34 protein-coding genes (1 of these 34 running past the window's edge) are annotated in these 45,952 nt (G+C 60.8%); 11 read left to right on the top strand and 23 right to left on the bottom strand.

The genetic code is table 11. The features are described from left to right. The 7 genes from ACB037_RS07495 to ACB037_RS07465 all read right to left on the bottom strand — a co-directional run. Nucleotides 1-1,875, bottom strand: a 1,875-nt coding sequence (locus ACB037_RS07495) for a retention module-containing protein (RefSeq protein ID WP_371175112.1), incomplete at its 3' end; no start/stop codon positions are given. A gap of 267 nt (nt 1,876-2,142) precedes the next feature. Next, nucleotides 2,143-4,068, bottom strand: a complete 1,926-nt coding sequence (locus ACB037_RS07490) for an EAL domain-containing protein (protein ID WP_069785225.1) — start codon at nt 4,066-4,068, stop codon at nt 2,143-2,145. A 3-nt stretch (nt 4,069-4,071) separates the two neighbouring features. Further along, on the bottom strand, nt 4,072-4,815 hold the full coding sequence (locus ACB037_RS07485; protein ID WP_371175120.1) for a transglutaminase-like cysteine peptidase: 744 nt from the start codon (nt 4,813-4,815) through the stop codon (nt 4,072-4,074). 114 nt (nt 4,816-4,929) lie between these two features. Beyond that, the gene (locus ACB037_RS07480; protein WP_010675164.1) at nt 4,930-6,261 is read right to left on the bottom strand and encodes a TolC family outer membrane protein; all 1,332 of its coding nucleotides are present in this window, start codon (nt 6,259-6,261) and stop codon (nt 4,930-4,932) included. 35 nt (nt 6,262-6,296) lie between these two features. Next, on the bottom strand, nt 6,297-7,712 hold the full coding sequence (locus tag ACB037_RS07475; RefSeq protein WP_010675165.1) for an HlyD family type I secretion periplasmic adaptor subunit: 1,416 nt from the start codon (nt 7,710-7,712) through the stop codon (nt 6,297-6,299). Further along, on the bottom strand, nt 7,705-9,849 hold the full coding sequence (locus tag ACB037_RS07470) for a type I secretion system permease/ATPase (RefSeq protein WP_039040368.1): 2,145 nt from the start codon (nt 9,847-9,849) through the stop codon (nt 7,705-7,707). The genes ACB037_RS07475 and ACB037_RS07470 overlap by 8 nt, the downstream gene beginning before the upstream one ends. Nucleotides 9,850-10,219: 370 nt before the next feature. Further along, nucleotides 10,220-11,164: a TIGR01212 family radical SAM protein gene (locus ACB037_RS07465; RefSeq protein ID WP_371175111.1), complete on the bottom strand. Its 945-nt coding sequence runs from the start codon at nt 11,162-11,164 to the stop codon at nt 10,220-10,222. Nucleotides 11,165-11,777: 613 nt separating this feature from the next. Here ACB037_RS07465 and gltB point away from each other — a divergent pair. Together gltB and ACB037_RS07455 are read left to right on the top strand one after the other, a co-directional pair. Then, on the top strand, nt 11,778-16,235 hold the full coding sequence (gene gltB / locus ACB037_RS07460) for a glutamate synthase large subunit (protein ID WP_323952100.1): 4,458 nt from the start codon (nt 11,778-11,780) through the stop codon (nt 16,233-16,235). 12 nt (nt 16,236-16,247) lie between these two features. After that, complete coding sequence (locus ACB037_RS07455) at nt 16,248-17,663, top strand: FAD-dependent oxidoreductase (protein ID WP_041214964.1); 1,416 nt, start codon at nt 16,248-16,250, stop codon at nt 17,661-17,663. Between the two features lie 85 nt (nt 17,664-17,748). Here ACB037_RS07455 and ACB037_RS07450 read toward each other — a convergent pair whose 3' ends face one another. From ACB037_RS07450 to ACB037_RS07440, 3 genes are read right to left on the bottom strand one after another with little or no spacing between them, the layout of a single operon-like run. Next, a complete protein-coding gene (locus ACB037_RS07450; protein ID WP_371175110.1) occupies nt 17,749-18,510 on the bottom strand; it encodes an amino acid ABC transporter ATP-binding protein in 762 nt (253 codons plus the stop codon). Continuing rightward, a complete protein-coding gene (locus ACB037_RS07445) occupies nt 18,507-19,163 on the bottom strand; it encodes an amino acid ABC transporter permease (RefSeq protein WP_174217478.1) in 657 nt (218 codons plus the stop codon). The genes ACB037_RS07450 and ACB037_RS07445 overlap by 4 nt, the downstream gene beginning before the upstream one ends. 57 nt (nt 19,164-19,220) lie before the next feature. Beyond that, the gene (locus ACB037_RS07440; RefSeq protein ID WP_042879441.1) at nt 19,221-19,994 is read right to left on the bottom strand and encodes an amino acid ABC transporter substrate-binding protein; all 774 of its coding nucleotides are present in this window, start codon (nt 19,992-19,994) and stop codon (nt 19,221-19,223) included. 630 nt (nt 19,995-20,624) lie between these two features. Here ACB037_RS07440 and ACB037_RS07435 point away from each other — a divergent pair. Beyond that, nucleotides 20,625-20,750, top strand: coding sequence for a hypothetical protein (locus tag ACB037_RS07435; RefSeq protein ID WP_371175109.1), 126 nt, complete (start codon nt 20,625-20,627; stop codon nt 20,748-20,750). On the opposite strand, the gene ACB037_RS07430 is transcribed toward ACB037_RS07435, so the two are convergent. The 5 genes from ACB037_RS07430 to ACB037_RS07410 form a co-directional block, all read right to left on the bottom strand. Continuing rightward, nucleotides 20,747-21,178: a hypothetical protein gene (locus ACB037_RS07430; RefSeq protein ID WP_041213092.1), complete on the bottom strand. Its 432-nt coding sequence runs from the start codon at nt 21,176-21,178 to the stop codon at nt 20,747-20,749. The genes ACB037_RS07435 and ACB037_RS07430 overlap by 4 nt on opposite strands. A gap of 44 nt (nt 21,179-21,222) precedes the next feature. Further along, the gene (locus ACB037_RS07425) at nt 21,223-22,263 is read right to left on the bottom strand and encodes a M35 family metallo-endopeptidase (RefSeq protein ID WP_029314738.1); all 1,041 of its coding nucleotides are present in this window, start codon (nt 22,261-22,263) and stop codon (nt 21,223-21,225) included. Between the two features lie 254 nt (nt 22,264-22,517). Next, nucleotides 22,518-23,153 (bottom strand): DUF2913 family protein, encoded by a 636-nt coding sequence (locus ACB037_RS07420; protein WP_045524285.1) that lies wholly within the window; start codon nt 23,151-23,153, stop codon nt 22,518-22,520. A 114-nt stretch (nt 23,154-23,267) separates the two neighbouring features. Continuing rightward, nucleotides 23,268-24,563, bottom strand: coding sequence for a DEAD/DEAH box helicase (locus tag ACB037_RS07415; protein WP_039040376.1), 1,296 nt, complete (start codon nt 24,561-24,563; stop codon nt 23,268-23,270). A gap of 245 nt (nt 24,564-24,808) precedes the next feature. Next, nucleotides 24,809-25,459: a DedA family protein gene (locus ACB037_RS07410; RefSeq protein WP_039040377.1), complete on the bottom strand. Its 651-nt coding sequence runs from the start codon at nt 25,457-25,459 to the stop codon at nt 24,809-24,811. 333 nt (nt 25,460-25,792) lie between these two features. On the opposite strand from ACB037_RS07410, the gene ACB037_RS07405 reads away from it, so the two are divergent. The 3 genes from ACB037_RS07405 to ACB037_RS07395 all read left to right on the top strand — a co-directional run bounded on the left by ACB037_RS07405 (nt 25,793) and on the right by ACB037_RS07395 (nt 28,182). Next, a complete protein-coding gene (locus ACB037_RS07405; protein WP_371175108.1) occupies nt 25,793-26,761 on the top strand; it encodes a hypothetical protein in 969 nt (322 codons plus the stop codon). Nucleotides 26,762-27,003: 242 nt separating this feature from the next. Further along, on the top strand, nt 27,004-27,861 hold the full coding sequence (locus ACB037_RS07400; protein ID WP_371175107.1) for an NERD domain-containing protein: 858 nt from the start codon (nt 27,004-27,006) through the stop codon (nt 27,859-27,861). Between the two features lie 81 nt (nt 27,862-27,942). Further along, entirely contained in the window at nt 27,943-28,182 is a 240-nt protein-coding gene (locus tag ACB037_RS07395) for a hypothetical protein (RefSeq protein WP_052224769.1), read from the top strand. A gap of 67 nt (nt 28,183-28,249) precedes the next feature. Here ACB037_RS07395 and ACB037_RS07390 read toward each other — a convergent pair whose 3' ends face one another. The 6 genes from ACB037_RS07390 to dapB form a co-directional block, all read right to left on the bottom strand. Beyond that, nucleotides 28,250-29,413, bottom strand: coding sequence for a DUF1615 domain-containing protein (locus ACB037_RS07390; RefSeq protein WP_371175106.1), 1,164 nt, complete (start codon nt 29,411-29,413; stop codon nt 28,250-28,252). Nucleotides 29,414-29,558: 145 nt separating this feature from the next. Continuing rightward, entirely contained in the window at nt 29,559-30,464 is a 906-nt protein-coding gene (locus ACB037_RS07385) for a GGDEF domain-containing protein (protein WP_371175105.1), read from the bottom strand. A gap of 244 nt (nt 30,465-30,708) precedes the next feature. Continuing rightward, nucleotides 30,709-32,367 carry a 2-isopropylmalate synthase gene (gene leuA / locus ACB037_RS07380; protein ID WP_041213099.1) on the bottom strand — a complete coding sequence of 553 codons (1,659 nt, stop codon included), beginning with the start codon at nt 32,365-32,367 and terminating at the stop codon, nt 30,709-30,711. A gap of 503 nt (nt 32,368-32,870) precedes the next feature. Then, entirely contained in the window at nt 32,871-36,095 is a 3,225-nt protein-coding gene (gene carB / locus ACB037_RS07375) for a carbamoyl-phosphate synthase large subunit (protein ID WP_010675188.1), read from the bottom strand. 16 nt (nt 36,096-36,111) lie between these two features. Then, complete coding sequence (carA, locus tag ACB037_RS07370; protein WP_010675189.1) at nt 36,112-37,248, bottom strand: glutamine-hydrolyzing carbamoyl-phosphate synthase small subunit; 1,137 nt, start codon at nt 37,246-37,248, stop codon at nt 36,112-36,114. Nucleotides 37,249-37,907: 659 nt separating this feature from the next. Then, complete coding sequence (gene dapB / locus ACB037_RS07365; RefSeq protein ID WP_010675190.1) at nt 37,908-38,720, bottom strand: 4-hydroxy-tetrahydrodipicolinate reductase; 813 nt, start codon at nt 38,718-38,720, stop codon at nt 37,908-37,910. Between the two features lie 316 nt (nt 38,721-39,036). Between dapB and ACB037_RS07360 the strand changes: the two genes are divergently transcribed. From ACB037_RS07360 to serA, 4 genes are all read left to right on the top strand, one after another. Continuing rightward, nucleotides 39,037-40,383, top strand: a complete 1,347-nt coding sequence (locus ACB037_RS07360) for a Na+/H+ antiporter NhaC family protein (RefSeq protein WP_010675191.1) — start codon at nt 39,037-39,039, stop codon at nt 40,381-40,383. Nucleotides 40,384-40,487: 104 nt separating this feature from the next. Further along, complete coding sequence (locus ACB037_RS07355; protein ID WP_039040382.1) at nt 40,488-41,084, top strand: 5-formyltetrahydrofolate cyclo-ligase; 597 nt, start codon at nt 40,488-40,490, stop codon at nt 41,082-41,084. A 143-nt stretch (nt 41,085-41,227) separates the two neighbouring features. Continuing rightward, nucleotides 41,228-41,881 carry a ribose-5-phosphate isomerase RpiA gene (rpiA, locus tag ACB037_RS07350; protein ID WP_039040383.1) on the top strand — a complete coding sequence of 218 codons (654 nt, stop codon included), beginning with the start codon at nt 41,228-41,230 and terminating at the stop codon, nt 41,879-41,881. A gap of 264 nt (nt 41,882-42,145) precedes the next feature. Beyond that, nucleotides 42,146-43,378 carry a phosphoglycerate dehydrogenase gene (gene serA, locus ACB037_RS07345; RefSeq protein ID WP_039040384.1) on the top strand — a complete coding sequence of 411 codons (1,233 nt, stop codon included), beginning with the start codon at nt 42,146-42,148 and terminating at the stop codon, nt 43,376-43,378. 78 nt (nt 43,379-43,456) lie between these two features. Here the strand turns inward: serA and ACB037_RS07340 are convergent, their stop codons facing one another. Beyond that, nucleotides 43,457-43,837: a diacylglycerol kinase gene (locus tag ACB037_RS07340; protein ID WP_039040385.1), complete on the bottom strand. Its 381-nt coding sequence runs from the start codon at nt 43,835-43,837 to the stop codon at nt 43,457-43,459. A 141-nt stretch (nt 43,838-43,978) separates the two neighbouring features. Here ACB037_RS07340 and ACB037_RS07335 point away from each other — a divergent pair, with 141 nt between their 5' ends. Beyond that, nucleotides 43,979-45,043, top strand: a complete 1,065-nt coding sequence (locus ACB037_RS07335; protein WP_010675196.1) for a 3-deoxy-7-phosphoheptulonate synthase — start codon at nt 43,979-43,981, stop codon at nt 45,041-45,043. 212 nt (nt 45,044-45,255) lie between these two features. Here the strand turns inward: ACB037_RS07335 and ACB037_RS07330 are convergent, their stop codons facing one another. Beyond that, nucleotides 45,256-45,952, bottom strand: the 3' portion of a protein-coding gene (locus ACB037_RS07330; RefSeq protein WP_371175119.1) for an ATP-binding cassette domain-containing protein. 77 nt of this gene lie beyond the right edge of the window; the window shows 697 of its 774 coding nt (coding positions 78-774); the start codon falls outside the window, past its right edge — the gene reads right to left on this strand; it ends in the stop codon at nt 45,256-45,258.

The following is a 45,952-nucleotide window of genomic DNA, read 5'->3' as shown; positions in this document are numbered from 1 at the left end:
GGTCAGGGTGTTGCCCAGCGGCGTGGTCACCCCGCTCAGCGGGAAGCCCGCCACCACCCCGTTCACCACGATGTTGATGCCACCCACGCTCAGGGTCTTCACCCCGTCCGGTGCGCTGATGGTGAAGTCCCCTGTCACCGTGGTCGACTCCTTGCTGCTGTCCGACCCCGCCGATTCATTCTCGCCGCGGGTCGCCAGCAGGTCGTCTTCGTACACCTTCGCATCCCCGCCCTCGCCCTTGGGCGTCAGGTTGGTGATGGTCACCCCGTCATCGTCGTTCTTGATGGTCAGGGTCAGGGTCGCCGTGCTCACATCCCCGTCCGCATCCGTCAGGGTGTAGGTGAACACTTCGCTGCCCACCCCGCCCCCGGTCAGCGCCTTGAAGTCACCGTCGTTCGGGTTGAGGGTGTAGGTGTAGGTGCCGTTGGCATTGAGCACCAGGCTGCCGTAGGTCCCGCTCAGGGTGCCCGCGGTCACTGCCGCGCCATCCGCCCCTTGCACGTCGTTGGTGATGACGTTGCCATTGAGGACCAGGTTGTTCTCGCTCGCCGCCGTCAGGTTGACGTCGCTCACCGCCGTCGGCACGTCATCCAGCACCACGACATCCAGCCCTGCACTGGTCGTGTCGCCATCGAAGTCCGTCAACACAACGTTGAAGCTCTCCGTCAGAGCCCCATCATTTGCAGGTTTGTTATGTGTTTCGTTATCGTTCAGGGTGTAGCTGTAGGTCACGCTGCCAACCCCTGTCACCGGGTTGTAGCTGACGCCGGTCACCAGCAGTTGATTTCCCAAAGGACTGGGGATCCCCTGGGGGAAGGTGGTCAAGACCTGGCCATTGCTGATCAGCGTCACACCTCCCAGCGTCAGGCTTTGTACTCCATCTGCCGCATTGAATGTAAAGGTACTGCTCTTGGTCAAGGCGGCGCCATCGGGGGCTGAGCCATCCGGCAATGCGGCTTCATCAAGGACAAGCTCACCACCCTCGACCTGCAATCCATTCAGCGAGACAGGCTCATCTACAGGGGTAATGGTGATGGTCAGAGTGGAGTCGTTGGTATCATCTCCATCCGTTACGGTGTAATTGACCGCAGGTACAGGGCCTGTGTAGTTCAGCGCGGGGGTAAAGGTATAGGAGCCGTCCGCATTGATGATCAGCGTACCAATCCCATCCAGCGTGCTCTCAACGCCGGCAGCAATTCCCTGATTGCTGCCCCAGCTATAGGAAATGACAGACGTATCAAGGGGACCATCCGGATTGTTGCTGTTGTCGAGCACATTGCCACTGATGGCTTGATCTTCCTGGGTGACAGCAGACTCATCCTGATCATCGAGCTGATTCTCGGGCAGAAGATCGTCTTCCTGCAGCACATTCTGATCGATCAACGTGTCATAGCCGGTATCGAAACCGGCCTCAGCTATGGTCGCATCTCCGATGCGATCTATGACAACAAAACCACCATTGCCACTGGCCCCAGCGACCCCGCCGATACCGCCACCACCACCGGCGGCAGGTGCCCCACCGGCAGCAGAGGCTTCGAAGTTCTTGGTCGGGTCAACCCCTTGCAGGATGGATTGTTGCAACGCCGCAATTTCTGGCGACACTTCAGGCGAGCCTTGCTGCTGATTGGCGACCGATGAGGAAGATTGCCCCTCTGGAGGCATCTCTGTCCCTGCCGGGACTCCGTTGTCCGCTGCAGGTTTGTCATCGTAGGGAGCCAGCATCAATTTGGCATCATCAGCGATATTGAGTCTGGCGCCAGGCTGCAGTATCTCGCCAGGCTGGAGAGGACGACTGCTGCCATCGGCAAGCAGGATCTGAACGTTGCCTTCTACGGAAGAGACGACCACGGTTTTGTCGATGATTTGGGTGCGCATATCCATTGCTCCAGGGTGACAGATCTTGATGCCTACACTCTAGATACGCCCCCGTCCTGCTTCCGTTGCAAAAATGTACAGGGTTGAGTCTCTTTGACTTCATCCGATGCAGCGAATCGAACGAATATTTTTTACATATAAAAATCAATTAAGTAACAGCGCGAGTTTTAGTGATATTACCTATATGTCGCGTAAAAATGATGTACATATTCTAAACAGATATAAAAAAGGGCCCTTAATGGGCCCCTTTCTATCGAGTTGTACCGCTTATGCCAGTGGAAATGCAGGGTGAACGAACCCCTGATAACCATCGATATGCAAACTGGACAACAATTCAACCTGCCGTTGATCTTCCACCCGGGTGGCGATGGTCGTGACACCCGCGTTGTGGGCAGCCCGACAGACAGCCGCCAGGAAGGAGGTATCGGCGCCTGGTTCCATGACCTGGCTGGTATACCCGTGGTCCACCTTGACATAAGCGGGGGTCAGCTCTTCCAGATAGCCGAGGGACTGGAAGTGCCGGCCATAGTGATCGACCCCCCACAAGAAGCCGTGCTCTCGCAACAGCTCAACCAGATGAGTCACATACTCTTTGTGTTTCATGATGGCCGCTTCCGGGATCTCGAACAGCAGTCGCTCCTTCAGCTCCACGTTCAGCGACAGATAGCCTCTGAGCCATGTCAGGAACTCATCCGAACAGAGAGAACCCGCCGTGATATTGACTGCCAACACCAATTCCGGTTGCTGCTTGAACAAGGGGACGCAGGCTTCCAGCACCGCCTTGTCAAACTCTGCCCCCATCTTGAACTGCTCGATCGCAGGCAAGAACTGCCCTGCGAAGTAATCCGTTCCATCTCGCGAGATGGCCGCGAATAACTCGGCATGCAGGCGGGTACCATCATCGAAGCGACATGCAGGCTGTGCCTTGAAGCGCCAGAGATGTCTGGCAATGGCATCCTGCACCAGGTCTCGCCAGGCAAGGCGTCCCATCAGTCCCTGCTCATTGCCGCCTTCCATCACGACGGCACCGCGCCGCTCATTGCGCGCTTTGCCAAGGGCGTTATCCGCCTTCGTCAGCAGGGCCGAGAGATCGTCATTGCCATCACGGCCGGCGATGCCGACGACGGACAGCGCACCGCTTTCTCCCATGGGATTGACAACCAGATCGGCGATACGGCTGTTGATGAGCTCCGCCAGCTCCTTGAGCTGAGACAGGTCATCGGTGGGGCAGAGCAAGGCATACTCCGTCGCCGAGATCCGGGCCAGCGCCGCGCCATCCCAGCCATCCAGCAGTTCCCTGAGCACCTGTGCAATGGACTTGACCATGTTGTCCCTTGCAGCAAAGCCCTCTTCCCGATAGAGATCGTCCAGCATGTCGACGGCCACCAGCATGACCCCGCCCTGCCCGGCCTCCGCAATCCAGGCATTGACCTGCCCGACGAAGTAAGAGCGGTTGCCAAGCCCGGAGACGGCATCTACATAGACGCGGGCTCGCAGATTCTCGGCTTCGTCAGCCTGCTCTTTGAACTGCACGGCAAGCTTGCTGGAAAGGGTATTGATGGCCTGTACCACTTGCCGCAGCTCGCGGGTCTTGGGCTCGGGAATGGCGTGGCCGAAATGGTGCAGCTCGATTTCAACCGCCTGATCGCAAATCAGCTTGAGCGGTTTGAGCAGATAATTGAGCGCCCGCATCAGCAAGAGAGTGGTGACGAGAAAGCCGACCAGGAACCAGGTGGCCAGTTCGCTCATTCCTTTCCAAAGCTCGTAGTAGGCTTGTCCAGGGTGGCCGACGACCTTCAGCTTGCCCAGTTGCAGCCAACCCGACGTCAAAATCGATTCATTGGCCACTTCAGGGAACAGATCCAGCCCAATGAACCACTGTGGGACCCCTTCGATATGGCTGCTGTTCTCCAGCTCGATGACATCCTTGGAGGCCAGCAGATCGAGACGGACCAGCTTGTAGTAACCCCCGTCGAACACCGCCTTGATCACGGATTCGGCACTGACCTTGTCGCCGTTCTCCAGATAGGGGGTCAGCGCCAGACCCAGTGCGGTGGACGTATTGATGACGGTGGTCTCCTGCTGCTGCGCCAGGTAGTTGCGGGTCGAATTGAATTGCACCCAATAGGTGGCGGCAAACAGCAATCCGAACAGCAGCAGCATGGTTGCCAATAGTTGTCTGTAGAGCGTCATAGGTTAATCATCCAAATTGACCGCAGGCCGAGCCAATCGCCCCGATGTCATGCGATTGCGTAAGTCTGTCCATAATCCCAAGCGGGATGATTGCCCGGCCAGTTCCCCTTGACCACGCGCCTTCATCAGCCACAAGTGACTACCGTTAAAACTGTAAATTGGCAACAAATCCGCCCGTTGGGTCGCCGGGCGAATTGATCCGACAAGATTGTCCAGAATCAGGGGTACTGCCGCAGGCGTCTCATAGTAGGCAACGACCATATGAAACTGGTTATAATCCAATGCCTTGACATATACCATTCGCATTTTTTCATCAGGGATGCCAAGTTCCAGCAAGGTAAAATACTTGGAAATGCTGAAGTCTTCACAATCTCCCCCCGCTGCGCCCAGAAATTCCAGCGGTGTCGCCCAATAATCCTTCTTGTGCCACAACTTGATGTCATCGATGAAACGCATCTGGTTGAAGAACTGGTTCACCTTCTCCAGCTTCTGCCGATCCGTCAGCCCCGCCGCCTTGTTCTGCATTGCCAAAGTGCGCCAGCTGGTGACCCGTTTGCCAGCCCTGGGGCCATAGGTCTCCTCAGCGCGCTTGACCAGTTTCATATCCTCCGGTGAGAGAGGCTGGCTGGCGCTGAGCAGCAGGGGGATCGCCAGCAGGACCAGCCACAGCAGGCGAACCCGCCAGGGCGCACGTGCACCTGCGAGGGCTCGATACCCATCACGTCGGCTCCAGCCTGTCGATGCCACTTCTTTCTGTGTCATGACGCCGCCATCATCCCCTGACCGCCGGACGCATAAAAGAATGACTGCAGCACGCTGCAGCCATTCCCCTTGCCTGATATGACATCAGTGGCAGGGCCATCAGTTATTGTTGGCCTGCCATTCAGCCGGTTGCTGCACATTCAGGGCATTGAGCAGACCACCGGTGGCATTGAGGATACGATAATCCGCCAACAGGGAGTCGTACTCGGCCGTGATGTAGCTGCGGCGAGCCTCGAACAGTTCGTTCTCCGTGTTCAGCACGTCCAGCAAGGTCCGTTGGCCCAGGCCGAATTGCTTCTTGTACGCCTGTACGGTGTCATAGCTGGCGTCCACGTGCTCTTTGAGGAAGACTTTTTGCTTGGCCAGCGACTCTTTGGCGTTCCAGGCGAGGCGGGTCCCCTCTTCCACCTGACGGAAGGCATTCATGTGAATGTCTTTGGCCTGGGAATAGAGCGCTGAGGTTGCCTTGCTTTCTGCCAGATCGGACCCACCGCGGAACAGGTTGTAACGCATCCGGACCATGGCGGTGAGATCGTCGTTACGGCCTTTGACCGCATCGATGTCCTCGTTCCAGTTCTGATCCACTTCAAAGGCTACGTTCGGGTAGAACCCGGACTTGGAGCCTTCATGCTGGTACTTCGCCTCTTCAATGTCCTGCAGGGATGACAACAGGGTCGGGTGAACCTCTGTTGCCGTCTTCAGCGCATCTTCCAGTGTTGCGGGCAGGAGTTGGGTGTTCGGTACTGGCTGAACGAGATCCTTGGGCACTTCATTGACGACACGGATGAACTCGCTCTCGGCATCCCGATAGTTGTTCTCCGCCGCCGCCTGATTGGAGTACGCCCGAGCCACACGACCGTCGATCTGGGTCTGGTCAGCGGTCGACCCAAGACCGGAGTCGGTCCGTTTCTGGATGTCACTGCGGATCTGCTCGTGGGTTTCAAGGTTCTGCTTGGACAGCTCCAGGATCTCCTGCTGACGCAGCATGTTGAGATAGACCTCGGCCACGCGCAGGGCCGTGTTCTCCGCCTCGGAGATCATCGCCAGGCGCTGGGCCTGGGCGGCGGCATCGGTCCGTGCCACGTTGCTGCTGACATCAAAGCCGTCAAACAACATCTGGCGAAGGCTGATCCCGGCCTCCTTGCGCGTCATGGAGTCATCGATCGTCTGTGAATTGGGACCTGCGGCACGGGTCGAGGGACTGTCAGTCTTCTCGTAACCGACGCCACCACGCAGATCAATGGTGGGGTAATAGCCGCCCTTGGCTCCATCATGCTGATACAGTCGTGCCTGATAGAGATCAAAAGCTTCCTTGATTTTCGGATGGGTAGCCAGTGACTGCGCCACTGACTGTTCCAGCGTCTGTGCCTGGCTCAGGCCCGGGAACAGTATGGTGCCACTAACCAGCATGGCAACAATCGTCTTCTTCATGGTATCTCCAGTCATGTTGTTTTTAGATTGTTGGCTTATCGTTCTCTCAGTGCCGACTGCTTAGCCCTCAAGATGGGTTTCAGCAAGTAGTCTAGGACACTTTTTTTACCAGTAATAATATCTGCACTGGCTAACATACCGGGGATGATGGGAAGTGCGTTAAGCTCATCGCCCAGATAACTCTTCTCGGTTCGTACTCGCACCAGGTAGAAGGAATTGCCCTCCTCATCCTGGATTGAGTCGGCACTTATCTGTTCAACCTTGCCATGTAAACCTCCATAAATAGTGAAATCATAAGCAGTTATCTTGACCACGGCCTCCAGTCCGGGTCTGAGGAACGCGATGTCCTTGGGCGACACCTTGGCTTCAACCAGCAGGGTGTCTTCCAGTGGCACTATCTCCATCAGGTCCATGCCCGGCTGAACGACCCCACCCAGCGTATTAATCTTGAGCTTCTTGATGGTCCCCTTGAGAGGCGCGATCACACTGGTACGATCGACTCTGTCCCTGAGGCCGACCTGACCCTCCGACAACTGGCTCAACTTGCCTTGACGTTCGTTCAGCTCGGTCTGGGAGTCCGCCCGGAATTTCAGGGCGATATCATTTCGCTTCGAGATGGTCTCCCGCAGTACCGAGTTGAGCTTGGGCACCAGCAGGCGGTTCGCCTCCAGCTCCCCTTGCATTTCGTTGACCTGCCGCTCCAGTTTAATTAGCTCCACTTGAGGAACTATACCCTCTTTTGCGAGAGGACGGCTGATGTTCAGCTCCTGACGAGCCAGATCAACGCTGCGGCCCACGGTCCGGATCTTGGCATTGAGCTCTATGGTCTCCTGCTCTTTCTGCTCGATCTGCTGTCCCAGGATGTAGAGCTGGTTCTTGAGGTTGTTTAACCGCGCCTCCTGCACCGATCTTTCACGGGCGGCATATTCGGCAAAGACATTCTCGTACCCTTCGGGGAACTCGATGGCCTGTTTGTCGATGGCTACCTGTTCACGCCACCCCAGATTGGGCTCGTTCTTGACCACCACGCTGCGAATTTCGGCGCGCAGGCGGGCGATATCCCCCTTGAGGGTGACCAGCTCCTGCTCCCGTTCGCGAAAATCCGACTTGAAGCGGGTATCGTCGATGCGCAGCAGTGGCTGTCCCTTCTCGACGATGTCCCCCTCCTTGACGAAGATCTCCTTGACGATCCCCCCTTCCAGGTTCTGGATCACCTGCAACTGGCGCGACGGTATCACCTTGCCCTGGCCGACTGTCACTTCATCCAGCTCTGCCCAGGCGGCCCAGACAATGGCGCTGACAAAAAACAGGAAGCAGGCCCACAGCAGGACTCTGGCACGGGTGGGCGTCGTCAGCAGCACGGCGGCGGCGCCGTCATCCACGTACTCGAGATGTTCGGGTGCCGGCAAGACCGTATCTGAGGGCGTTTTCTTGAACCAGTGGTTAGCCATTCGCCGTCTCCTGCACCCGCACCTTGCCTTCCTTCAATTGCTGCAACACCACCTCTTTGGGACCGTCCGCCACTATCTTCCCCTGCTCCACGACGATGACCCGGGAAGCGACATCCAGCATGGAGGTCTTGTGGGTGATGAGGATAAGGGTGGTTTCGGGGCCGAGCCGCGCCAGCTCCTGCTTCACGTGCATCTCTGACTGGTTGTCCATGTTGGAGGTCGGCTCGTCCATCACCAGAATGGGGGGATCGTTGAGCAGGGCGCGAGCCAGCAGGATGGACTGACGCTGGCCACCGGAGAGCTGACGTCCCCCTTCGCCTATCTGTCTGTCGAGACCGTTGGGATCCCGGTTGGTAAAGTTGGTGACCCCGGCCCGCTTGGCGGCGCGCAAGACACGGGCATCGTCCACCAGGGGATTGCCCAGCATGATGTTGTCCCGAACTGAACCAAAGAAGAGGGTCACATCTTGCGGCACACAGCCGATGTTCCGGCGAATAATGGTCGGCGGCAGTTGGTCCAGCTCAAAGCCGTCCAGACGCACCAGGCCGTCAGTCGGGCGATAGAGGCCCATCAGCAATTTCTCCAGCGTGGTTTTACCCGCACCGATCCGCCCGATAATGGCCACCTTCTCACCCGGCTCGATGCGCAGGTTGATGTTGTGCAGGGTACTGCTCTCCATGCCCGGATACTTGAAGGAGACATTTTCAAACTCGATGCGCCCCTGGATGACCGGATGGTGGATGTACTGCCTGCCCTCCTCCTGCTCCCCCGGCGTCATCATGATCTTCTCTAGGATCTCGAGTGCCGACTTGGCCTGGTTGTAGCGGGTGGAGAGCACCGACAGCTGCACCATGGGGGCGATGGCCCGGCTCGACAGCATCACGGCCGCTATCATGCCCCCCATGGTCACCAACCCTTCCGAGATCTGGTAAACACCGACGATCACCAGTCCCACTGTCACCACCTGCTGGATGTAGCTCGCCAGAGAAGACATGGAGTTGGTGATGCGCCGGGTCTGCACGCCCCAGGTCGAGATGTGGGACACCGCCTGCTCCCAGCGGTGCTGGAACATGCTCTCGGCCCCGAAAATCTTCACGGTCTCAAGGCCCGAGATGCTTTCGATCAGATTGGCGTTCTTCTGGGAGGCGAGTCGGGAGCCCTCCTCGATGGATTGCTTCAGCGGTGCCTGAATGTAGAAGCTGTAGGCCACCAGGATCAGGATGGCGATGATGGGCACCACCACCATCACACCGGCGAAAATCCAGATGATGAAGAGGAAGAAGATGGCAAACGGCAGATCGATCAGGGTGGAGACGGTGGCCGACGTGAAAAACTCGCGCACCGATTCAAACTCCTGCAAATGCTTGGCAAAGGCACCGGTCGACGCAGGCCTGGACTCCATCTTCATGCCCATCACCTTGGCAAAGATTTTGGCCGACAAGAGCACGTCGGATTTCTTGCCTGCAATATCGATGAAGTAGCTGCGCAGCTGGCGCATCACGAAGTCGAAGGTGAACACCACCATGGCTCCAACCGCCAGCACCCAGAGGGAGTCGAATGCCAGGTTGGGCACAATCTTGTCATAGACGTTCATGGTGAACAGGGGGCTGGCGATGGCAAACAGGTTGATGAGGATCGAGGCCACCAGCACATCCCGATAGATACCGCGGGACTCGAACAAGGTGCTCCAGAACCAGTGACCATCACGGGTCTCCAGCACTTTGGGCGAGCGCTCATCAAATTTGAACTGCCGCTTGACGTAGAACAGACGACCATTGTACTCGTCACCCAGCTGGGCAAGACTGACCCATTGAGCCGCGTCTCCGGCCTGGGGAAAGATGACCCTCGCCTGGGTCCGTTCTTCATTCCATTCAAGCAAGATGCAGGCGCCGCCATTGCGCGTCTGCAAGACGCAGGGCAGCAGCAGGGAGGAGATCTGTTCAAGGGGCTGGATCACTTCGCGGGCAGAGAGACCGCCCCGCTCGGCGGCACGACTGAAGAGCGCCGTGCTGAGACGCCCGGAGACCAGTGGCAAGCCGGTGGTGAGAGCATCCTGACTGTTGGGCACCCCGTAAAAGCGGGTCAAAAAGACCAAGCACTCCAACAGTTCATCTATATGGCTGGTTTCTGCTTGCATAGCATCCCATCAAACATGATTCAGAAGGTTGTCTCGGGGCCGAATATCCAAAGCCCGGCGGCGATCCGGAAAAACAGAACAGACCTCGCCACCCAGACCCACAACCCGATTAGCGCACAGAGCCGGGACACTGCATGTCTCGCCTCCCTCACAGATTTTCATGCCGGAAACGGAGGGGACATACCAAGCACCTGATGTTGCCAAGAAATATGCCACCCGGTACGAAGAAAGCCCGCCCGGTATACAAACTGCAAAGAGTTATTGATAACTATATCTTTTTTCAAGCCGACCATCTTATCAAGGTGACTTGAACGAAACTATACTCCAAAGACTGAATTTCATCTAATAACCCACTGTTTTTTTGACGAAATTAGAGTTGGCACTCGCCCGTGGAAGAGAGAGAAAAAGGGCGTCCCAGGCAGTGCCCCTGAGGGCCTGAGCGTGCCAGCTCCGCGGCAATGGCGGTCATGGCGCTCCAGCGATTCTCGCACCAGGCGGGGGCCAGCAGGGTCGGGCGGCGCGCCGACGCCGAGACCCTGTGATAGACCACCTCGGGAGGCGTGTACTGGATCATGGCGACCGCCGCCGCCACATACTGCTCCATCGTCAACACATCCAGCCGTCCCGCCTGCCACGCCTTGCCAAGAGTGCTCCCCTCCACCACATGCAGTGGGTGAAGCTTGATCCCCTCGACGCCGGTCTCCACGATACGGTGCAGGGTTTCCAGGCTGTTCATCGGCACCTCGCCGGGCAGGCCGACGATGAGGTGGGCACACACCTTGATGCCTCGCAGATGGGCTCTGGTTACAGCGTCAACATAGGCGGCATAGCCGTGACCCCGATTGATGCGTTGCAACGTCTTGTCGTTGGCACTTTGCAGCCCGAGCTCCAGCCACACCTCGTAACCTCTGGCCTGATAACCTGCCAGCAGATCCAGCACCGCATCGGGTACACAATCAGGGCGAGTTCCGATGCAGAGCCCCACCATGTCGCTCACCGACAAGGCTTCTTCATACATGCGCTGAAGGTACTCCACTTCGGCATAGGTACTGGTATAGGCCTGAAAGTAGGCCAGATAACGCCTGGCCCGGGTCACCTCGTCCCGGCGTGCCCGCAGTTGCTGCACCACGGAGAGTTGCTGGGCCGACTCGTCGGCAAAGGAGGAGACATTGCAGAAAGTGCAGCCACCCCGGCCCAGGGTGCCGTCCCGGTTGGGGCAGGTAAAGGCCCCGTGGATAGAGAGTTTGTGGATCTTCTGGCCGTGGCGTTGCTTGAGATCCTGGCCAAATGTATTGATGAGTTCGTGTAACTGCATGACACCTCCGAAATGAGGTGTCATTCTAGCGACGCAGCCCGGCGGGCAGGCTGCGCTGGATCAATCCCGCTCTCTACCCAAAAATCATATAAATATTCACGTTAGATGCGATAAATACCCAACAGTCAGCATTCACGGTCACTTTTGACAACCTGTCACTCCTGCAACCTGGAGAAAAGTGTCATAACCTCTCGCCCATAACCGGCTGTAACTACTGAAAAAATCCTGTTTAGTCTGCTTATGGACAAATGCAAGACGCAGGATCCTGAAATGTGATCCCCGCCAAGCACACCAGAGATGACTTTGTAAAATTACTACAGTTTTCCGCCACCATGCAGTCAACCACCAAACCGTCCATAACCAGAACATAAAGCCAACAAATAAATAAAAAGCAGTCATAAATACACAAAAATGCTGATTGAGTCTCAAAAACCCACATTTTGTTATGGCGATGTAACATTGCAAACAAGCGGGATGTCCAATTGACCTTGCCCGAAAATCCCATTAGTTTGGAGATTCGCCACCTCAGGCGGACGGAACCACAAGAGCCAATCGCAATTTATGCAGTCTGTTGATGACAGTGCGATGGAAGGCCGAGCAAGGGAGAAATGCAATGTCACTATATGATCCAAAGCTGGAGAGGGATAACTGTGGCTTCGGCCTGTTGGCCCACATGGAAGGGGAAGCCAGCCACAAGCTTGTCCGTCTCGCGATGTCAGCCTTGGCTCGCATGCAGCACCGCGGCGGTATCTCCGCCGATGGCAAGACCGGCGACGGCTGCGGCCTGTTGCTGCAAAAACCCGACAGCTTCTTTAGAGCGGTCGCCGAAGAGAAGGGATGGCACCTGGGCCGCAACTACGCGGTCGGCATGCTGTTCCTCAACCCCGATCCCATCCTGGCCCAGGCCACTCGCGACATCATCGACGAGGAGCTGGAAAGAGAGACCCTGAGTCTGGTCGGCTGGCGCAAGGTGCCCATCGATACCAACGTACTCGGTTCCATCGCCAAGGCGTCCCTGCCCAGCATTGAACAGGTCTTTGTCAACGCGCCCCCGGGCTGGGTCGACAAGGATCTCGAGCGCCGCCTCTATATCGTGCGCCGCCGCATCGAGAAGCGCATCAGCGACGACTACTTCTATGTGGTCAGCCTTTCCAACCTGGTCACCGTCTACAAGGGACTGTGCATGCCGGTGGATTTGCCGCGCTTCTATCTGGATCTGGCCGACATCCGCATGCAGGCCGCCATCTGCGTGTTCCACCAGCGTTTCTCCACCAACACCAGCCCGCGCTGGCCGCTGGCGCAGCCGTTCCGCTACCTCGCCCACAACGGCGAGATCAACACCATTGCCGGCAACCGCCAGTGGGCCAAGGCGCGCAGCTACAAGTTCGCCACCCCGCTGATCCCGGATCTGCAAGAGGCCGCCCCCTTCGTCAACACCACGGGGTCGGACTCCTCCAGCCTCGACAACATGCTGGATCTCTTCCTGGCCGGCGGCATGGACCTGTTCCGTGCCATGCGCCTGCTGATCCCGCCTGCGTGGCAGAAGCACCCGAACATGGATGACGACCTGCGCGCCTTCTACGACTTCAACTCCATGCACATGGAGCCCTGGGACGGCCCGGCCGGCATCGTCATGACCGACGGTCGCTACGCCACCTGCGCACTCGACAGAAACGGTCTGCGTCCGGCACGTTACGTCATCACCAAGGACAAGTTCATCACGCTGGCCTCCGAAGTGGGCACCTGGGACTACACCCCGGACGAAGTGCTGGAGAAGGGCCGTGTCGGCCCGGGGGAGCTGTTCGTGGTCGATACCAGCAACGGCAAGATCTGGACCAGCTTCGAAATTGATGACGATCTCAAGAGCCGTCACACCTACAAGCAGTGGATGGACAAGCACTGCAAGCGCCTGGTGCCCTTCGAGCAGATGGACGATGCCAGCACGGGATCGCGCGAATTCCCGGATGACCGGCTCAAGACTTACCAGAAGCTGTTCGGCTACTCCTTTGAAGAGCTGGATCAGGTGATCCGCGTACTCGGCGAGAATGGCCAGGAGGCGGTGGGCTCCATGGGGGATGACACACCGATGGCGGTGCTCTCCTCCAGCCAGCGAACCCTGTACGACTACTTCCGCCAGATGTTCGCCCAGGTGACCAACCCGCCCATCGATCCCCTGCGGGAAAATCACGTCATGTCCCTGGCCACCTGTATCGGCCGCGAACAGAACGTGTTCAACGAGACCTTCGGTCACGCCCACCGGGTGCTGTTCCAGTCGCCGATCCTGCTCTACTCCGACTTCCATCAATTGCTGGCCCTGGAAGGGGAGCACTACCGCCACGCGGTGCTGAGCCTCAACTACCAGCCCGAAGAGGGGCTGCAGGCTGCCCTTGAGCGCCTCTGCCACGAGGCCGCTGAAGCGGCCCGCAGCGGCGCGGTGCTGCTGGTATTGTCAGACCGGGACATCAGCCCGGATACCCTGCCCATCCCGGCCGCCATGGCGGTGGGGGCGGTGCAGCGTACCCTGGTGGACAACAACCTGCGCTGCGACGCCAATATTCTGGTGGAGACCGCGAGCGTGCGCGACCCGCACCACTTCGCCGTGCTGCTGGGCTTTGGCGCCACCGCCATCTACCCCTATCTCGCCTACGAGACCCTCGCCAAGCAGGTAGAAGAGGGCGTGCTCAAGATGAGCCTGCGCCAGGCCATGCTCAACTACCGCAACGGCATCAACAAGGGCCTCTACAAGGTGATGTCCAAGATGGGCATCAGCACGGTGGCAAGCTACCGCTGCTCCCAGCTGTTCGAAGCCGTCGGCCTCTCCAGGGCCGTGGTCGAACTCTGCTTCCGCGGCGTATCGAGCCGCATCCAGGGTGCCGACTTTGCCGACATCCAGCAGGATCAGATCAATCTGTCCCGTCTGGCCTGGCTCGGCCGCAAGCCGCTGACCCAGGGCGGCCTCTTGAAGTTCGTCCACGGTGGCGAGTACCACACCTACAACCCGGACGTGGTGCAGACCCTGCAAGTGGCGGTGCGCTCCGGCAACTATGCCGATTACAAGGAGTATGCCCGTCTGGTGAACGAGCGGCCGGTCGCCACCCTGCGGGATCTGCTGTCGATCAAACAGGGCACCACCCCGGTTGCGCTGGATCAGGTGGAGCCAGCCGCCAGGCTGTTCCCCCGCTTCGACTCCGCGGCCATGTCCATCGGCGCCCTCGGCCCTGAAGCCCACGAGGCCCTGGCCATCGCCATGAACCGCCTCGGCGGTCAGAGCAACTCCGGCGAAGGCGGTGAAGATCCCAAGCGTTTTGGTACCGAGAAGAACTCTCGCATCAAACAGGTGGCTTCCGGTCGCTTTGGCGTCACCCCGCACTACCTGATGAACGCGGACGTGGTGCAGATAAAAGTCGCCCAGGGCGCCAAGCCCGGCGAAGGTGGCCAGCTGCCCGGAGACAAGGTCACCGCGCAAATCGCCCAGCTGCGCTACTCCGTGCCCGGCGTGACCCTGATCTCCCCGCCGCCGCACCACGACATCTACTCCATCGAGGATCTGGCCCAGCTCATCTTCGACATCAAGCAGATCAACCCGAACTGCCTGGTGTCGGTGAAACTGGTGTCCGAACCTGGCGTCGGCACCATCGCCTGTGGCGTGGCCAAGGCTTATGCGGACTTCATCACCGTCTCTGGCTACGACGGCGGCACCGGCGCAAGCCCGCTCACCTCGGTCAAATACGCCGGCTCCCCCTGGGAGCTGGGCCTGGCCGAAACCCAGCAGGCGCTGGTGGCCAACGGCCTGCGCCACAAGGTGCGTCTGCAGGTGGATGGCGGTCTCAAGACCGGTCTCGACATCATCAAGGCGGCCATCCTCGGCGCCGAGAGCTTCGGTTTCGGTACCGGCCCCATGGTGGCACTCGGTTGCAAATACCTGCGTATCTGCCACCTGAACAACTGCGCCACCGGCGTCGCCACCCAGGATGAGAAGCTGCGCCGCGAACACTTCACCGGCCTGCCGGAAATGGTGATGAACTACTTCAAGTTCATCGCCGAGGAGACGCGCGAGCTGATGGCCGAGCTTGGCGTCACCCAGCTCACCGACCTCATCGGTCGTACCGACCTGCTGGAAGCCCTGCCCGGCCTCACCGCCCGTCAAGCCAAGCTGGACTTGTCCGGCATCCTGGCGGCCCCGGTTGCACCGGCAGGCTCCAGTCTGTTCAGCCAGCAGCACAACCCCACCTTCGACAAGGGGCCCTTGAACCTCAAGATGGTGGAAGACCTGCTGGACGCGGTGGAAAACATGAGTGGCGGCGAGTTCCGCTACGACATCCGCAACACCGACCGCTCCGTGGGTGCGCGTCTGTCCGGCGAAATCGTCAAGCGCCACGGCAACCAGGGCATGGCGGCCGATCCGGTCAAGGTGCACTTCAACGGCACCGCCGGCCAGAGCTTCGGCGTCTGGAACGCCGGTGGCCTTGAGATGATCCTCACCGGGGATGCCAACGACTACGTGGGCAAGGGGATGACCGGCGGCAAGCTGGTGATCAAACCCCACGTCGGCGTGGCGTTCAAATCCCACGAGGCGGCCATCATCGGCAACACCTGCCTCTATGGCGCCACCGGCGGCAAGCTCTATGCCGCAGGGACCGCCGGCGAGCGGTTCGCGGTGCGCAACTCAGGGGCCTTGGCGGTGGTCGAGGGGATTGGCGACAACGGCTGTGAATACATGACAGGCGGCATCGTCACCGTGCTCGGCAAGACCGGTGTCAACTTCGCGGCGGGCATGACAGGCGGTTTCGCCTACGTGCTCGACGAGTGCGGCAACTTTGCCAAGCGCACCAACCCCGAGCTGGTCGAACTGCTGGAGGTGGCGGATCTGGCCATCCACCAGGAGCACCTGCGCGGTATCATCACGGCGCACCTCAACGAGACAGGCAGCTCGCGTGCCGAGGAGATCCTGGCCAACTTCGACTCCTATGTGCCCAAGTTCAGGCTGATCAAACCCAAGTCCAGTGACGTCAAATCGCTGCTTGGCCACACCAGCCGTTCCAGTGCAGAACTCAGAATCCAGGCGCAATAAGGAGGGAACCCTATGAGCCAGAACGTATTCCAGTTTATCGATGTCCAGCGGGTCGACCCGCCCAAGAAGCCGCTCAAGATCCGCAAGATCCAGTTCGTGGAGATCTACGAGCCCTTCAACCAGGCCCAGGTCGGCATGCAGGCGGATCGCTGCCTCGACTGCGGCAACCCCTATTGCGAGTGGAAGTGCCCGGTACACAACTACATCCCCAACTGGCTGAAGCTGGCCAACGAGGGACGCATCCTGGAGGCGGTGGAGCTCTCCCACCAGACCAACAGCCTGCCGGAGGTATGTGGCCGCGTTTGCCCGCAAGACAGACTGTGTGAGGGTGCTTGCACCCTCAACGACAGATTCGGCGCCGTGACCATCGGCAACATCGAAAAATACATCACCGACAAGGCGTTCGAGATGGGCTGGCGCCCGGATCTCTCCAAGGTGGTCAAGACCGACAAGCGGGTCGCCGTCATTGGCGCGGGCCCCGCGGGCCTTGCCTGTGCCGACGTGCTGGCACGCAATGGCGTGACGCCTGTGGTGTTCGACAAGTACCCGGAGATAGGTGGCCTGCTCACCTTCGGTATCCCCTCCTTCAAGCTGGAGAAAGAGGTGATGCAGCGCCGCCGCGAGATCTTCGAGGGGATGGGGGTGGAGTTTCGCCTCGAGACCGAAGTGGGCCGTGACGTCACCTTCGCCGACCTGCTCGGCGAGTTCGATGCGGTCTTCCTCGGGGTCGGCACCTACAAGTACATGAAGGGCGGCTTTGCCAACGAAGAGGCGCCGGGGGTCTACGACGCCCTGCCCTACCTCATCTCCAACGCCAATCGCTTGCTGGGCTTTGAGAAGGCGCAAGCCGATTACATCGACTTCGCCGGCAAGCAGGTAGTGGTGCTGGGGGGCGGCGACACCGCCATGGACTGCGTGCGCACCGCCATCCGCCAGGGGGCCGATCGGGTGATCTGCGCCTACCGCCGGGATGCCGAGAACATGCCGGGCTCCAAGCGGGAGGTGAAAAACGCCCAGGAGGAAGGGGTGGAATTCATGTTCAACCTCCAGCCCATCGGCGTGGAGCTGGACGCCCACGGCCGCACCTGCGGCATCAAGGTGGTGAGCACCGAGCTCGGCGCCCCCGATGCCAATGGCCGCCGCAATCCTGTGGTAATTGAAGGCTCCGAGCAGGTGCTGCCCGCCGATGCGGTGGTGATGGCGTTCGGCTTCCAGCCCAACCCCCAGCCCTGGATGGCAGAGCACGGCGTCGAGCTCGACGGCCGGGATCGCATCAAGGCGCCCGAGAAGGCCGAGTACGCCTTCCAGACCAGCAACCCCAAGGTGTTCGCCGGTGGTGACGCGGTGCGCGGCTCTGATCTGGTGGTGACCGCCATCTATGAGGGTCGCAAGGCGGCCGAAGGGATCATGGACTACCTGGCCGTGTGATCTGCCGCCATAACCAAGCAGCCATGCAAACAGCCCCGCTCGTGCGGGGCTGTTTTTTATCTCGCTCTCAATCCGCCAGAACCAGCTAGATGCTCCAGCTCTCCGGCAGCCGCTCGGTGAGGGTGGAGATGTATTCGAAGGTACGCGCCCGCTTGGGGGTGGTGAACATCTGACGCGCACTACCCGCCTCCACCACCTCCCCGGCCTCCTGGAAGATCACCTGCTGCGCAATCTGGGCTGCAAGGCGCAAGTCATGGGTGGCGATCAGCATGGTGGTCCCCTCACTGGCCAGCTGGCGCAGCACGGCCACCACCTCCTGGGCAAGCTCGGGATCCAGCGCCGAGGTAGGCTCGTCACAGAGCAGCACCTTGGGGGATGGCGCCAGCGCCCGGGCAATGGCGACCCGCTGCTGCTGACCGCCGGAGAGGGTGGCAGGCACTGCCTCGGCCTTGTGCCTGAGCCCCACCTTGTCGAGCAGTTGCAGGGCGCGCGCCACTGCCCTCTCCCTGGGCCACTTCAACACGGTGACCAACCCTTCCATCACGTTCTCCAGCACCGTCATGTGCGGGAACAACTGGAAATTCTGGAACACCATGCCGGTCTGCTGGCGCAGGGCCAGCACGCTTTGCCGTGACAGATGCCGGGTAAAGTCGAGCTCGCTGCCCCCCAGCACCAGCTGGCCTGCATCGGGTCGCTCCAGCAGGTTCACGCAGCGCAGCAAGGTACTCTTGCCGCTGCCGGAGGGACCGATCAGGGCGGTGACGCTGCCCGCGGCCATCGCCAGCCCCACCCCTTTCAACACGCGCTGCCCCGCAAACTGTTTCTCGATGCCACTCAAGCGGATCATAGGGCGACCTCCCGGGTCTCTTTGTGAGCCAGTCGCTGCTCCAGCCTGTCTTGCAGGGTGGAAAGCACCGAGCTGAACATCAGGTAGATGAGGGCCGTCTCGATATAGAGGATGAGCGGCTCATAGGTGACGGAGGCGAGGCGCTGGGCCGCCTGAAACAGCTCGGGCACGGTCACCGCCGCCGCCAGCGACGTGTCTTTGACCAGGGAAATGAAGGTGTTGGAGAGCGGTGGCACCGCGATGCGCGCCGCCTGCGGCAGGATCACCCGCCACATGACCTGGGGCCAGTTCATGCCGATGGAGTAGGCTGCCTCCCACTGCCCCTTGGGGATGGCCGCCAGGGTGGCACGAATGATCTCCGAGCTGTAGGCACCGATGTTGAGGGTGAAACCGATGACGGCGGCGGTGAAGGCGTCCAGCACGATACCGGCGCTCGGCAGACCGTAAAAGATCAGAAACAGCTGCACCAGCAGGGGCGTGCCCCGAATAAGCCAGACATAGAAGCGGACCAGCATCACCAGCGGAGCCGGACCATATAATCTGGCCAGCGCCACCGACAAGCCGAGCACGATTCCCAGCACGAAGGTAATCAGAGTGAGTGGCACGGTAAAAATAAGCCCCGCACTGAGCAGGGGCCAAAAAGAGTCGATCATTAACTGCAACCAGGCCGGCACGTTAATATCCTCAGTTGTTATTATATTGCCACGATATTATTGCGAGACGTCGGTGCCGAAATATTTCTGCGATATTTTCTGATATGCGCCATCCTGCTTGGCATTGCGCAGCGCCTGATTGATGGCAGCCAGCAACTCGGGTTGCCCCTTGGCGAGCAGGGCGGCAGATTGATCCCCCTTGGCCTCGCTGGCCGCCACCTTCAATTTGGCGTCCGGCTTCTGTTTCTTGAAGTCGAGGAAGGAGAGGCTGTCGTTGATGGTAGCATCCACCCGCCCGGTCAGCACCAGTTCGAGTGACTGGTTGAATCCCTCGGTGGCCACCACCTCGGCGCCCGATGATTTCGCCAGCTGGGCGAAGTTGCTGGTCAGGGACTGGGAGGATTTCTTGCCCTTCAGATCGGCAAAACTCTTGATGCTTTGGTTGTCGCTGTGCACCACAATCACCGCCTTGGAGGTGATGTAGGGATCTGAAAAATCATATTTTTTCAGCCGTTCAGGGGTGATGGCCACTTCATTGAGCACCAGGTCGTAGCGCTTGGCGTCCACCCCGGCGATGAGCCCGTCCCACTTGCCCTCGACGAACTGCGGCTTCACGCCCAGACCGCTTGCAATCAGCTCGCCGATCTCCACGTCAAAGCCCACCAGCTTGCCGCTCTTGTCGTGGTAGGTGAAGGGGGGATAGGTCCCTTCGGTGCCGATCTTGATCACTCCGGCCCGCTGGATCTCGGCCAGGCTTGACTGTGCCTGTACCGATGTCATGAGTGCCAGCGGAAGTGCCGCCATTAAAAACAGGGAGTGCCGTTTTTTCATTATTCACCTCGTTATATTTATGAACATCCAGAGCGCTTGCCAACCACCACAAAATAAAACCAGCCGGTTATCATGTTTAATTTAAATTAATTATCGGCAGAGATAACCTTCATAGTGCTTGCTGGCGGTATGGATGAAACATAACGTGGCTCATGGCATGACCCAACCATGAAATACGGGGATATTTAGCGAAATAATGGATAACGAATAAATAATGGCCGGGCTGGCCGAGGAATTGCCCCGCTGGCGGCGATCCGTCAGCGGAAACCATATCAGGCGGGTTGCAGCTCCCGCGGGATGGCAGTGGCCCAATCACGACATAACGTATCAATCGGGCCAAAATTCAGTCTGATGGCAAATGGGATTGCCACGCACCACGTGGAAGGTAAAGGCGCGATGGCGCGCGCCTTGACGTCACCGTCAGTGATCACCCCTTCGGTCACCACCTCCCGCCCTGCTCCGGCAGGCGGACGATGTCGACATTCCAGGGCCCGGTCGCCGGGTAGCGCCGATGGATCTCGACGAAGTTGACCCGCCCCTCGCTCCGCCCCCCACTTACCCACCGGTACCAGCGAGGTCGCAAACGCCGGTTCCTGCTCCGCCTGTGCCATCCGGATAAAGACGACACCCATGGATGACCATGTGATCACGCTGGTGCACTGCTTCTGGCGGGAAAGCCAATCGTCACCCGGTCTGGCGGGGGCCCTCCGCGCCGTCGGGCTGCTGGATACCAAGGGCAAGCCGCAGATCGCCTAGGGGGCCACCCGGGTAAAGTCGATGGCGGGGCAGCTGGGCGCCACGCCCTTGGTCAGCGTCAGGGGCTGGGCACGATAGCTGAGCCGGTAGCGGCCCGGTTGGGACAGATCGTAGGCCTGCGCCAGATCCGCATCGGCCTGGCTCTGCTCCCCCGCCCCCAGGTGCAGGAAGTCGCCGTCCCCGGGGGTACCTCGCTTGGCAAGCGGCCCTCGATAGTCCAGCGGCTGCCCATCGCGGGTCAGGTCGATGGCATCGGCAAACCACCCCTCGAAGGGGGTGAACCAGGTCAATACCTCGAGGGGCGTCTCCCCCCGGTTGGTCAGGGTCATCACCAGGGGCAGGGGTTCGTTCACCCCGCTCTCTGCGCTGACCGACAGCTCGCACTGCAAGGGCGCCAGTGCCAGGGTGGTGAGCAAGAGTGTCATCATGGTGCCTCCGTCAAAAAAGGGGCCATCCGGCCCCTGTTTGCAACTCAATTTTCGCTCGGGGTATTCTCGGCGAAATATTCGTGGTTGTCGGCATTGTTCAGGGCCTTCTGGGGATCCGTGCTCGCCAGATTGCGCGCATTGGCCTGACCGTATCCCAGATCGTCGGTGCCCGCCACCACGTTGAAGTGGCTCAGCTCGTGGACAATGGTGCCGGCGCGGGAATCGGTCCCGGTGACCGGCGCAGTCCAGAAGCTCTTGCACAGATAGACCTTGTAGGGCTGGTCCGGATAGACATAGGCAAAGTAACTCTGCTTGCAACCGCAGTCGAAGGTGAGCGGCTTGTTGTCGATGGCATCCTTGATCTTGCTGAAGTTGGTCTCGGCCTGGTTCCAGCGGGTGGCGTCATAGGCGCCAAACCAGCTCCGGTAGCGCTGCCCATTCGGCTTGTCCACCGCGAGGTAGCTGCTGGAGTTGTTGGCGATGCCACTCGCGGCATCGAGCGCCGCCAGGATGTCGCTCTTCTGGGTGTTGGTGCAACGGCCGCTGAAGCTGACCGAGGCGCTCACCGCCTGGGGCTCGGCCACCGCCGCCTTGGCCAGCACCCGATCGTCGCTCACCCCGTCCACCCAGAGGGTCACGGCATTGGACTCGCTCGCCTGGGCCTGTTTGGCCTTGGCCGCTTTCCCCTCCTGCGCCACGGTCGGCAGCAGGTAACGGATGCTGTACTGGCCCTGGGCGCTCATGTCGTAGAGACCGGAGACCTCCGCCTGCACTGTCAGGCTCTGGCCCGCCTTGAGCAGTTGGTAGTCCTTGTCACTCGGGGCGGCCCGCTTGATCAGGGCCCCTTCGTAATCCACCGGCTGGCCGTCACGCTCCACCTGGAACAGGGGAGCATCCTCGCTGCCCGGCAGTTGCCATTTGAGCAGACGAACCGGCTTCTCCCCGGTGTTGGTCAAGGTCAGGTTGACGCGCACATCGTCTGTGCTGCCCTCCACCAGGGTGAGCCGGGCATCGAGTCCGGCGGCGCAGAGCGGGGACGCCAGCACGCCGGCCAGCAACAGGGCAATTGGAGTCGCTTTCATCATGTTTCCTCATTCATTGAGTGTCGCCTTGTCAGGCGGTCTGCTTCCTTTAAGGCCCTCTTTGGGGCCCATCCACCCTAGAGCAGAAGCACCACCCCACCATCCCTCCATATGGGGGACGCCCCCCATCAGAGGGGGAGCCCCTTGGCTGCGACAAAGATTGCCCGCCCGGCCCCGGGCGTGCAGGCAACCCCGTGGGGGGCATTTGCCATAAAAAAACCCGGCGCAGGGCCGGGTGACGGGATGAGAAGGCGGGATCAGGAGGCCAGCAGCGCCAGGGCCGGCTGCGCGTTACCCGGCATCAGCCGATAGGCCTTGTGGTGCTTGACCAGGGTGGTTTTCTTGTTGCCCTGGCTCAGCAGCAGGCCCCGGGCAAATGCCGCCTCGGCCAGTACCTGCTCGTCCCCGCGCACATAGAGGGTGAGGGGCTTGACCAGCTCACCCCCCTCGATATGGCCCTGATACTCGCTGGCCGAGATGATCAGGCTGGATTGCCCCTGGCTCAGCAGCCGCTGCCGGGTGTTCAGTTCGCTGTCGGTGAACACCAGCCAGCCCGCCCCCTCCAGCGCCAAAAGCAGATCGGCCAGGCGCGCCCCCAGCTGTACCGGCTCATGCATGGCACGCTCATACTGGCGCTGCACCCGCTCAAGCAGCCCCTTGAGATCGGCCCCCGCCCCCAGCGTCCGCCCCAGTTGCACCCAGGTCTTGAGATCCTCCATCACCAGCCGGGAGAAGCGTTTTTCCTTGAGAGAATCCGCCATCCAGGTACAGAGAAAGTGGCTCTCCTGAGCGGGGGTGCGTTTGCCCGTCTTCTGGGCGGCGGTGCGCTCCAGCTCCGCCAGGCTCTGGCGGGCCATCTCGAGCAGGGCCTGATTGTAAGCAGGAAGGGTCATCTCGGATCCTCTGAAACGGGGCGGCCAGGGGCCGCGTCATCGACAGCACAAAGGCGCCAGTGGCGCCTTTGGAGAGTAAACGCCCCTCCCCGACCGGGAGGGTGCGACGTTGCCTTATTTCGGCTGACGGGGCTTCTTGGCCGCCGCCAGACGCTTGAGGCGCTGGCCTTGCAGTTTCGCCTCGGCCATGGCCTGGGCGGCGGCATTGTCTTCACGCTGCGGGCGTTTGCCGAAGCGGCGGCGCTCCTGCAACTGCTTGATGAGGTCGTCACGGCTGCTCACCTCGTAACCCGGCACCATGATGCGGCGGATCTTCTGGCCGATGAGGGCCTCGATCTCCAGCAGGGTACGCTCCTCTTCGCGACTGACGAAGGAGATGGCCATGCCACTCTTGCCAGCGCGACCGGTTCGGCCGATACGGTGTACGTAATCTTCCGCGAGGAACGGCAGATCATAGTTGACCACGTATTCCAGGCTCGGAATGTCCAGGCCGCGAGCGGCCACCTCGGTGGCCACCAGCACCCGCAGCTTGCCTTCGGTGAATTCACGCAAGGCGCGGCGACGGCTCCCCTGGGCCTTGTCACCGTGCACCACGGCAGACTTGATGCCGTCGAGGTTGAGCTCCTCCACCAGTTCATCGCAGCTCTCGCGGGTGCTGGCAAACACCAGCACCTGCTGCCAGTTCTGCTTGCCGATAAGCTCGGAGAGCAGCTCGCGTTTGCGCTTCTGTTCCACCGGATAAACGGTGTGGCTCACTGTGTCGGCAGTGGAGTTCTGCTTGTCGACGGCCACCACCTGGGGTTTGTCCAGCATGAGGTTGGCCAGCTTTTTCACCGCCTCGGAGAAGGTGGCGGAGAAGAGCAGGTTCTGGCGGGTCTTGTTGACCGCCTGCAGGATCTGCTGCACATCGGCGCTAAAGCCCATGTCGAGGATGCGATCCGCCTCGTCCAGCACCAGAGTCTCGACCCCGGAGAGGCTCAGGTTGCAGGCGGTGAGGTGCTCGAGCAGGCGGCCAGGGGTGGCCACTATGATGTGTGCGCCCGCTTTGAGCTTCTTGGCCTGCACATCCTGTTTGCCGCCACCCACGATGGTGAGGGTAGTGATATCAAGATACTTGGCGAAATCGTTGATATTGCTCGCCACCTGGGCCGCCAGCTCGCGGGTCGGGGTCAGGATCAGCACGCGGGCATTGGAAGGCTGCACCGGTGCCGGGTTGTCTACCATGCGTTGCAGGATGGGCAACGCAAAGGCGGCGGTCTTGCCGGTACCGGTCTGGGCACTGGCCAGCACATCGCGGCCACGGCGAATGGCCGGGATGGCCTGGCTCTGCACAGGGGTCATCTCCTGATAACCGCAATCTGAGATGGCGCGCAAAATCTCGGGGGCAAAATCGAACGATTCAAATCTCATGTTGGGTTCCTGTGTTCCAGCGGAGCTGTAGTTGGCGTGGGTGGCCTGGGCCGGCGTGTGGCCTGGCATCGGCGAGGCGTGGAGCCAAGGACGGCTGGGTCTGACACCAGATCAGAAGATGAGCCGGAAAATGGCGGGCGCGAAGTGTAACAGATAGGCGACAGGAATGCCGCCTCAAATGGCCTGTATTTTTCCGGGGGCTGCGCTCTCCAGACGCGGCAGCAGGCGCAGCCCGGGCAGTGAGATCAGCGCACCCGCTTGCTCGGACGCTTGAGCAGCCGCATGCCGATGGCCGCCACCGCGATGACGAACAGCCCGAAAGAGGTGACGAGCAGGCACTTGGTCAGCAGCTCCTGATGATGGGCAAAGACCGGGGTCGCCATCACCATCTTGCCGGCCATGCTCAGCACCAGGGACCAGAGGAAGGCGCTGGCAAAACTCGCCACGGCCACCCGCAGCAGGTGCAGGCGGGAGACTCCCATCAACATGGGGGTCAACACTCTCACGAAGGGGATGAAACGGGACACGAACATGGCCCAGAAGCCGTAACGATCCAGCAGTCGGGAGGCCCTGGGCAGGCTCCCTTCCGGGATCATTCGCTCCACATGGCCCATGAAACGGGTGCCATGCAGTGCCTGCCCCTGCCAGTAGGCGAGCACGCTCCCTATCCCGGCCGCGAGCGGCAGATAGAGCAAGGTCACCTCGGGCCCCAGCACCCCCATGCCCACCAGACCGCCCGCCAGCAGCACCAGGCTGTCACCGGGCAGGGGCAGAAAGACGAAGCTCGATTCAAGGAAGAGGATCACCACCAGACAGGTGACGAGCAGACCGATTGCCTGCATTTGTATAAGCTGATCAAAATCCTGATGCCATATGGCAAGCAGCATGTCCTGCATCTGGTGTGACTCCCATCAACGTAATGCGCATTCGTCATGATGACCCGAAGGCCCCGTCTGGTAATCCATCCCTGCTACCACCCCAATGTTCGTATGGGAGGCCTCTTATACACCCGGGGAACTGAACAATAAATTAATGTCTGTGATTTCTGCCCAGCGGTTCACCCTTCTCGTCCCCCCCCTGCCCCCGCCAAAGCGAGGGCAGCTTGGCCCATCAGGCCAATGCGCACACCCCAAAACAGGACGGGTCGGCCCTTGCCAGGCTGCCAAGCCAGATGAAACCCGTTACAGTGTGAACATGCCCCAATGGACGGGGTACTCATGGAGCCAGGTATGGCAAGACAGCTCTCTTCTCACACACTTTCCTTGCTGGCGGTGCTTGCCGGCGTCTCTGCCGGTCTTGTGACAAAGGCCCGTGCCAGCGACGAGAGCCTGGTGCAACAGCGCGCCAACGCCGTCGTCTCCCTGATGAGCTACGCCGTGGTACCGGATATCACCGCCAGCAACCTGGATATCGGCAGCGGCACCAACGACACCTCCGCCCTCACCATCACCCAGCTCGGGGGTGGCGCCACCCTGAGCAAGGATGTTCCCCTCTATCTGGAGGGCACCCTGGGTTACAGCCGCTACGATCCCCAGTTCGTGTTCACCGATGGCAACGAGACCCGCACCATTCCCACCAAATGGAACAGCCTGAGCGCCACCGGCGGCATCGGCTGGGATGTCGGCGTCCACCGGGATCGCTTTGGTGGCAATCTGGTGCTGCGGCCCATCGCCAATGTCACCCTGGGCACGGTGGCCAGCGACCTTCGCATCGGGGCCGCCCTGCTCGAGCACAGGAGCGGCAAGAATCTGGACTTCCTCGACGGCGGCACCCTCAATGTCTACGGCCTCGGCGGCTCATTGATGCTGGACTATGAGCTCTTCTCCGCCGCCCAGGACATCGATGCCGAGCTGCGCTACTCCTACCAGCATCTGCAAAGCTTCACCGGCACCGCCGAGAGCGTCAGCGGTCAGGCCGATGCGGAAAACCTCGGGCTTTACCTGCGCCGCCGCGCCCCCCTGTGGCACTGGACCCTGCTGGACAGGCCCCTTCGCTACGTGCTGGAAGGGGCCAGAACCGAATACCTGGGGCAGCAACGGGGGCTGCTCGGTTTCAACAGCCTCAACTCCCTGGGACTTGGCCTCGAACTCGACAGCAGCAAGTACGACATCTTCATCACCCGCACCCGGCTGGTGGCCCGCTATATGTTCAGCAACAGTACCAGCGGCTACTCCATCGGACTGGCGATGAGTTTTTAGCCCTCTCACGCCATTGGCCTTCTCTGCCTGTACGCCATGGTGGATGCCCCTCTGGAGCCAAAATTGCGTGATGTACCGCCCAGTTGATAAAGATTGTTCTTCATTCCTGCACACCACTCACTACAGTCATGCTTTGTCGCCCACTCAACTCCATCTGGCACCAGTGGGCCCCATGTTCATTGCCAGCCAACAGGACTGGCTAGTAGCGCCGGATATGGCTTCGACAGCCAAGGAGGAATGAGATGGATGTGACCAGTCTGCTGGCACCGTTGCTGACCAAACTCTGGTTTGTGTTCCCCTTGCTGTTGCTGGCCGCGATAGTCAAAAGCCCCTGGTTCAAAGGGATGGTCGGGGAGTGGTTTCTCAATCTCTGCCTCGGGCTCTTTCTCGACAAACGGGAATATCACCTGCTCAAGGATGTGACCCTGCCGATTTCTCAGGGCACTACCCAGATAGATCATGTGATTGTTTCGCGGTTTGGCCTGTTCGTGATCGAAACAAAAAACATGAAAGGATGGATATTTGGCAATCCGGCCCATAAAAGCTGGACTCAGCAGATATATCGCCGCAAGCATCGTTTTCAAAACCCGCTGCATCAAAATCATCTACACGTCATGACCCTGAAGGCCCTGTTGGGCCTAGCGGATCAGCAACTGCACTCAGTGATTTACTTTATTGGCGACTGTACTTTCAAGACGCCAATGCCGGACAACGTCATGAACCGTGGATTGATCCGATATATCAAGGAGAAGACCACACAGGTATTGACCCCTGCCGACATCATCCAGGTGGTCAAGACCATCCAGCAAACACGATTGACTCCCAACTGGCAGACCCACAGACAACATGTTGCACAACTAAAGGAGCGCCACATGGCGCCCTCACGAAAATCGCCCTCTGCAGCCCTTCTGGCTGACAACACGACTGCCTCCTCTCGCATCCTGCCTGCTCCTACGGAGCAGAGTCCTGCATGCCCCCGATGTGGCAACCCTATGGTATTGCGTACCGCCAGCCGAGGGGAGCATAAAGGCACCCAGTTTTGGGGATGCAGCGGATATCCAAAATGCAGGGGGATGACATCATTCAAAATTACACGCTAGAAAAATAACCGCGGTACAGACCTGGCAACCATGGGGCCATAATCACAAACCCAGATAACCTCTATTCAAAGGAATTGATGAATGAGCATAAAAAAAATATCGGTAACAATGGTGATCGCCAGCATGAGTATATTGCTGACATCCTGCGCATCTGACCCGCAGCCAACATGGAGAAAAGAGGGCGTGTCACACGATGACACTCTCACTGCATTGTCTCAATGCAAATACGAGATCCGTCTGAACAATATCTCTGATGAGGAAAAAAACGAAGTCATCACCGATTGTATGCAGGCCAAGGGGTATCGCTGGAGAGCCTATTAATGACTTCAGCCGGTTGTCATTAATCATGGCAACCGGCTGTTATATTTCTTACTGACCAAACGCCTCATCACTGAATTGTCGCCATCTTCCGTACGCAAGATTGCTCCCTGTCATCCACCCGCTTGGCAAACCAGGCGGTGGTGAGGTTGCGGGTGATCTTGGGGCTCTTTAGCTGGATACCGGGCAAGATGGCGCGGGGTTGCCGTGTCCCGGCCTGTTTGTCGGCCAGGGCGAAGACCCTGTGGTAGAGATCGCTTTTGGCAAAGTCGTTGCTGTCCCCGAGCTTCAGGCTCTGGTGAATGGCTTGCTTGCTCATGTTGACGCGGCTGGCGATGCTGTGGACCGCGAGTTCGGTCTTGCCGGGCAGATCCGAGTCGTAGCGGATGAGATCCCCGTCCAGGGCCAGGGGCTTGCCACTCACCCGGCTTACCGCCGCCTGGAAGGCCGCATTGCGGCTCGCGTACCAGCCCGCATTGAAGTCGGCGAAGCGATAGAGGGTATCCGGGTAGTCGGCGGGATAGCCGAAGATGTGTTTCGTGCCAAACCAGATGCCGCCCCGACGAGTGAACACCTCGTGGCGAATGGACTCCTTCACGGGATAGGGGTAGCCACGGGCGTTGGCTTCGGCAAAGGCGACGCTCACCTGCATGGGGCCGCCGGTGCGCACCGGGTTGAGGTTGCCAAAGAGCTGCTTGCCCATGGGGACGCTGCCTATCATGTCTTCGAAGATCTCGCTCATCTCCCGCTCGGTGCGAAGTTTGTCGATACGCTCGGCATAGCTCTTGCCGGTGGGGGATTGGATGGAGAGGGCCGTGCGCACCATGAAGTCGGGGATCAGCAGCTTGCCGGCCCGGGCATTGATCTCCTTCCAGGCAATCTTGTTGAGGTTGGGCACCACGGGGTCCGCCTGATAGGTCGCCTCCTGCTCCGCCACCGCCAGCACGCTGCAGACGTTGTGATCGCTCACCGTCAGTCCCTGGGTGGTGAGCGCCGTCACCACGTCATTGGCCCAGCCTGGCTTGTCCACCACGTTGCGCGGCAGGAAACGCACGATGCGGCTCTTCATGTCGGCCGGTTTTTGCGGCTGCATCGCCTTAGGCGTGGGTCGCCCCGCCGGCGTCGCCGTGCTGATCGGGGCGGGAGGCTCGCTGGCACAACCTGACAGCAGGGCAAGGGAAAGCAGTGACAGCCAGCGCCAATGGGCATCAAGCAAGGAGTGAGAAGGGATCATGAAGGCTTCCTGAAGAGCGGGACCTGCCCCTCATCGCGAATGAGAGGGCTCGAATGCATGGAAGCGGACATTGTAGGGAACAAGTCTGACAAGATGAAGGCGGATGAACCTGCTGGCCCGCTGGCTGCGGCATCCCCTGGCGTCATCACGCCAGCTCCACCCGGTTGCGTCCCAGGTGCTTGGCCTGATAGAGGGCGAGATCGGTGCGCTGGAGCAGGGCATCCACCCCCTCCCCGCTCTGGCTAATGCCCAGGGCAAGGCTCACGGTGAATCTTACCCCGTCACCTGAGACCAGCTCTTCGGTCGCGCACCTTATCTGCTCCGCCAGCGCACGGGCCTTGTCGCCCGTCATGCCGGGCAGCCAGATGGCAAACTCCTCTCCCCCAAGGCGTGCCACCACCCCATCCAATGGGCAGAGCTGGCGCAGCAGGGTGCTGAATTCACGCAGCACATTGTCGCCGATGGCGTGGCCATAGCGATCGTTGATCAGCTTGAAGTGATCGAGATCCAGCAGCAGGAGCGGCGTCCCCTCCTCTCCGTGCGCCTCCAGCACGGCGCGAAACGCCCGGCGATTGGAGAGCCCGGTCAGCTCGTCTGACATGGCAAGGGAGGAGAGCCGCATCTGGGTGCCATACATCTGCTGCACCATCAGCAGCACACCCCAGGCCGAGGCCAGCATGCCGATCGTGCGCAGGCTGTCTTCCACCGTGGAGAGCCACCAGGGCTGGAAATAGGCCTCATCCATCAGATCGATGACGCCGGAGACGAGCCAGAGGGTCAGCCCGCCGGTGAGGGAGAGATAGGTTTTCAAGGTGATCTGGGCACACTGCACCACCCAGAACATGAACAGCAGGGTCAGCACGTTGAGCGCTTCGGCCAGAGCCCCGACGGTATAGAGGTTGTGCTCCGCCAGGGGATCAAAGCTGGCCCCGCCCAGGATACCCGTCAGCAGCAGCAGACAGGGCAGGCTCACCAGCGCGAGACGACGGCAGGGAGGAAGCGAGAAGAACCGGGCGGGGTGAACGGATAACCTGAGGGGAGTCTTCATCATGTTTTGGGCTCCAAGCGCGCATGTCTTCTATCCCGAATGGCAGCCGTTGGCTGCCATCGCCAGCGAACCCCGACGGCATTCCTGGTGGCAAATCACTGATATTGTGGGCCGATTTTTCCATAAAAAACAATCCCCTCACCATATGGGTCAGGGGATTGTTGCAACGGGGACGGCGCGATCTGCCGTGACATCGGGGTGGGCGGCCCTTCCCTGCTCGCCCTCACGGCAAGCGGGCAGTGCCGCCTCAGGCGCTCTGGCGCAGGGCCTGATGCTGGGCGGCGCCGTTGATCACCGCCTGCAGGGAGGCGTTGACCACGTCGCGACCGACGGCGACGCCACACATCCGGGTGCCCTCGACGCTCAGCAGCACATAGGCGGCGGCGCGGGATTCGGTGCCGGCGGTGAGCGCATGCTCGGAGTAATCCAGCACATCGATGTGCATGCCGGTCTGACGCTGCCAGCCGTTGACCAGGGCGGTGATGGCTCCCTCCCCTTCACCGCACAGTTGCAGGGTGCCGTGGGGGGTCTGCAACTCCAGGCGCAGGCTCTCCTGACTGTCATGACCGAGCTGGAAGCGCCCGATGCGATAGCCGTGGGCAGGCTCGAGATAGTGCTGCTCGAACAGGGTACGGATCTGCTCCGGGCTGATTTCGCTGCTGCTCGCCTCAGCCTCGGCCTGCACCCGGCGGCTGAAGTCGATTTGCAGCCAGCGCGGCAGTTGCAGACCGAGGTCACGTTCCAGCAGATAGGTCACCCCTCCCTTGCCGGACTGGCTGTTGATGCGGATCACCGCCTCGTAGCTGCGACCGAGATCGGCAGGATCGATGGGCAGGTAAGCCACGTCCCAGTAGTGATCCGGTTTTTCTGCCGCGAGAGACTTGCGGATGGCGTCCTGGTGGCTGCCGGAAAACGCCGTGTAGACCAGCTCGCCGGCATAGGGGTGGCGCGGGTGCAGGGCAATCTGGGTGCAGGCCCCCACTGTGGCGACGATGGCATCCATGTCGGACAGGTCCAGCTCGGGGTCAATCCCCTGGCTGTAGAGGTTCATGGCCATGGTGACGATGTCCATGTTGCCGGTGCGCTCCCCGTTGCCGAGCAGGGTGCCCTCAATGCGATCCGCCCCCGCCAGCACCGCCAGCTCGGCGGCGGCCACCCCGCAGCCTCTGTCGTTGTGGGTGTGGATGGAGATGCTCACCTCGGGTCGCGCCTTGAGGTGTCGGCAGAACCACTCCACCTGATCCGCAAACACGTTGGGGGTGCTCACCTCCACCGTGGCGGGGAGGTTCAGGATCATGGGACGGGCAGCGGCGCGCCACTCGTCGATGACGGCGTCACACACCTCGACGGCGAACTCCACCTCGGTGCTGCTGAAGCTCTCCGGAGAATACTGGAAACTCCACTCGGTGCCCGGATTGCGGGCCGCATACTCCCTCACCCAGCGCGCCCCCTGCACGGCGATGGCCTTGACCCCGTCCTTGCCTGAGTTGAACACATAGTTGCGCTGGGTCGGGTTGACCGAGTTGTAGACGTGAACGATGGCCCGCTTCGCCCCCTTGAGCGCCTCGAAGGTGCGGGCGATCAGATCTTCGCGCGCCTGCACCAGCACCTGGATGGTGACGTCATCGGGGATGAGGTTGCGCTCGATGAGTTCGCGCACAAAATCGAAGTCGGGCTGGGAGGCCGCCGGGAAGCCCACCTCGATGTGCTTGAAACCGATGTGGGTCATCAGCGCCCACATTTGCAGCTTCTGGGCCACCGTCATGGGCTCGACCAGCGCCTGGTTGCCATCGCGCAGGTCCACGGCGCACCAGAGCGGTGCCCGCTCCAGTACCCGGTTGGGCCACTGGCGATCCGCCAGGTTGATCACGGGGGCACGGCGGTATTTGCGATGATCGAAGCTCATATTCAGATTCCCTTGACGGATGGGCGAGGCGCCGGACCACCGGGCCGACAGGCGGGTGGGGCAAGGAGGGGAAGCGGGTTGGTGCGGTAACACCGGCCCTGACGAGTCGCGCGGCGGTAACCCCGCGACCGGTTTTCCTGCGGCCCCCGTCGGTCACCGGGGCCGGCCACGGCAGCCGGATCGGGCTGCGGGCGCTGATCCTCTCGCACGCCACCTTTCGGTGTGTCGGCGCAGACGACCTTGTTTGTATGAGCACCCAGTATAGGGAGGTTGTGGGGGTGAGAGATTGCGAAGATTGCACCCCATCATGCCAATTCAGCAATATTGATGCAGTGAAAGTTCATTCATGGGGTGAGTATCACCACCCATGATGCATTATCCGCCATCTCACCCATCTTCCTTGAAGGCGTTTCCCCGGAAGTGGCAGGGCGCAGGCAATAAAAAACCCCGCCATTGCTGGCGGGGTTTGCGTGCATCGAGCGGGCAGCGTGCTGCCGGAGCTCTTAGCGGTTGTTCACCTTCTCGTGCAGCTCCTGCACCGAATTCACATTGGCGGTGGCATCGACACTGATGGCCATGCAGGTGGCGAAGGCCGCGTGCAGCGTGGTGGTGTAGGCCACCTTGTGCTGCAGGGCGCCACGGCGCAGCTGCTTGGAGTCCTCGATGGCCTGACGACCCTCGGCGGTGTTGACGATGTAGGTGTACTCGCCATTCTTGATGCGATCCAGAATGTGCGGACGCCCCTCGTGCACCTTGTTGACCAGACGCGGGTTGATGCTCGCCTCGCCCAAGGTCACGGCGGTGCCGTGGGTGGCGTCGAGGTCATAGCCCAGTTCCAGCAGCTTGGCGGCCAGGTTCACCACCCGCTCCTTGTCGCCGTGACGCACGGACAAGAGGGCGCGACCTTCGCTCGGTACCTGGTGACCGGCACCCAGCTGCGCCTTGGCATAGGCCTCGGCGAAGCTGCTGCCCACTCCCATGACTTCACCGGTGGAGCGCATTTCCGGCCCCAGCAGCGGGTCCACACCCGGGAACTTGGCGAACGGCAGTACCACTTCCTTCACCGAGTAGTAGGGCGGGATGATCTCGGTGGTGAAGCCCTGTTCTTTCAGGCTCTGACCGGCCATGACGCGGGCGGCGATCTTCGCCAGCGGGGCACCGGTGGCCTTGGAGACAAACGGCACGGTACGGGCGGCACGGGGGTTCACCTCGATGAGGTAAATCTCGTTGTCTTTCACCGCGAACTGCACGTTCATCAGACCGACCACGCCGAGTTCCAGCGCCAGCTTGCGTACCTGCTCGCGCATCTCGTCCTGGATGGCCTTGGACAGGGTGTAGGGCGGCAGGGAGCAGGCGGAGTCACCGGAGTGGATACCGGCCTGTTCGATGTGCTCCATGATGCCGCCGATGACCACGTCAACACCGTCGCAGATGGCGTCCACGTCCACCTCGGTGGCGTCGTCCAGGAAGCGGTCCAGCAGCACCGGAGACTCGTTGGAGACGCTCACTGCCTCGGCGAAGTAGCGGCGCAGGTCCTGCTCGTCATAGACGATTTCCATGGCGCGGCCACCCAGCACGTAGGAGGGACGAACCACCAGCGGGTAGGTGATGCGCGTGGCCAGTTGCACGGCCTGCTCCAGGGCGGTGACGGTGCCGTTTTCCGGCTGCTTGAGCCCCAGGCGCTCGACGGCGGACTGGAAGCGCTCGCGATCTTCCGCGCGGTCGATGGCATCCGGGCTGGTCCCGATGACCGGCACGCCGTTGGCTTCCAATGCCCGCGCCAGTTTCAGCGGAGTCTGGCCGCCGTACTGGACGATGACGCCCTTGGGCTGCTCGACCCGCACGATTTCCAGCACGTCTTCCAGGGTGACTGGCTCGAAGTAGAGACGGTCGGAAGTGTCGTAGTCGGTGGAGACGGTTTCCGGGTTGCAGTTGACCATGATGGTCTCGTAACCGTCTTCGCGCAGGGCCAGCGCCGCGTGTACGCAGCAGTAGTCGAACTCGATGCCCTGACCGATACGGTTCGGGCCGCCACCGATGACCATGATCTTGTCGCGGTTGGTGGGGTTGGCCTCGCACTCCTCGTCATAGCTGGAGTACATGTAGGCGGTGTTGGTGGCGAACTCGGCCGCGCAGGTATCGACCCGCTTGTAGACCGGGAAGATGTTGTGGCGGGCACGCAATTTACGCACTTCACCTTCGGCCACGCCGAGGATCTTGGCCAGACGGGCGTCGGCAAAGCCTTTGCGCTTGAGGGCGCGCAGGAAGTCGGCGTCAAGACCGGCCATGCCGCGCTCTTTCACCTGCTCTTCGAGCTTGACCAGCTCTTCAATCTGCACCAGGAACCAGGGGTCAATCTTGGTCAGCTTGAACACGCCGTCCATGGAGAGGCCGGCGCGGAAGGCGTCGGCGATGTAGAAGATGCGCTCGGCACCGGCATCCTGCAGCTCGTGACGGATGCGGGTCAGGGAGTCGGGGGCGTTCAGGTCAACCATGGGGTCGAAGCCGGTCTTGCCGGTCTCGAGACCACGCAGGGCCTTGTGCAGGGACTCCTGGAAGTTGCGGCCGATGGCCATCACTTCACCCACGGACTTCATCTGGGTGGTCAGACGGTCGTTGGCGCCGGCAAACTTCTCGAAGTTGAAGCGCGGTACCTTGGTGACCACGTAGTCGATGGCCGGCTCGAAGGAGGCCGGAGTGCGACCACCGGTGATGTCGTTCATCAGCTCGTCCAGGGTGTAACCGATGGCGAGCTTGGCGGCGATCTTGGCGATGGGGAAGCCGGTCGCCTTGGAGGCCAGCGCAGAGGAGCGCGACACCCGCGGGTTCATCTCGATGATGACCATGCGGCCGTCTTTGGGGTTGATGCCGAACTGGACGTTGGAACCGCCGGTCTCGACGCCGATCTCGCGCAGCACCGCCATGGAGGCGTTGCGCATGATCTGGTACTCCTTGTCGGTCAGCGTCTGGGCTGGCGCGACCGTGATGGAGTCACCGGTGTGGATGCCCATGGGGTCGAAGTTCTCGATGGCGCAGACGATGATGCAGTTGTCGTTGCGATCCCGCACCACTTCCATCTCGTACTCTTTCCAGCCGATGAGCGACTCGTCGATGAGCAGCTCCTTGGTCGGGGAGAGATCCAGACCGCGCTCGCAGATCTCCACGAACTCTTCGGTGTTGTAGGCGATGCCGCCGCCCGAGCCACCCATGGTAAAGGAAGGACGGATGATGCAGGGGAAGCCGACCATCTGCTGCACGCCCCAGGCCTCTTCCATGTTGTGGGCGATGCCGGCGCGCGGGCACTCCAGGCCAATGCTGCGCATCGCCTTGTCAAAGCGGGAGCGATCCTCGGCCTTGTCGATGGCGTCGGCGGTGGCGCCGATCATCTCGACACCGAACTCCTTGAGCACGCCATGCTGCTCCAGCGCCAGGGCGCAGTTCAGCGCAGTCTGACCACCCATGGTGGGCAGGATGGCGTCCGGGCGCTCTTTCTTGATGATCTCGCGCACCACTTCCCAGGTGATGGGCTCGATGTAGGTGGCGTCGGCCATCTCCGGGTCGGTCATGATGGTGGCCGGGTTGGAGTTCACCAGGATGACGCGGTAGCCCTCTTCTTTCAGGGCCTTGCACGCCTGGGCGCCGGAGTAGTCGAATTCGCAGGCCTGGCCGATGACGATGGGGCCGGCGCCGAGGATCAGGATGCTCTGTAGGTCGTTACGTTTTGGCATGGCTCTCTTTATCCTCTTAGGCGCGATACTGCTTAATCAATTCAATAAAGTGGTCGAACAGACCGGCACAATCGTGCGGGCCCGGGCTCGCTTCGGGGTGACCCTGGAAGCTGAAGGCCGGACGGTCGGTGCGATGGATGCCCTGGAGCGACCCATCGAACAGGGAGACGTGGGTGGCACGCAGGCACTCGGGCAGGGTCTGCTCGTCCACCGCAAAGCCGTGGTTCTGGGCGGTGATCATCACGGTGTTGTCGTCCAGACTCTTCACCGGGTGATTGGCACCGTGGTGGCCGAACTTCATCTTGATGGTCTTGGCGCCGGAGGCCAGGCCCAGCAACTGGTGGCCCAGGCAGATACCGAACACAGGGGTGCTGGTATCAAGGAAAGCCTTGATAGCTTCGATGGCGTAGTCGCACGGCTCGGGGTCGCCGGGGCCGTTGGAGAGGAAGATGCCATCCGGGTTCATCGCCAGTACCTCGGCGGCCGGGGTCTTGGCCGGCACCACGGTCAGGCGGCAGCCACGGTCCACCAGCATGCGCAGGATGTTGCGCTTCACGCCGAAGTCGTAGGCCACCACGTGGTATTTCAGCTCATCGGCCGCCGGGGTGACGTGACCCTTGCCGAGCTGCCAGCTGCCTTCAGTCCAGCTGTAGGATTCGCTCACGGTCACTTCCTTGGCCAGGTCCATCCCCTTCAAACCGGGGAAGGCGCGGGCCTGTTCGAGGGCATGGGCTTCATCGAGCTGCTTGCCGGCCAGGATGCAACCGGCCTGGGCGCCTTTTTCACGCAGGATGCGGGTCAGCTTGCGGGTGTCGATGTCGGCGATGCCAACGATGTTGTGGGACTTGAGGTAATCGGAGAGGGATTGCTGATTGCGGAAGTTGGAGGCCAGTATCGGAAGGTCCCGGATGATGAGGCCCTGAGCATGGACCTGACTGGACTCTTCATCTTCGCTGTTGGTGCCGGTGTTGCCTATATGGGGGTAAGTGAGGGTAACGATCTGACGGGAATAGGAGGGATCTGTGAGGATTTCCTGATAACCCGTCATCGACGTGTTGAAAACCACTTCACCAACGGAACATCCCTCGGCGCCTATCGACACGCCTTTGAACACAGTTCCATCTTCCAGCACTAGCAATGCAGTGTGATTCAAGACAACCTCCAGTTATTTAGCTTTAAATTCAGCAATTTACCTGGGTGTTGCGGGCTCGGTTCCGGTCTTTGACAGGACTCGAACCCGGCAGATTTCTGGCAAATTGGGCGCATTCTACTTAAAAACGATCTCATTTCAACGTCTTTTCTCGTTTGAAATGCATCTAAATTCAATAAACAAGCAACATTACCCATTATCTATGCACTCACTCGCTTTGCAACCCCCTCTTCAAAAAGAAAAGCCAAACACAGACAACAAAGCGGCGCCCGATGCCATGCAACGTACAAAAAACCAAATTTACCACTTAATAAACAGCAAGATAGAAAATTAAAAAATAAACAACACAACAGCAAAAACACCATTTGAAGCCAGAAAAGTGAACGCCAAGAATGGAAAACGTTTTTCTTGGATTGCATTTTTAGTCTATTTCACATCAAGGCAAAATGCCCCCCGCAGGGGAATATTGAGACCCAAACCCGTTACCCCTTGATGACATTTTTGTCGCAAGAGGGTGGCAGGCTTGTAAGAATGGCAGGATTTAGCGAGGTTCACTCAAAAAGTGATGATTAAGGCTCATTTCTACAAAAAAGTGACAAAAAACCCCGGCGGACCGGGGTTTGGCAACCAGTACGGGAGTCTGCACTCCCCCTGAAGACGGTTTATTTCAGACCGAGCACATCCTGCATATCATAGAGACCGGCCCCTTGCTGGCCGAGCCACTTGCCCGCCCGCACTGCACCGTTGGCGAAGGTCAGACGGCTGGAAGCCTTGTGGCTGATCTCGACCCGCTCGCCGATGTCGGCGAACATGACGGTGTGCTCCCCCACCAGATCGCCGGCGCGGATGGTGGCAAAGCCGATGGTGTTGCGATCCCGCTCACCGGTGATCCCCTCACGGCCATAGACGGCGCACTCTTTGAGATCCCGGCCCAGGGTTTTCGCCACCACTTCCCCCATGGAGAGCGCAGTGCCGGACGGAGCATCCACCTTGTGTCTGTGGTGCCCCTCGATGATCTCGATGTCGGTGTACTCCCCCATCACCCTGGCCGCCTGCTCCAGCAGCTTGAACACCAGGTTGACCCCGACCGAGTAGTTGGAGGCGAAGACGATGCCGATCTGCTTGCCCGCCTCGTGCAGGGCCGCCTTGCCCGCCTCGTCAAAGCCGGTGGTGCCGATCACCATCTGCTTGCCATGCGCCAGTGCAAAGGCGAGGTTCGCCAGGGTCACCTCGGGGCGGGTGAAGTCGATGATGAGATCGAACTCGTCCTTCACCTTCTCCAGACTGTCGCTGATGATGACGCCAAGGCGCCCCAGGCCGTTGAGTTCACCCGCATCCAGACCGATCACGGCAGAGCCCGGTCGTTCCAGCGCCGCTCCCACCACCACGCCCTCGGCGTTGGCGATAGCCTCCAGCAGCACCTTGCCCATACGACCATTACAGCCCATCACGGCCACACGGATCGGATTGTCCATCTCCACCCTCTCATCTCTTTATTATGGAAAGAGACCGTTTTACCAGCCCGCGCCCCCTTTGAAAAGCCCGATCTGGCCCGCCAAACCACCCCGACATTTAAACGATAAATTCATTAAAAACAGAATAAATAACGGAATTACCAGACAAGTCAGAATCACGAAGTAAAAAGCCCTATCCATCTGGACGGCTATCTTGACCCGGGCGGGCCGACTCACTACTGTTGGCCCCCCATGGTGGCAGGATGCCCGCCCTGTGCCCGCCCTGGAGGCGCCACAGGCAACGACAGGAGGTCATTGTTCAAGTTTCGAGGAACACATGATCCAGACCCAACCCCGTGCCAGAGCCCTGCTGCCCCTTCTGGTCTTTCTTGCCCTCTTCATCGGTACCGGTACCTGGCTGACCCTGCAGGGGGTCGAGTTCGCCTTCTACCAGCTCCCCGCCCCCGTTGCCGCCCTGCCCGCCGTCATGCTGGCCCTGCTGATGGGACGCGAGGGGTTCAACAAGAACCTCGAGACCTTCTTCAAGGGGGTGGGCGAGAGCAACATCATGGCCATGTGCCTCATCTATTTGCTGGCGGGCGCCTTCGCCACCGTGGCCAAGGCCACAGGCGGGGTGGATGCCACGGTCGCCCTCGGCCTCTCCCTCATTCCGGGCTGGTGCCTGCTGCCGGGGCTCTTCCTCATCTCTGCCTTCATTGCCACCGCCATGGGTACCTCCATGGGCACCATCGGCGCCGTGGCACCGGTGGCGCTGGGCGTCGCCCAGGCCGCCGGCATCGATCCGATGCTGATGGCGGGGACCATCCTCTCCGGCGCCATGTTCGGGGACAACCTCTCCATCATCTCAGACACCACCATCGCTGCCACCCGCAGCCAGGGCTGCGAGATGAAGGACAAGTTTCGCGAGAACATCAAGATTGCCGCCCCCGCCGCCGTGCTGGTGATCCTGCTCTATCTGGTGCTGGGCTCCACCGGTGAAGCGCCGGCCCCCACCGCCGGGGCGGACTTGCTCAAGGTCGCCCCCTATCTGCTGATCCTGGTGCTGGCCCTCTCTGGCATGAACGTCTTCATGGTACTGGGGCTCGGCATCCTGGCGGCCGGTGGCGTGGGGCTGCTTGGCAGCTACTCCCTCGGCCAGTTCAGCAAGGACATCTATCAGGGCTTTACCAGCATGCAGGAGATCTTCCTGCTCTCCATGCTCATCGGCGGTCTGGGTGCCCTGATGGAACGCCAGGGGGGGCTCGCATGGATAAGTGAGCGCATCGCCGCCCTGATTGCCCGCTTCACCCGCCACCACGATGGCGAGCAGAACGAAAAGGCGGCCGAGCTCGGCATCGCCGGCGTGGTGAGCCTCACCAACCTGTGCACCGCCAACAACACCGTGGCCATCATAGTCGCGAGCAAGGTGGCCAGGGATCTGGCGGACCATCACGGGGTCACCCCGCGCCGCGCCGCCTCCATGCTGGACATCTTCTCCTGCGTGGTACAGGGGCTGATTCCCTGGGGCGCCCAGGCGCTGCTGCTGGGTTCCATCTTCGCCCTCTCGCCGATCCTGGTCGTGAGCATGAGCTTCTACCCCATGGCGCTGGCACTGGCCGCCATCGTGGCCGTCTTCCTCAAGCACCAGATGGGCGCAGTGGCTCCCGCCCCCCACCGTTCCTGACACCCGACCTCAGGGGCCGCCCGGCTGGCGGCCCCGCCATCGGCTTTTCATCCCGTCGGCCCCTTGCTAAGGTAGCGCCAGCCCACCTTTGCCCAGGAGTCCCCATGCCGGATACCCAACCCGAACGCCAGAACCTGCGCCAGCTCATTCGCCAGCGCAGAAAAAGCCTGAGCCAGGCCGAGCAGCAGGCGGCGGCCCAACAGCTGGTCGAGCGCTTCCAGGAACACCCCGGCATCCTCGCGGCCAGGCGCATCGCCCTCTATCTGGCCAACGACGGGGAGCTCGATCCCCTGCCCGCCATCCACTGGCTGTGGGCCCGGCAAAAGGAGGTCTACCTGCCGGTGCTGCACCCCTTCACCCCGGGTCACCTGCTCTTCTTGCGCTACACCGCCACCACCCCCATGACCCGCAACCGCTACGGCATCGCCGAGCCTGAGCTCGACGTGCAGCAGGTGCTGCCCCACAGCATGCTGGACATCATCTGCACCCCGCTGGTGGCCTTCGATGAGGCTGGCAACCGCCTCGGCATGGGGGGCGGCTACTACGATCGCACCCTCGCCTGCTGGCACGAGCACCAGCTCGGCCCAAGACCCCTGGGGCTCGCCCACGACTGCCAGCAGGTGGATGCCGTCCCCCGGGAGCAGTGGGACGTGCCGCTCCCCCAGATCATCACCCCCAGCCGCAGCTGGCACTTTGCCTGATGAGGCGAGGGCGCCCCCTTCGGTTCAATAAACAGGCAAACGATTTACATCTTGGGGATTTTTGCGCCGGAACGTGAGCACCATGGTCGCTCTGGGGGGGATGCTTGGATATAATGCGCCCGCTTTTTCCATAAGGATCCATCATGACTCAAGATGAAATGAAGAAGGCGGCCGGTTGGGCTGCGCTCAAATACGTGGTACCCGGCACAATCGTCGGGGTGGGCACCGGCTCTACCGTCAATCACTTCATCGACGCACTGGCGACCATGAAAGACCAGATCAAGGGCGCGGTGTCGAGCTCCATCGCCTCCACCGAGCGCCTCAAGGGTCTCGGCATCCCAGTGTTTGACCTCAACGACATCGATGCCCTCTCCGTCTACGTGGATGGTGCCGACGAGATCAACGCCAGCCGCGACATGATCAAGGGGGGCGGCGCCGCCCTGACCCGCGAGAAGATCGTCGCCGCCGTGGCCGACCAGTTCATCTGCATCATCGACAACACCAAGACCGTCGACGTGCTGGGCACCTTCCCCCTGCCGGTGGAAGTGATCCCCATGGCCCGCGAATACGTGGCCCGCGAGATCCGCGCCCTTGGCGGCAACCCGGTGTGGCGTGAAGGGGTGGTGACCGACAACGGCAACATCATCCTGGACGTCAAAGGCATGGCCATCACCGATGCCAAGGCTCTGGAAACCCGCCTCAACAGCATCGTGGGCGTGGTCACCAACGGCCTGTTCGCCCACCGTGGCGCCGACGTTGTGCTGATCGGCACCCCCGAGGGTGTGATCACCAACTAAGGCCTGCTCCCCGGACCTCCCCCTCCGGGCAAGCACCGCCCGGGTCAGTCAATCTGACTGCCCCAAATGGACAACGGCGCCTCATGGCGCCGTTTCTGGTTATCCCTCAATGGGTTGTAGCAGCACATCTGCAACAATCGTTGATAACTTCAAAGAATTTGACTTTCGTCACAAATATTCCCTCTCCCAAACGTTTTTGCTACTTTACGGTTTTCTTCACACTGCAAGCCTGAACGCATTTTTCAAAACAATAGAGGGAACGTCATGACAGCCAAGTTTTCGCTGGACAAGGATAAGATCAAGGTACTGCTGCTGGAGGGAGTCCATCCCAATACGGTGGAGACCTTTCGGGCAGCCGGCTACACCAATGTGGAATATCTGAAGACGTCCCTGTCGGAAGAGGAGTTGATCGAGCGCATTCGTGACGTGCATTTCGTGGGCCTGCGTTCACGCACCCAGATCACCGAGAAGGTGCTGGATGCCGCCACCAAGCTGGTGGCCATCGGCTGCTTCTGCATCGGCACCAACCAGGTCTCCCTCGACGCCGCCCACGTGCGCGGCATCCCCGTCTTCAACGCCCCCTTCTCCAACACCCGCTCCGTGGCCGAACTGGTACTGGGGGAGATCCTGCTGCTGCTGCGCGGCATTCCCGAGAAGAACGCCAAGTGCCATCGCGGCGTCTGGGAGAAGCTGGCCAACCGCAGCGTCGAAGCCCGCGGCAAGAAGCTCGGCATCATCGGCTACGGTCACATCGGCACCCAGCTTGGCATCATCGCCGAGATGATCGGCATGAAGGTCTATTACTACGACATCGAGAACAAGCTCTCCCTTGGCAACGCCATCCAGGTGCCGAACCTGGTGGAGCTGCTCAACATGTCTGACGTCATCAGCCTGCACGTACCGGAAACCGCCTCCACCAAGGATCTCATCGGTGCAGAGCAACTGCGCATGATGAAACCGGGCGCCATCTTCATCAACGCCTCCCGCGGCACCGTGGTGGACATCGACGCCCTGGCCGACGTCATCAAGAGCGGCCACCTCTCCGGCGCCGCCATCGACGTCTTCCCGGTGGAGCCCAAATCCAACGACGAGGAGTTCCTCACCCCCCTGCGCGGCCTGGACAACGTGATCCTGACCCCCCACATCGGCGGCTCCACCCAGGAAGCCCAGGAGAACATCGGTCTGGAAGTGGCCAACAAGCTGGTCAAATACTCCGACAACGGCTCCACCCTCTCCGCGGTCAACTTCCCGGAAGTCTCCCTGCCCGGCCACAAGGGCTCCAGCCGCCTGCTGCACATTCACCGCAACCAGCCCGGCGTGATGAACCAGATCAACCAGATCTTCGCTGACGAGGGGATCAACATCGCCGGTCAGTACCTGCAGACCAGCAGCGAGATCGGTTACGTGGTCATCGACGTCGAAACCGAGCACAGCGAGAAGGCCCTGGCCCGTCTCAAAGAGATCAATGGCACCATCCGTGCCCGGATCCTGCACTGATAAGCCCTTATCTGCGCAGTAAAAAGCCCGTCGTGATGACGGGCTTTTTTATGTCAGGAGAAAGGTTGCTCTCGCAACCTACCACCAGCCCAGCAGATTGCGGCCCACCAGGGCGCCCCACACCAGGGCATTGAGGGCCAGGGCGATGAAGACGGCGGCGGAGCCCAGATCCTTGGCCCGGCCCGAGAGTTCGTGATGCTCGGAGCCGATGCGATCCACCACCGCCTCCACGGCGGAGTTGAGTACCTCGACGATCACCACCAGCCAGCTGATGCAGACGAGCAGCAGGATCTCGTTGAGGGAGTCACCTATCCAGAATGCCAGCGGCATCAGCAGCAGGATGAGCAGCAGCTCCTGACGGAAGGCGGCCTCGTTGATCCAGGCCGATTTGAGACCTTTCATGCTGTAACCGGTTGCGTTGATGATGCGGGTGATCCCGGTCGCGCCTGGCTTTGCCACGATAACTACCTCATTTGAAATGGCTTTTGGGTTCACATCCTATCAGAGCCGCCCAAGGTTTCCATCGGGTGACTTTTGCTTTATTTTATTCCCTTGCATTTTGGCATCCCGCCCACCTTATCCACTCGAGAATTGAGTCGTATGTCCATTCACACCGATGAATTGCGCACCCGTCGCCTGGAGGCCCTGATCACCCCAAGCGAGCTGGCGCACGCCTTCCCGTTAACCGACACCATTGCCCAGAACCTGCTGGATGCCCGCCGCCAAGTGGAAGCCATTCTGTCCGGTGAAGATCAGCGCCTGCTGGTCATCGTCGGCCCCTGCTCCATCCACGATCCCGCCGCCGCCCACGAATACGCCCTGCGTCTGAACACTCTGCGGGAAGAGTACAAAGAGAGCCTGTGCATCGTGATGCGCACCTACTTCGAGAAGCCGCGCACCATCGTCGGCTGGAAGGGGCTCATCAATGATCCGCGCCTGGACGGCAGTTTCGACGTCAATGAAGGGCTGAAACTGGCCCGCAAGCTGCTGGTGGACATCAACGAGACCGGCATGCCCACCGCCACCGAGTTCCTCGACATGGTGACCGGCCAGTACATCAGCGATCTCATCACCTGGGGCGCCATCGGGGCGCGCACCACCGAGTCCCAGGTTCACCGGGAGATGGCCTCCGCCCTCTCCTGCCCGGTGGGGTTCAAGAACGGCACCGACGGCAACACCCGCATCGCCATCGATGCGGTGCGCGCCGCCCGTCACAGCCACATCTTCTACTCCCCGGACAAGGACGGCAAGATGACCATCTACCGCACCGCCGGCAACCCCTACGGCCACGTGATCCTGCGCGGCGGCCACCGTCCCAACTACGACACTGCCAGCATCGACGAGGCGTGCGAGGCTCTGGCCCAGGTGGGCCTGCCGGAGCGCCTGGTGGTGGACTTCAGCCACGGCAACAGCATGAAGGATCATCGCCGCCAACTGCTGGTGGCCCAGGATATATGCGATCAGCTGCGCCGCGGCCGCACCGGCATCGCCGGCATCATGGCCGAGAGCTTCCTGGTGGAAGGGCGTCAGGACGTGGAGAACGGCTGTGCCGCCACCTTCGGCCAGAGCATCACCGATGCCTGTCTGTCGTGGAGTGACACCGAAACCCTGCTGGCCATGCTGGCAGAAGCCGCCCAGGTGCGGCTGGACAAGCAGAAAGCCTGAGCAACCGCTCAACGCTCTCTCTACCAATTCAAAGAGCCAGGCATCACGGATGCCTGGCTCTTTTCATTTCCACGGTGATTCACTCGCCCCCCTTGGCTTCACTCAGCCTCTGCAGGTTTTCAATGCTGTATCCGTGGTAAACGGAGCGGCTCCCTTCTCCCGCTTGTTTCAAAAGAATGGGAGAAGGGCGGGGGATGAGGGGGAAGCCCGCCTCACAGGCTCGGCATAAACCAGGTGCGGCCAGCCGCCTCGATACGATCGGTACGGATCTGGAACACCCGCTCCAGCAGCGCCTCGTCGATGATCCCGACGCCCCCTTCCCCCACCACGCGGCCCTGTTGCAGGCAGAGCACGCGATCCGCCCAATCGATGGCCAGATTGATGTCGTGGATGGCCACCACCACCAGCAATCCCTGCGCGGCCAGTTGCTTGAGCAGCCGCAGCAGCGCCATCTGGTGATGCAGATCCAGCCCCGCCAGGGGTTCGTCCAGCAGCAGCACCCGCCCGGTCGGATTGAGGCTTGGCCACAGTTGCAGCAGGGTGCGGGCGATCAGCACCCGCTGCTGCTCCCCCCCGGACAATCGGCTGAAGTCCCGTGCCAGCAGAGGCGCCAGTTCCAGGGCGTCGCACACATCCGCCACCGCCTGCGCCTGGGCATCGGGGCCCCCCTCCTCCAGCCCCAGGCTCAGCACCTGGAACACCGGGATGTGGAACAGCTGGGGCTGGCGCTGGGGCAGCATGGCGCGCCGCGTTGCAAGCTCGGGCCAGCTCAGGGTCGTGATGGCCTCTCCCCCCAGCAAGACGGCGCCATCGGCGGGCAGCACGCCCGCCAGGGCCCCGAGCAGGGAGGACTTGCCGCTGCCGTTGGGGCCGAGCAGGGCCACCAGCTGACCGCCGGACCAGGCGAGA

The organism is Aeromonas sp. S19(2024), from assembly GCF_041402625.1.
In the GTDB taxonomy this organism is placed as follows: domain Bacteria; phylum Pseudomonadota; class Gammaproteobacteria; order Enterobacterales; family Aeromonadaceae; genus Aeromonas; species Aeromonas caviae.
Note: the sequence above shows the minus strand (reverse complement) of the source record. Positions and strands in the feature narration are given on the sequence as shown.

Bases quoted from the DNA above. Each gene is read 5' to 3' on its own strand.
- ACB037_RS07395 (WP_052224769.1), top strand. From the start codon at position 27,943: ATGAGCATAAAAAAAATATCGGTAACAATGGTGATCGCCAGCATGAGT.
- ACB037_RS07440 (WP_042879441.1), bottom strand. From the start codon at position 19,994: ATGAAAAAACGGCACTCCCTGTTTTTAATGGCGGCACTTCCGCTGGCA.
- ACB037_RS07430 (WP_041213092.1), bottom strand. From the start codon at position 21,178: ATGATGACACTCTTGCTCACCACCCTGGCACTGGCGCCCTTGCAGTGC.
- carB (WP_010675188.1), bottom strand. From the start codon at position 36,095: ATGCCAAAACGTAACGACCTACAGAGCATCCTGATCCTCGGCGCCGGC.
- ACB037_RS07465 (WP_371175111.1), bottom strand. From the start codon at position 11,164: ATGCAGTTACACGAACTCATCAATACATTTGGCCAGGATCTCAAGCAA.
- ACB037_RS07400 (WP_371175107.1), top strand. From the start codon at position 27,004: ATGGATGTGACCAGTCTGCTGGCACCGTTGCTGACCAAACTCTGGTTT.
- ACB037_RS07455 (WP_041214964.1), top strand. From the start codon at position 16,248: ATGAGCCAGAACGTATTCCAGTTTATCGATGTCCAGCGGGTCGACCCG.
- gltB (WP_323952100.1), top strand. From the start codon at position 11,778: ATGTCACTATATGATCCAAAGCTGGAGAGGGATAACTGTGGCTTCGGC.
- ACB037_RS07410 (WP_039040377.1), bottom strand. From the start codon at position 25,459: ATGCAGGACATGCTGCTTGCCATATGGCATCAGGATTTTGATCAGCTT.
- ACB037_RS07420 (WP_045524285.1), bottom strand. From the start codon at position 23,153: ATGACCCTTCCTGCTTACAATCAGGCCCTGCTCGAGATGGCCCGCCAG.
- ACB037_RS07335 (WP_010675196.1), top strand. From the start codon at position 43,979: ATGTCCATTCACACCGATGAATTGCGCACCCGTCGCCTGGAGGCCCTG.
- serA (WP_039040384.1), top strand. From the start codon at position 42,146: ATGACAGCCAAGTTTTCGCTGGACAAGGATAAGATCAAGGTACTGCTG.
- ACB037_RS07360 (WP_010675191.1), top strand. From the start codon at position 39,037: ATGATCCAGACCCAACCCCGTGCCAGAGCCCTGCTGCCCCTTCTGGTC.
- ACB037_RS07470 (WP_039040368.1), bottom strand. From the start codon at position 9,849: ATGCAAGCAGAAACCAGCCATATAGATGAACTGTTGGAGTGCTTGGTC.
- dapB (WP_010675190.1), bottom strand. From the start codon at position 38,720: ATGGACAATCCGATCCGTGTGGCCGTGATGGGCTGTAATGGTCGTATG.
- ACB037_RS07405 (WP_371175108.1), top strand. From the start codon at position 25,793: ATGGCAAGACAGCTCTCTTCTCACACACTTTCCTTGCTGGCGGTGCTT.
- ACB037_RS07450 (WP_371175110.1), bottom strand. From the start codon at position 18,510: ATGATCCGCTTGAGTGGCATCGAGAAACAGTTTGCGGGGCAGCGCGTG.
- ACB037_RS07445 (WP_174217478.1), bottom strand. From the start codon at position 19,163: ATGATCGACTCTTTTTGGCCCCTGCTCAGTGCGGGGCTTATTTTTACC.
- ACB037_RS07355 (WP_039040382.1), top strand. From the start codon at position 40,488: ATGCCGGATACCCAACCCGAACGCCAGAACCTGCGCCAGCTCATTCGC.
- rpiA (WP_039040383.1), top strand. From the start codon at position 41,228: ATGACTCAAGATGAAATGAAGAAGGCGGCCGGTTGGGCTGCGCTCAAA.
- ACB037_RS07390 (WP_371175106.1), bottom strand. From the start codon at position 29,413: ATGATCCCTTCTCACTCCTTGCTTGATGCCCATTGGCGCTGGCTGTCA.
- ACB037_RS07415 (WP_039040376.1), bottom strand. From the start codon at position 24,563: ATGAGATTTGAATCGTTCGATTTTGCCCCCGAGATTTTGCGCGCCATC.
- ACB037_RS07480 (WP_010675164.1), bottom strand. From the start codon at position 6,261: ATGAAGAAGACGATTGTTGCCATGCTGGTTAGTGGCACCATACTGTTC.
- ACB037_RS07490 (WP_069785225.1), bottom strand. From the start codon at position 4,068: ATGACGCTCTACAGACAACTATTGGCAACCATGCTGCTGCTGTTCGGA.
- leuA (WP_041213099.1), bottom strand. From the start codon at position 32,367: ATGAGCTTCGATCATCGCAAATACCGCCGTGCCCCCGTGATCAACCTG.
- ACB037_RS07475 (WP_010675165.1), bottom strand. From the start codon at position 7,712: ATGGCTAACCACTGGTTCAAGAAAACGCCCTCAGATACGGTCTTGCCG.
- ACB037_RS07385 (WP_371175105.1), bottom strand. From the start codon at position 30,464: ATGATGAAGACTCCCCTCAGGTTATCCGTTCACCCCGCCCGGTTCTTC.
- ACB037_RS07435 (WP_371175109.1), top strand. From the start codon at position 20,625: ATGGATGACCATGTGATCACGCTGGTGCACTGCTTCTGGCGGGAAAGC.
- ACB037_RS07425 (WP_029314738.1), bottom strand. From the start codon at position 22,263: ATGATGAAAGCGACTCCAATTGCCCTGTTGCTGGCCGGCGTGCTGGCG.